At 73.5% G+C, this 42,780-nt stretch carries 42 protein-coding genes and 1 pseudogene; 18 read left to right on the top strand and 25 right to left on the bottom strand.

Annotation, left to right across the window (positions count from 1 at the left end):
• Positions 1-106, top strand: a pseudogene (locus tag J5Y09_RS21410) (IS5/IS1182 family transposase); the annotation flags it as partial.
• A gap of 51 nt (positions 107-157) precedes the next feature.
• Here the strand turns inward: J5Y09_RS21410 and J5Y09_RS21405 are convergent.
• Positions 158-718, bottom strand: coding sequence for a DUF6691 family protein (locus tag J5Y09_RS21405; protein ID WP_209353896.1), 561 nt, complete (start codon positions 716-718; stop codon positions 158-160).
• A 16-nt stretch (positions 719-734) separates the two neighbouring features.
• Positions 735-1,298 carry a YeeE/YedE thiosulfate transporter family protein gene (locus J5Y09_RS21400; protein WP_209353895.1) on the bottom strand — a complete coding sequence of 188 codons (564 nt, stop codon included), beginning with the start codon at positions 1,296-1,298 and terminating at the stop codon, positions 735-737.
• Positions 1,299-1,414: 116 nt separating this feature from the next.
• On the opposite strand from J5Y09_RS21400, the gene J5Y09_RS21395 reads away from it, so the two are divergent.
• From J5Y09_RS21395 to ppk2, 3 genes are read left to right on the top strand one after another with little or no spacing between them, the layout of a single operon-like run.
• A complete protein-coding gene (locus tag J5Y09_RS21395; protein WP_209353894.1) occupies positions 1,415-2,845 on the top strand; it encodes a cryptochrome/photolyase family protein in 1,431 nt (476 codons plus the stop codon).
• Positions 2,842-3,639, top strand: coding sequence for a metallophosphoesterase (locus tag J5Y09_RS21390; protein ID WP_209353893.1), 798 nt, complete (start codon positions 2,842-2,844; stop codon positions 3,637-3,639). The genes J5Y09_RS21395 and J5Y09_RS21390 overlap by 4 nt, the downstream gene beginning before the upstream one ends.
• Positions 3,636-4,670: a polyphosphate kinase 2 gene (gene ppk2, locus J5Y09_RS21385; RefSeq protein ID WP_245217311.1), complete on the top strand. Its 1,035-nt coding sequence runs from the start codon at positions 3,636-3,638 to the stop codon at positions 4,668-4,670. Before J5Y09_RS21390 ends, ppk2 begins: the two co-directional genes overlap by 4 nt.
• 4 nt (positions 4,671-4,674) lie before the next feature.
• Here ppk2 and phnE (J5Y09_RS21380) read toward each other — a convergent pair whose 3' ends face one another.
• From phnE (J5Y09_RS21380) to J5Y09_RS21345, 8 genes are all read right to left on the bottom strand, one after another.
• Positions 4,675-5,475, bottom strand: a complete 801-nt coding sequence (gene phnE / locus J5Y09_RS21380) for a phosphonate ABC transporter, permease protein PhnE (RefSeq protein ID WP_209353892.1) — start codon at positions 5,473-5,475, stop codon at positions 4,675-4,677.
• On the bottom strand, positions 5,472-6,245 hold the full coding sequence (phnE, locus tag J5Y09_RS21375) for a phosphonate ABC transporter, permease protein PhnE (RefSeq protein WP_342451526.1): 774 nt from the start codon (positions 6,243-6,245) through the stop codon (positions 5,472-5,474). Before phnE (J5Y09_RS21375) ends, phnE (J5Y09_RS21380) begins: the two co-directional genes overlap by 4 nt.
• The gene (phnC, locus tag J5Y09_RS21370; RefSeq protein ID WP_209353891.1) at positions 6,242-6,997 is read right to left on the bottom strand and encodes a phosphonate ABC transporter ATP-binding protein; all 756 of its coding nucleotides are present in this window, start codon (positions 6,995-6,997) and stop codon (positions 6,242-6,244) included. The genes phnE (J5Y09_RS21375) and phnC overlap by 4 nt, the downstream gene beginning before the upstream one ends.
• 3 nt (positions 6,998-7,000) lie before the next feature.
• Positions 7,001-8,071 carry a phosphate/phosphite/phosphonate ABC transporter substrate-binding protein gene (gene phnD / locus J5Y09_RS21365; protein ID WP_209353890.1) on the bottom strand — a complete coding sequence of 357 codons (1,071 nt, stop codon included), beginning with the start codon at positions 8,069-8,071 and terminating at the stop codon, positions 7,001-7,003.
• A 77-nt stretch (positions 8,072-8,148) separates the two neighbouring features.
• On the bottom strand, positions 8,149-8,919 hold the full coding sequence (locus J5Y09_RS21360; RefSeq protein ID WP_209353889.1) for a creatininase family protein: 771 nt from the start codon (positions 8,917-8,919) through the stop codon (positions 8,149-8,151).
• 44 nt (positions 8,920-8,963) lie between these two features.
• Positions 8,964-10,496, bottom strand: a complete 1,533-nt coding sequence (locus tag J5Y09_RS21355) for a cryptochrome/photolyase family protein (RefSeq protein WP_209353888.1) — start codon at positions 10,494-10,496, stop codon at positions 8,964-8,966.
• The gene (locus J5Y09_RS21350) at positions 10,493-11,089 is read right to left on the bottom strand and encodes a DUF6134 family protein (protein WP_209353887.1); all 597 of its coding nucleotides are present in this window, start codon (positions 11,087-11,089) and stop codon (positions 10,493-10,495) included. The genes J5Y09_RS21355 and J5Y09_RS21350 overlap by 4 nt, the downstream gene beginning before the upstream one ends.
• Positions 11,089-11,814: an SDR family NAD(P)-dependent oxidoreductase gene (locus tag J5Y09_RS21345; RefSeq protein ID WP_209353886.1), complete on the bottom strand. Its 726-nt coding sequence runs from the start codon at positions 11,812-11,814 to the stop codon at positions 11,089-11,091. The genes J5Y09_RS21350 and J5Y09_RS21345 overlap by 1 nt, the downstream gene beginning before the upstream one ends.
• A 113-nt stretch (positions 11,815-11,927) precedes the next feature.
• Here J5Y09_RS21345 and J5Y09_RS21340 point away from each other — a divergent pair, with 113 nt between their 5' ends.
• The 6 genes from J5Y09_RS21340 (at position 11,928) to J5Y09_RS21315 (ending at position 18,351) form a co-directional block, all read left to right on the top strand.
• Positions 11,928-12,458 carry a SixA phosphatase family protein gene (locus tag J5Y09_RS21340; RefSeq protein WP_209353885.1) on the top strand — a complete coding sequence of 177 codons (531 nt, stop codon included), beginning with the start codon at positions 11,928-11,930 and terminating at the stop codon, positions 12,456-12,458.
• A 2-nt stretch (positions 12,459-12,460) separates the two neighbouring features.
• Entirely contained in the window at positions 12,461-14,038 is a 1,578-nt protein-coding gene (locus J5Y09_RS21335) for a CHAD domain-containing protein (protein WP_209353884.1), read from the top strand.
• A 162-nt stretch (positions 14,039-14,200) separates the two neighbouring features.
• Positions 14,201-14,710, top strand: a complete 510-nt coding sequence (locus J5Y09_RS21330) for a thermonuclease family protein (RefSeq protein ID WP_209353883.1) — start codon at positions 14,201-14,203, stop codon at positions 14,708-14,710.
• A gap of 126 nt (positions 14,711-14,836) precedes the next feature.
• A complete protein-coding gene (locus J5Y09_RS21325; RefSeq protein WP_209353882.1) occupies positions 14,837-16,144 on the top strand; it encodes a citrate synthase in 1,308 nt (435 codons plus the stop codon).
• A 111-nt stretch (positions 16,145-16,255) separates the two neighbouring features.
• Positions 16,256-17,647 (top strand): amidase, encoded by a 1,392-nt coding sequence (locus tag J5Y09_RS21320; protein WP_209353881.1) that lies wholly within the window; start codon positions 16,256-16,258, stop codon positions 17,645-17,647.
• A complete protein-coding gene (locus tag J5Y09_RS21315) occupies positions 17,644-18,351 on the top strand; it encodes a hypothetical protein (protein WP_209353880.1) in 708 nt (235 codons plus the stop codon). The genes J5Y09_RS21320 and J5Y09_RS21315 overlap by 4 nt, the downstream gene beginning before the upstream one ends.
• On the opposite strand, the gene J5Y09_RS21310 is transcribed toward J5Y09_RS21315, so the two are convergent.
• The 3 genes from J5Y09_RS21310 to J5Y09_RS21300 are packed head-to-tail and all read right to left on the bottom strand — an operon-like array spanning position 18,348 to position 23,696.
• Complete coding sequence (locus J5Y09_RS21310; RefSeq protein ID WP_209353879.1) at positions 18,348-20,417, bottom strand: hydantoinase/oxoprolinase family protein; 2,070 nt, start codon at positions 20,415-20,417, stop codon at positions 18,348-18,350. The two genes, J5Y09_RS21315 and J5Y09_RS21310, sit on opposite strands and share 4 nt — an antisense overlap.
• On the bottom strand, positions 20,414-22,036 hold the full coding sequence (locus J5Y09_RS21305; RefSeq protein ID WP_209353878.1) for a hydantoinase B/oxoprolinase family protein: 1,623 nt from the start codon (positions 22,034-22,036) through the stop codon (positions 20,414-20,416). Before J5Y09_RS21305 ends, J5Y09_RS21310 begins: the two co-directional genes overlap by 4 nt.
• 10 nt (positions 22,037-22,046) lie before the next feature.
• The gene (locus J5Y09_RS21300; protein WP_209353877.1) at positions 22,047-23,696 is read right to left on the bottom strand and encodes a thiamine pyrophosphate-binding protein; all 1,650 of its coding nucleotides are present in this window, start codon (positions 23,694-23,696) and stop codon (positions 22,047-22,049) included.
• Between the two features lie 40 nt (positions 23,697-23,736).
• On the opposite strand from J5Y09_RS21300, the gene glpD reads away from it, so the two are divergent.
• Positions 23,737-25,254 (top strand): glycerol-3-phosphate dehydrogenase, encoded by a 1,518-nt coding sequence (gene glpD, locus J5Y09_RS21295; protein ID WP_209353876.1) that lies wholly within the window; start codon positions 23,737-23,739, stop codon positions 25,252-25,254.
• Between the two features lie 85 nt (positions 25,255-25,339).
• On the opposite strand, the gene J5Y09_RS21290 is transcribed toward glpD, so the two are convergent.
• The 11 genes from J5Y09_RS21290 to J5Y09_RS21240 all read right to left on the bottom strand — a co-directional run bounded on the left by J5Y09_RS21290 (position 25,340) and on the right by J5Y09_RS21240 (position 36,301).
• Positions 25,340-25,945, bottom strand: coding sequence for a hypothetical protein (locus J5Y09_RS21290; RefSeq protein ID WP_209353875.1), 606 nt, complete (start codon positions 25,943-25,945; stop codon positions 25,340-25,342).
• Positions 25,942-26,256, bottom strand: a complete 315-nt coding sequence (locus tag J5Y09_RS21285; protein ID WP_209353874.1) for a hypothetical protein — start codon at positions 26,254-26,256, stop codon at positions 25,942-25,944. The genes J5Y09_RS21290 and J5Y09_RS21285 overlap by 4 nt, the downstream gene beginning before the upstream one ends.
• On the bottom strand, positions 26,253-26,882 hold the full coding sequence (locus tag J5Y09_RS21280) for a hypothetical protein (RefSeq protein WP_209353873.1): 630 nt from the start codon (positions 26,880-26,882) through the stop codon (positions 26,253-26,255). The genes J5Y09_RS21285 and J5Y09_RS21280 overlap by 4 nt, the downstream gene beginning before the upstream one ends.
• A 3-nt stretch (positions 26,883-26,885) precedes the next feature.
• Positions 26,886-27,986, bottom strand: coding sequence for a DUF1190 domain-containing protein (locus J5Y09_RS21275; RefSeq protein ID WP_209353872.1), 1,101 nt, complete (start codon positions 27,984-27,986; stop codon positions 26,886-26,888).
• Between the two features lie 9 nt (positions 27,987-27,995).
• Positions 27,996-28,421, bottom strand: a complete 426-nt coding sequence (locus tag J5Y09_RS21270; protein WP_209353871.1) for a DUF350 domain-containing protein — start codon at positions 28,419-28,421, stop codon at positions 27,996-27,998.
• A gap of 24 nt (positions 28,422-28,445) precedes the next feature.
• The gene (locus J5Y09_RS21265; RefSeq protein WP_209353870.1) at positions 28,446-29,630 is read right to left on the bottom strand and encodes a glutathionylspermidine synthase family protein; all 1,185 of its coding nucleotides are present in this window, start codon (positions 29,628-29,630) and stop codon (positions 28,446-28,448) included.
• 9 nt (positions 29,631-29,639) lie between these two features.
• Positions 29,640-30,809: a glutathionylspermidine synthase family protein gene (locus J5Y09_RS21260; RefSeq protein ID WP_209353869.1), complete on the bottom strand. Its 1,170-nt coding sequence runs from the start codon at positions 30,807-30,809 to the stop codon at positions 29,640-29,642.
• A gap of 8 nt (positions 30,810-30,817) precedes the next feature.
• A complete protein-coding gene (locus J5Y09_RS21255; protein WP_209353868.1) occupies positions 30,818-32,533 on the bottom strand; it encodes a hydantoinase B/oxoprolinase family protein in 1,716 nt (571 codons plus the stop codon).
• On the bottom strand, positions 32,530-34,608 hold the full coding sequence (locus tag J5Y09_RS21250; RefSeq protein ID WP_209353867.1) for a hydantoinase/oxoprolinase family protein: 2,079 nt from the start codon (positions 34,606-34,608) through the stop codon (positions 32,530-32,532). The genes J5Y09_RS21255 and J5Y09_RS21250 overlap by 4 nt, the downstream gene beginning before the upstream one ends.
• 18 nt (positions 34,609-34,626) lie before the next feature.
• Positions 34,627-35,595: a Bug family tripartite tricarboxylate transporter substrate binding protein gene (locus tag J5Y09_RS21245; protein ID WP_209353866.1), complete on the bottom strand. Its 969-nt coding sequence runs from the start codon at positions 35,593-35,595 to the stop codon at positions 34,627-34,629.
• Positions 35,596-35,713: 118 nt separating this feature from the next.
• Positions 35,714-36,301, bottom strand: a complete 588-nt coding sequence (locus J5Y09_RS21240; protein ID WP_209353865.1) for a hypothetical protein — start codon at positions 36,299-36,301, stop codon at positions 35,714-35,716.
• Positions 36,302-36,473: 172 nt separating this feature from the next.
• Here J5Y09_RS21240 and J5Y09_RS21235 point away from each other — a divergent pair, with 172 nt between their 5' ends.
• The 5 genes from J5Y09_RS21235 (at position 36,474) to J5Y09_RS21215 (ending at position 40,551) form a co-directional block, all read left to right on the top strand.
• The gene (locus tag J5Y09_RS21235; protein WP_209353864.1) at positions 36,474-37,349 is read left to right on the top strand and encodes a hypothetical protein; all 876 of its coding nucleotides are present in this window, start codon (positions 36,474-36,476) and stop codon (positions 37,347-37,349) included.
• Between the two features lie 35 nt (positions 37,350-37,384).
• Entirely contained in the window at positions 37,385-38,446 is a 1,062-nt protein-coding gene (locus J5Y09_RS21230) for a PstS family phosphate ABC transporter substrate-binding protein (protein ID WP_209353863.1), read from the top strand.
• Between the two features lie 21 nt (positions 38,447-38,467).
• Positions 38,468-39,178: a hypothetical protein gene (locus J5Y09_RS21225; RefSeq protein ID WP_209353862.1), complete on the top strand. Its 711-nt coding sequence runs from the start codon at positions 38,468-38,470 to the stop codon at positions 39,176-39,178.
• Between the two features lie 66 nt (positions 39,179-39,244).
• On the top strand, positions 39,245-39,679 hold the full coding sequence (locus tag J5Y09_RS21220; RefSeq protein ID WP_209353861.1) for a hypothetical protein: 435 nt from the start codon (positions 39,245-39,247) through the stop codon (positions 39,677-39,679).
• 71 nt (positions 39,680-39,750) lie between these two features.
• Positions 39,751-40,551 carry a bestrophin-like domain gene (locus tag J5Y09_RS21215; protein WP_209353860.1) on the top strand — a complete coding sequence of 267 codons (801 nt, stop codon included), beginning with the start codon at positions 39,751-39,753 and terminating at the stop codon, positions 40,549-40,551.
• Between the two features lie 14 nt (positions 40,552-40,565).
• Here J5Y09_RS21215 and J5Y09_RS21210 read toward each other — a convergent pair whose 3' ends face one another.
• Complete coding sequence (locus J5Y09_RS21210; protein WP_209353859.1) at positions 40,566-41,165, bottom strand: hypothetical protein; 600 nt, start codon at positions 41,163-41,165, stop codon at positions 40,566-40,568.
• Between the two features lie 27 nt (positions 41,166-41,192).
• Between J5Y09_RS21210 and J5Y09_RS21205 the strand changes: the two genes are divergently transcribed.
• A complete protein-coding gene (locus tag J5Y09_RS21205; RefSeq protein WP_209353858.1) occupies positions 41,193-42,230 on the top strand; it encodes a hypothetical protein in 1,038 nt (345 codons plus the stop codon).
• Positions 42,227-42,780: hypothetical protein (locus tag J5Y09_RS21200; protein WP_408904078.1), on the top strand; the 554-nt coding region annotated here is incomplete at its 3' end. The genes J5Y09_RS21205 and J5Y09_RS21200, both read left to right, overlap by 4 nt.

Genomic DNA, 42,780 nt, shown 5'->3' with positions numbered 1-42,780 from the left:
CTCCAAGCTCAAGCAGTTCCGCCGCGTCGCAACACGCTTCGAGAAGACCGCCCGCAACTACCTCGCCGTCGTCACACTCGCCGCCACCATCCTATGGCTCAGGTAACTGTCCACACGACCTAGAGCACCATCCGTCCCCTCGGACGGATTTCGTGCGCTAGACCGCCCCGCCGCGCCCTTCGCGCCGCTCGATCAGCGCGAAGACGCCGAGCGCCAGCGCGGCGAGCGCCGCGTACACCATCCAGGCCGGCAGGCCGGTGACGTCCGCCAGCGTGACCGGCCCGGCATTCCACCAGGCGAGCACGGTCCCGCGCAGCCCTTCGAAGGCGTAGGCATAGGCGATCGCGCCCGCGATCATGCCGAGCACGCCGACCAGCGCATGGGTCCGCCCGGTCGCCGCCGCGGCGAAGCCGGTACCCGGGCAGAAGCCGTAGATCGCCATGCCGACGCCGAACAGCAGCCCGCCCAGCACCACGCCGCCCATGTTGGCGTCGCGCAGGTGCCAGCGCGCCTCGCCCATCTGCACCAGGACAAATACGCCGATGCCGCCGACCACGATGGCGGTCAGCATCACCTTCACCACGGTGAAGTCGCGCAGCCGCAGCTGATTGACGATGACGTCGTAGTCGAGGACGCGGGCGCGCTCGAGCAGCCAGCCGAAGGCGATGCCGAAGAGCGGCGCGAGCCAGAGCGCGGTTTCCTTCGCGACGGGGAACATGCGTGCTTTCCCTTTCTCAGCGGCCGCGGAACATCAGCCACGCGGTGGCGATGCCCGAGGCGAACATGGTGACGAGGAAGACCCAGCCGACGACGGCGAGCTGCAGCCCCTGCGAGATGCCGTTGCCCGAGGTGCAGCCATTGGCCAGGCGCGAGGCGAACATGATGATCGCCCCGCCGAGGAAGGCGCCGGCGTAGCGCCGCGCCACCGAAGGCCCGAAGCGTTCCGCCCAGACAGCGGGCACGTGTTCCACCCGCAGCCCGCCGCGCAGCAGCGCGGAGACGAAGGCGCCGACCGCCGTGCCGACCAGGAACAGCGTGCCGTAGTCGAGCCGCATCGGGTTGCGCGCCCAATAGGCGTTGGCCGCCACGGCATCCGGCCCCACCGCCAGCGCCGCGACGCCGCCGGCGATCTGCGCGCCCGCGGTGGTGATGCCGATCGGCGCGGCGACGATGACGAAGACAAGCCAGGACAGCACGCCGATCCCGGCGCCCATCAGGTAGGGATTCCAGCGCCCGGCCGGCGCCTCGGCGCGCAGTCGCGCCTCCGGCAGGGCGTGGTGGAGAGCGAGGTCGCTCATCGCGTCACTCCACAGTTTATGCGTACGCTCTTATTTATATATTAGAGATCGCGCATTCAACAGGGACGCATGGGACACCTCATTGACGCGCGCCCGTCGCCACCACATTCGGAGGCATGAGCGCCCCCGCCATCCTCTGGTTCCGCCAGGATCTCCGCCTGGCCGACAATCCCGCCCTGCTCGCCGTCCAGGGCCGGCCGGTGCTGCCGGTCTTCGTGCTGGAGGACGGGCCGCGCGCGCCCGGCGGCGCGGCGCGCTGGTGGCTGCACCACAGCCTCGCCGCGCTGGGCCGAACGCTGGCCGAGCGCGGCGCACCGCTGCTGCTGCTGCGCGGCGATCCACGGCGGCTGCTGCCAGACCTCGCCGCGCGCAGCGGCGCCACCGAGATCCATGCCGGCCGCCGGACCGAGCCCGCGGCGCGCCAGCGCGACGCCGAGACCCATGCCGCGCTCCAGGCCGGCGGGGCGCGGCTCGTCCTGCACCGCTCCGCCCTGCTGCACGAACCGCATCAGGTGCGCACCGGCACGGGCAAGCCCTATTCGGTCTACACGCCCTTCTCCCGCGCGCTGTTCGCGCTGCTGGAGGACCTGCCCCCGCCCATCCCCGCCCCGGACCGGCTGACCCCCGTGGCGGGCGCGCCGGAGGGCGAGCGGCTGGACGCCCTCGCCCTGCTGCCGCGCCCGCCGGAACCGGACTGGGCGGCGGCGTTCCCGGCGCATTGGCAGCCCGGGGAGGACGGCGCTCAGGCGCGGCTCGCGACCTTCCTCGACCGCGGCCTTGCCGGGTATGCCGACCGGCGCAACGACCCCGCGGCCGAATGGGGCACCTCGGGCCTCTCGCCGCACCTGCGTCTGGGGGAAATCTCGCCGCGCCAGGCGTGGCACGCGGCGCGTGCCAAGGGCGGCAAGGGGCTGGAGACCTTCCTCAAGGAACTGCTCTGGCGGGAATTCTCCCACCACCTGCTCTGGCACCGGCCGGAGATGCCCGAGCAGCCGCTGCGCCCGGAATTCGCAACCTTCCCCTGGCGGGAGGACGCCGCGCTGCTGCGCGCCTGGCAGCGCGGGCGCACCGGCTACCCGATCGTCGATGCGGGGATGCGGCAATTGTGGCGCACCGGCTGGATGCACAACCGGGTGCGGATGATCGCGGCCTCCTTCCTCGTGAAGCACCTGCTGCAGCCATGGCAGGCGGGGGAAGCCTGGTTCTGGGACACGCTGGTCGATGCCGACCTCGCGGCCAACGCGGCGTCCTGGCAATGGGTCGCGGGCTGCGGGGCGGATGCCGCGCCCTATTTCCGCATCTTCAACCCGGTGCTGCAGGCGGAGAAGTTCGACGCGTCCGGCGGCTATGTGCGCCGCTGGTGCCCGGAGCTCGCGCGCCTGCCCGACCGCTGGCTGCACAAGCCGCATGAGGCGCCGGAGATGGTGCTGCGCGGCGCCGGCGTGGTGCTGGGGCGGGACTATCCGAAGCCGGTCGTGGACCTTGCCGAGGGGCGCGCCCGCGCGCTCGCGGCCTTCGCGACGCTGAAGGGCGCGGCCGCGGCGTGACGCCAACCCAGGACAGCCTGCGCGCGGCGGGGTTCCGCGGCCTGCGCATCGTGGGCGACGTGCATGGCGAGGCCGGCCAGTTCGCCGCCGCCGTGGCGGGGGCGGAAGCCGCCGGCCTGTTCCTCATCCAGCTCGGCGACCTGACGGACCACGGGCCGGACAGCCCCGGCGTGCTGCGCCTGATGTTCGGCCTGACCGAGGCGGGGCGCGGGCTGTTCCTGCTCGGCAACCACGACCACAAGCTGCGCCGGGCGCTGTCGGGGCAGAAGGTGCGGATGGAAGCCGCGGGGCTGGGCCGCACGCTCGACCAGCTGCGCGCCGCCCCCGACGGGCCGGCGCTGACCGCGCGCGCGATCGAGGAAGTGGCCCGCGCGCCGGCCTGGCTGCGCATCGGCGCGCTGTTCCTCGTCCATGCCGCCTTCCACGACGCGATGCTGCACGCCCCCTCCCCGCCCGATGCCGGCGCGGCGAAGCCGGAAGGGCTCGTCGGCCGCGCCATCTTCGGCCAGGTGACCGGGCGGACGGGGCCGAACGGCTTCCCGGAACGGCTGACGGGGTGGATCGACCGCATCCCGGCGGGGCTGACGGTGGTGGTCGGGCACGACAACCGATCCACCGACGGGCGGCCGCCGGTGATGCCCGGCGCGCGGGGCGGGCGGGCCATCTTCCTCGACACCGGGGCGGGCAAGGGCGGCGCGCTCGCCTGGATCGACCTCGGCCTCGACGGACGGCCGCTGTCCGCCGGCGACGTTGATTCACCGCAAGGAGCCGGCCGCAACATGACGGTTCAATGACCGCCATCGACGACCAAGGGATGGAGGGAACGATGGCGCAGGACAATGCCGTGCCCGAAGCGGCGACGGTGGCGCCCGATGGCGCCGATCAGAGCCCGGCCGAAGGCGTGCGTTCCATCACCCATGCGGTGGCCGACCTCGCGACCCCGACGCGGCAGGGCCGCCGCCCGCGGCACGATCCGGAAGCGGTGCGCCGCGCCTTCGAATCCGGCGCCTATCCCTATGCCACCCGGCTGACCGAGAAGGAGTACATGCAGCGCATCATGCCGCTGCAGGTCGAACTCCTGAAGGCGCAGGCCTGGATCAAGGCGACCAACGAGCGCGTCGCCGTGCTGTTCGAAGGCCGCGACGCCGCCGGCAAGGGCGGCACCATCAAGCGCTTCATGGAGCACCTGAACCCGCGCGGCGCGCGCATCGTGGCGCTGGAGAAGCCGACCGAGCAGGAACGCTCGCAATGGTACTTCCAGCGCTACGTCTCCCACCTGCCGGGCGGGGGCGAGATCGTGTTCTTCGACCGCTCCTGGTACAACCGGGCGGGGGTGGAGCGCGTGATGGGCTTCTGTTCCGCCGGCGACTACCTGGAATTCATGCGCCAGGCGCCGGAACTGGAACGCATGCTGGTCCGCTCCGGCCTGCGGCTGTTCAAGTTCTGGTTCAGCGTGACGCGGGACGAGCAGGCCCGCCGCTTCGAGGCGCGGGAGACCGATCCGCTGAAGCAGTGGAAGCTCAGCCCGATCGACAAGGCGAGCCTCGACAAGTGGGACGACTACACCGAGGCGAAGGAGGCGATGTTCTTCTACACCGACACCGCCGACGCGCCCTGGACCATCGTCAAGTCGAACGACAAGCGCCGCGCGCGGATCGAGGCGATGCGCCACTTCCTGCGCAGCCTGCCCTATGACGGCAAGGACGAGGCCGTGGTGCACGAGCCCGACCCGCTGATCGTCGGTTCGACCGCGCATGTGATCGGCGCGGGCAGCCACATCCTCGGCCGGACGCGCCACCCGGGCCAGCGGCGCGGCGAGGGCTGACGCGTCAGATCAGGCGGCGGCGGATCCGCGTCACGACGATCTCGGCCAGGATCACCACGGCGAGGATGGCGAGCAGGATCGTCGCCACCTTCTCCCACTGGAAGAAGTTGATCGCGTCATCCAGCGCGACGCCGATGCCGCCCGCGCCGACCAGTCCGAGCACGGCGGATTCGCGGACATTGATGTCCCAGCGGAACAGCGCGATGCCCCAGAAGGCCGGCTGGACCTGCGGCCAGAGCCCCTTGAGCATCCGGTGGCCCCAGGGCGCGCCGACCGCGTCCATCGCCTCCATCGGGCCGCGCGGCGTCTCCTCGATCGCCTCGGCCAGCAGCTTGCCCACGAAGCCCACCGAGCGGAAGGCGATGGCGAGCACGCCCGCGACCGCGCCGGGCCCGAAGATGGCGACGAACAGCAGCGCCCAGATCAGCGCGTTCACGCTGCGCGAGGCGACGAGGCAGAGATTGGCCAGCCAGTTCAGCGCCGCGATGCCGCAGACGTTGCGCGCGGCGAGGAAGGCGAGCGGCACGGCCATGGTGAAGGACAGCACGGTGCCGAGGGTCGCGATGTGCAGCGTCTCGACCAGCGCGGCGTGCACGCCGATGCGGTAGTGCGCGAGGTCCGGCGGCCACATCCGCACCAGCAGGTCGGCCATCTGCTCCGGCGCGTCGAGCAGGAATTCCGGGATCACCTCGATGGTGCGGACCGCCCAGAGGCAGGCCGCGACCACGGCGAGCCAGACGAGCCAGCGCGCGATGCGCTGGGCGGGTGTGAAGCGCGTCCATTCGCGCTCGAGCGCCGCGGTCACTGCAGCGCCTTGCGCACGCGGGCGGACACGATCTCGGCCAGGAAGATCAGCGCGATGATGGTCAGCAGGATGGCGGCGACGAAGTCGTAGTCGAAACGCTTGAAGGCGGCGAAGAGCGTCCCGCCGATCCCCCCCGCGCCGACGATGCCGACCAGCGTCGAGTTCCGGAGGTTGGAATCGAGCTGGTAGATGCAGAAGCCGATGAAGCGGGAGGCGACCTGCGGCAGCACGCCGTACAGCAGCACGGCGAAGGGGCCCGCGCCGGTCGCGCGCACCGCCTCGACCTGCTTCATGCTGATCTCCTCGATCGCTTCGGCGAATAGCTTGGCGATGAAGCCCATCGAGGCGACGGTGAGTGCGGCGACGCCGGCCAGCGCGCCGAAGCCCACCGCCTTCACGAACAGGATCGCGACGATCACGTAGTGCAGCGATCGGCAGATGGCGACGAAGCCGCGCGTCGGCCCGCTGAGCCACCAGGGCGCGAGGTTGCGCGCCGCCATCAGCCCCAGCGGCAGCGAGAGCAGGATGCCCGCGGCCGAGGACAGCACCGCGATCTGCAGGCTTTCGACCATGCCTTCGACGAGCGTGTCCCAGCGCTCGAAATTGGGCGGCCACATGCGCGCGAGGAAGCGCGCCCCCTCCCCGAGACCCGTCGCCAGCCGCCCGCCGGAGATGTCGAGCTGGGAGACGGCATAGGCGCAATACAGCGCCAGCGCGGCGAGTGCCGCGCGCCCCTGCCAGTTGGGCGCGAAGGCGCGGCGCGCCGTCACATCCAGTCCTCGCCGCCGTAGATCAGCGTCAGGTGCCGCGGCTCGAGCGCCCCGGGCGGGCCGTCGAAGACGACCTCCCCCTGGTGCATGCCGATGACGCGGCCGCAGAAGCGCTTCGCCAGCTCCACGTTGTGGATGTTGACGATGACGGGCACGCCTTCCTCGGCGGTCAGGCGCGTGAGCAGTTCCATCACCTCGACCGCCGTGCGCGGGTCGAGCGAGGAGGTGGGCTCGTCCGCCAGCAGCAGCGCGGGGCGCTGCATCAGCGCCCGCGCGATGCCGACGCGCTGGCGCTGGCCGCCGGACAGCGCATCCGCCCGGCGCGTCGCGTGGTCCGGCAGGCCGACGGCATCCAGCAGCGCGAAGGCGCGGGCGATGTCCTCCTCCGGGTAGCGGCGCAGCCAGGCGCGCCAGAGCGGCACGTAGCCGAGCCGGCCCGAGAGCAGGTTCTCCATCACGGACAGGCGCTCGACCAGGTTGTATTCCTGGAACACCATGCCGATCCGCCGCCGCGCGAGGCGCAGCGCCCGCCCGCGCAGCGGCACCAGGTCCTGCCCGTCGAGCAGGATGCTGCCGCCGGAGGGCTCCACCAGCCGGTTGATGCAGCGGATCAGCGTGGACTTGCCGGTGCCCGACGGACCGATGATGGCGGTGACACCCTGCGGGGCGAAGTCCAGCGTGATGTCCCGCAGCACCGGCTTGCCGGGCACATAGGCCTTGGACAGGCCGCGGATGGAAAGCCCGGCGCTCATGCCTCAGCGCGGCGTCGCGGCGGGGGGCTGCGGCGCCGGCTGCTGCTGTTGCTGCTGCTGCGCGCGGCGGCGCGCCTCGGCTTCCAGTTCCCGCCGGCTCTCGGCATCGAAGGCGGCGCGCGTGTAGGGCGCGTTGACCGCATCGGCCACCGCGCGCACCGGGGCCCAGTGCTCGAGATAGGTCGCCGGCCAGAAGCGGTCGTTGCCGCCGAGGTCGCGGCTGAGCGCGGGCGGGAAGCGGTAGTCGAGGAAGCACTGCCGGATGCGCTGCGCGAGTTCGGGGCGCAGGTCGTGCGCCAGCGCGAAGCTGCTGGTCGGGAAGGGATCGGACTGCCAGATGACGCGGAAATTCTCCGCCCGCACCTGTCCGCGCGCGACCATGCGGTTGTAGACGTCCGACGCCACCGGCGCGGCGTCGAAATCGCCCGCGTTCACGCCCATGACGCTGCGGTCGTGCCCGCCGGAATAGACGACGCGGTAGTCGGTGTCCGGCGTCACGCCCAGGGCCGGGAAGAAGGCGCGCGGGGCAAGGTTGCCGGAATTCGACGTGGCGGAGGTGTGCGCGACGCGCCGCCCCCTGAGGTCCGAAATGCTGCGGATGTCGGAGCTGGCGCGCACAAGCACGACGACGCGATAGGCCTCGAAGGCCTCCGCATTGCCCTTGATGGCGAAGGGCACGGCGCCGGCGAGGTTCACCGCGAAGGCGGTCGGGCCGGTCGAGAATCCGGCGATGTGCAGCCGGCCCGAGCGCATGGCCTCGACCTGCGCGGCGTTCGACGTCACCTGGAAATAGACCGTGCGCCGCCCGGTGCATTGCGTCAGGTGCTCGAGCAGCGGGCGGAACTGCTGGGCGTAGAGCGCGGGGTCCTCGACCGGCGTATAGGCGAAGACCAGCGTCGAGGGGTCGCGCAGCCGCGCCGCATCGGTCGGGACATCGGCGACGAGGTCGCGGTTCGCGTCGCAATAGCCGTCGTCGAGCGCGCCACGATGGGGACAGGCGCCCTGCGCGGCGGCCGGGCCGGCGGCGACGACGCAGGCTGCGAGCATGCCGGCGCCGAGAAGGTGTCTGATCATCTGGTTCCCCCCTGTGTCATCGAAGTGTCATTCTAAGGCAGCGGCGCATCGCGGGGAACTGCGATGCCGCCGCCCGGCTAGCCCCAGAGCTTCGGGTTCGCCAGTTCCGCCGCGATCCGCTCCGCCGCCGCCGCGAGCAGCGCCTCCCCCTTCGCGGCCGTCGCCGACCGCGCATCGCCGACCACGCCCGAGGGCGTGATGTCCTTGAAGGAGCGCCGGCGGATCATCGCGGCGGGCTGGCCCTCCGGGCGCGTCGAATGGGGGCCGTGGGCGTCGGGCAGGCGGTCCGTGCGCACCGCCTCGGGCAGCAGCGTCATGACCATCGACGTCTCGGCCTCGCAGGCATGCAGCACGTTGGACTGCCGCTCCAGGATCGGCGCGAAGGCATCGCCCGCCAGATGCCAGTAGGTGCCGGCGACGCACTTCAAGCCGAACTCGGTCTGGCATTCGCCACCGACCACGGCGACGGCTTCCGCGTTGCCGCCATGGCCGTTCAGCAGCATCACGCGCTTGAAGCCGGCGCGGCCGGCCGATCGCACCACGCCCTTCAGCACCGCAGCGAAGGCCGCGTAGTCCAGCGTGACGGTGCCGCCGAAGGGCACGTGGTGCTCGGCAAGGCCCGTCCAGACGCAGGGCGTGACCACCACCCCCTGCCCGGCCGCGACCATGCGCCGCGCGATGCGGTGCGCGACGCCGGTCGCGCAGACGATGTCGACGCCGGTCGCCAGGTGCGGCCCGTGCTGCTCCAGCGAGGCGACGGGGACGATCACGAGCGCATCCGCCGCCGCGCGGGCGTTCAGCTCCGCGAAGGTCAGCTTCATCCATTCGATCTCGGTCGCGGTGTCCATCGTGGTCCTCCTCGGATATCACGCCGAGGATGGAACGCGACCGGTCAGCCGTCGAGGGCGGCGAGGAAGCGCGCCGCCTCCGCCCGCATCGCCGCGACCTTGGCCGGGTCCATCTTCGCCAGCGTGCGCAGCGGCATCGCCATGCGCGGATTGCCCGCGAAGCGGTCCGCGTGCCGGGCGATGAAGTCCCAGTACAGGTGGTTGAAGGGGCAGGCGCGCGGCCCCGTCGCCTGCTTCGGGTCGTGCGCGCAGCCGCCGCAATAGTCCGACATGCGGTTGATGTAGGCGCCGGACGCAGCATAGGGCTTGGACGCCATCACCCCGCCATCGGCGTGGATCGCCATGCCATGGGTGTTCGGCAGTTCCACCCATTCGAAGGCGTCGGCGTAGACGGCGAGGTACCAGGCATTCACCTCCGCCGGATCCAGCCCGGCGAGCAGCGCGAAATTCCCCGTCACCATCAGCCGCTGGATGTGATGGGCGTAGGCGAGGTCCCGCGTCTGCGCCACGGCCTCACGGATGCAGCGCATCGAGGTCGGCGCGCCCCAGTAGAAGCCGGGCAGCGGCCGCGTCGCGCCCAGCGCGTTCTCCGCCGCATAGCCCGGCATCAGCTGCCAGTAGATGCCCCGCACATATTCCCGCCAGCCGAGGATCTGGCGGATGAAGCCCTCCACGGCGTTGAGCGGGGCGCGGCCCTCCCGCCACGCATCCTCCGCCGCGCGGCAGGCCTCCATCGGGTCGAGCAGACCTGCGTTCAGGCTGGTGGAGATCAGCGCGTGGAACATCGTCGGCTGGCCCGCCGCCATCGCGTCCTGGTAGTCGCCGAACAGCGCCAGCCGGTCGCGGATGAAGGCCTCGAGCGCGGCGCGCGCCTCCTTCGCCGTCACCGGCCAGGCGAAGCCTTCCACATCGCCGAAATGCGCGCCGAAGCGCGCGGCGACCAGGTCCATCACCTCCCGCGTGATGTCATCCGGTGCGAAGCGCAGCGGCGCGGGGGGCACGAGGCCCTTGGGAAGTGCTGCGCGGTTCTCGGCGTCGAAGTTCCACTTGCCGCCGGCGGGCTCGTCACCCTCCATCAGCAGCCCGGTCTCGCGCCGCATCTCGCGGTAGAAGAATTCCATGCGGTAGGATTTCCGCCCCGCCGCCCAGGCGCCGAAGCGCGGCAGGGAGCACAGGAAGCGCGTGTCCTCGCGGATCTCGACAGGGATGCCGGCCGCCTCCTCCCACCCCCGCATGTCCTGCAGCACGCGCCACTCGCCCGGATGCGTCGCGACGATGCGGTCGGGCCGGTGCCTGGCGACGGCGCGCAGAACCTCCCCGCGGAAGGAGTGCGTGTTGGCGGGATCGTCGAGCCGCACATGGTCCACGCGCACGCCCCGCGCGGCCAGCGCGCGGGAGAAGTGCCGCATGGCGGACAGCACCAGCACGATCTTCTGTGGATGGTGCGGGACGTAGGTGCATTCCGCCTGCACCTCCATCAGCAGCACCGTGTCGCGGGCCGGATCGAGGCCGTCGAGCGACGGCAGATCCCGGGAACACTGGTCCCCGAGGACGATGCGCAGGGTGCCGCCGGTCATGCCGGCTCGTAGACGATGTCGGTGCCGTCCTCGCCGGTTGCCGAGAAGGCCGCCCAGCGCCCCGCCGTGTCGAAGGTCACGCGCGCGGTCACGTCCCCGGTGCAGGAGAATTCGCGCCCGCCCGGCCGGCCCTGCCATTGCAGGTTCAGCGCGCGGCCCGTGGTGGTGCCGAACAGCGGCACCCGCCCGTCCATCCGCGCCGGTTCCCACCAGGACAGCGGGGCGGCCTCCGCCGGCAGCCGCTGCGGGCCCGCCGTGCCGTCGAGCAGCACGGCCCCCGCCACCGCCTCGCCCCGCACCTCCACGATGCGGCCATTGCGGTTGAGCCGCGAGGTCACGCGCCGGAAGCGCCCGCCAAGCGTCACTTCCTCGTAGGTATGCTCATAGCGGTAGACGACGATGCCCATCACCGAGGGCCGGATCAGCAGTTCCGAACTCGCGACGCGTTCGGACCCGCGCATCGCGAAGCGTACGCGATGGGTGCCGACGATGTCGCCGCGCCGGCGCACGCGGAAGGCATAGTCGCCATCCGCCGCGCCGGCCCGCCCCGCAAGCAGCAGGGCCGGCAGCGCGAGCGCCGCGCGGCGATGCATCAGCCGCGGCTCCTGACCGTGGAACGGCCGCCATCCACGCCGAAGACCTGGCCCGTGATCCAGCCGGCGGCGGGCGAGAGCAGGAAGTCGGCCAGCGCCGCCTGGTCCTCCGCCTCCCCCAGCCGGGGGATGGGGTGCTGCTTCGCGATCGCCTCGGCCATCTGCGGGTTCCCGATCAGCGGCGCCGCGATGGCGCTGCGGGTAAGCGAGGGGGCGATGCAGTTCACCCGCACCGCCGGGGCCAGTTCGGCGGCGAGCGCCACCGTCAGCCCCTCCACCGCCCCCTTGGCGGCGGCGATGGCGGCATGGTTCGGGAAACCGGCGCGCGCGGCAATGGTGGAAAACAGCACCACCGCGCCCCTGCCCGCCACCAGCCCATCCTGCGCCGCCTGCACCGCCAGCGCGGCGCCGAGCGCATTGAGCCGGTAGGCATCGAGGAAATCGGCCTCGGTCGTGCGCTTGAGCGGCTTCAGCCCGATCGAGCCCACGCAATAGGCCAGCCCCGCGATCTCCGGCCCCGCCCCGGCGATGGCGGCGCGCAGCGCCTGCGCATCCATCGCGTCGGCCACCGCCACCGTGGCGCCGGGCAGCTCCGCCGCCAGGGCCGCGAGCCGCGCCGCGTCGCGCCCGACCAGCAGCAGCCTTTCCCCCGCCGCCGCCCGCCGCCGCGCCAGCGCCGCGCCCACCGCGCCCGTCGCGCCCACCACCACCGTCGTCCCGGCCATGCGCCGCAGCCTCCACCTTCAAAAGCCCGGCGCAGATGGGGGCGCCACGCCGGCGCGGGAGGGGTCGGCACGCCCGCGACAGGCGCGCGGCGCCGTGGCAGGATGGGCGGGCCATGCGCCAGCTCCTTCTCCTGCGGCACGCGAAATCCTCCTGGGACGACCCCTCCCTCGCCGACCATGCGCGGCCGCTGAACGCGCGCGGGCGCCGCGCCGCCCAGGCGATGTCGGCGGCGATGCGGGACCTCGGCCTGTCGCCCGACGTGGTGCTCGTTTCCTCCGCGCGGCGGACGCTGCAGACGCTGGAAGCGATCTCCCCCTTCGCCGACAGCCCGCTGGTCGAGCCGATGGACGACCTCTACCTCGCCCCCTGGCCGCGGCTGATGGACACGCTCCGCCGCGTGCCCGAGACGGCGCGCAGCGTGATGGTCATCGGCCACAATCCGGGGCTGCAGGACCTCGCCCTGGCGCTGATCGGCGGCGCGGGCATGGCGGGGTCGGCCAGCGCCCGGCGCATCGCCGAAGGCTTCCCGACCTGCGCCCTGGCGGAATTCGCCGTCGCCTCCCCCTGGCACGACATCGCCGAGGGCGGGGGCCGGCTGGTCCGCTTCCTCGCCCCGGCCGACCTGCCGGAGGCGGTGACCTAGCGATGGGAGCCTCGGCGGGCCGCGCCGGTCGCCTGATCGCCGGGTCGGAGGCCACGGAGGCGCCGACGCCCCCGCCGCCGGCCGACGCCGAGCCGCCGCCTTCCGTCGCGCTCGAATTCGAACTGCCGGCCGAGGCCGCGGCACGCCTGCCGCGCCTGCCCGCGCTGCGCCCGCACAGGCTGGGCCGGGCGCGCGGCGGCACGGCGGACCGGGTCTGGCTCGACAGCGCCGATGGCCGGCTGGCCGCGCAAGGCCTGGTCGTGGAGGCGCCGACGCGCGGCCCGCGCCGGTTGCTGCGCATCCTGCCGCCGGCAGAAGCCCTCTGGCATCCGGGGCAACCGCCCGAGATCCTGCGCAGCCTGACGGCGGGGGAAGCGCTGGCGGAAGCGGGCGAGGCCCCGCTGACGCCGATCGCCGCCTTCATCGGCCGCCAGCACGCGATCCGGCTGGCCGTGCCGGGCGGGGAGGTCGAGGCGCTGCTGACCGAGGGCCGGCTGCGCAGCCTCGCCGAGGAACGCCCCGCCGCGACGCTGCGCCTGTCCGGCCCGGCCGGGGCGGTGCTGGACGCGGCCAGGATGCTGGCGGCGAGCCTGCCGATCCGCCCCGTCCTGTCGGCGCTGGCCGAGCAGGGGCGCGCGCTCGCCGCCGCCGTCCCGCCGCGGCCCTTCCGGCTCGGCCCCGCCGACACATCGGCCGCGACGACGGTGGAGGACGCCTTCCTGCGCGCCGCCGGCCACCTGCTGGAAGTCGCTGCCCAGCAATCCGCCCGCATCGCCCCCGGCGCGCCGCCCGAGCCGGTGCACCAGACGCGCGTCGCGCTACGCCGGCTACGCTCGGTCTTCCGGGTGTTCCGCGCGGCGACCGATTGCGCCGCGCTGCGCGCCTTCGACGCCGGGCTGCGGGAAGCGCTGACCGTGCTCGGCCCGGCGCGGGACTGGGACGTGTTCCAGACCGGCATCGCGCGGGAAATCGCCGACGCCTTCGACGAGGACCCGCGCATCGCCTCCCTGCGCCGGGCGGCGGAAGCCCGCCGCGCGGAAGCCTACGAGGCCGTGGCGGCGATGCTCGCCGGGCCGGCCTGGCGGCTGCTCGCGATCGAGGGCATCGGCATCCTGCTGCTCCGCCCCTGGCGGGAGGGCGCGGAGGAGGAGCGGCTCGCCATGCTGGACGCGCCGGCCGCGCCCTTCGGGCGGGCGGTGCTGGACCGGCGCTGGCAGCGGCTGCGCCGGGCCGGGGCGGGCTTCGACGAATTGTCCGCCGAGCAGCTCCATGAACTGCGCCTGGACGGCAAGCGCCTGCGCTACGCGGCGGAGGTCTTCGCGCCGCTGTTCGGCCAGCGCGCCACGCGGCGCTTCCTGCGCCGGGTGTCGGCGCTGCAGGAAGGGCTGGGCCTGGCCAACGATGCCGCGGTCGCGCGTGGCCTGGCGCGCAGCCTCGCCGCGCCCGGCCATGCCGGCCGGGCCTGGGCGGTCGGCGCGGCGGAAGGCTGGAGCGAGGCGCGGCTGGCCGCCCGGCGCGGTGCGGCGCATGAAGCCTGGGAGAAGCTCCAGGGCAAGGATCGTTTCTGGACAGGCGACTAGGCCGCGCACTTGCGACGTGGTGGCGACGTCGCGATGACCATCTCGTCATTTGTGGAAAAAAATGCGGGCGGGCCCCGTTGCGGGTTCCAGCAAGGTGCGTTTAACGGTTTCCCTGTGTTGGAACGACGGCGCATCTTCAAGGGCCGCAGGACCCGCCCGCGCATGCGCGGCGCGGCCTTCCTGTTGTCAGCCGCGATCGGCGCACCGGCGCTGGTCGCGCTCGTGCTGCCGTCCAACCTGTTCGGCTCCGCCCCCGGCACGCGCGAATGGCGCGCCGATGCGCCGGAAATCCGCATCGTGGACGGCGAGACGATCGGCCTGGGCGACCGCGTCGTGCGGCTCTACGGCATGGCCGCGCCGATGCGCGGCGAGACCTGCCAGGGCCCGCGCGGCGACAGCTTCGATTGCGGCGGCGCATCCGCCGCGGCGCTGATGCGCCTGGTCGCGAGCCGCCCCGTCACCTGCCGCATCGTCGGCCAGGACGGCTTCGGCCGCGGCATCGGGCAGTGCGAGGCGGCGGGGACGGAACTCGCGCGGTCGCTGGTGGGCGAAGGCTTCGCCGTGGCGACCGGCAGCGCGCTGCGCCCGGTCGAACTCCAGGCCCAGCAATCCGCGCGCGGCCTGTGGAGCCACCGCGCGGGCGCGCCGCAGGATTGGCGCGCGCGCGAGTAAGGCGCCGCCCCGGCGGTGTCCGCCGGTTTGCCAATCTTCATCTCTCGCCCTTATCTTGCACCGCACCAAGAACCGATCCGTGCCCGCATCGGGCCTGGGACCGGCATGCGTTGAGGAACCCCCTGCATGAGCAGCAAGGCCACCGGCTCCATCACTGTCACGATGGAGGGCACGAACAAGAGCACGACCCTGCCGCTTCTCGGCGGCACGCTCGGCCCGCAGGTGGCTGACATCCGCAAGCTCTACAACGAGCTCGGCATCTTCACCTTCGACCCCGGCTACGGCGCGACGGCGTCCTGCGAGAGCACGATCACCTACATCGACGGCGATGAGGGCGTGCTGCTGTACCGCGGCTACCCGATCGAGCAGCTGGCGGAGAAGTCGCACTTCCTGGAAGTGGCGCACCTGCTGCTGTACGGGGACCTGCCGAACGCCGCCCGCTACGACGAGTTCCACAAGGGCGTCACCTACCACACCATGCTGCACGAGCAGCTGCGCCGCTTCTTCGAGGGCTTCCGCCGCGACGCCCACCCGATGGCGGTGATGTGCGGCGTGGTCGGCGCGCTCGCGGCCTTCTACCACGACAACCTCGACATCAACGATGCGCGGCAGCGCGAGATCGCGGCCTACCGCCTGATCGCCAAGGTGCCGACCATCGCGGCCTGGGCCTACAAGTACTCGATCGGCCAGCCCTTCATGTATCCGCGCAACGACCTCGGCTACGCGGAAAATTTTCTCTATATGCTCAATGCCGTTCCCGCCGAGCCTTGGGTGAGCAACCCGATCCTGTCGCGCGCCATGGACCGCATCCTGATCCTGCATGCGGACCATGAGCAGAACGCGTCCACGTCCACGGTGCGTCTGGCCGGCTCCACCGGTGCGAACCCCTTCGCCTGCGTCGCCGCCGGCATCGCAGCACTCTGGGGCCCGGCGCATGGCGGCGCGAACGAGGCGGTGCTGAAGATGCTCGCCGAGATCGGCACGCCCGAGAACATCCCCGCCTTCATCAGCGAGGTGAAGGACAAGAACTCCCACACCAAGCTCATGGGCTTCGGCCACCGGGTCTACAAGAACTTCGACCCGCGCGCGAAGATCATGAAGGAGACCTGCCACGAGGTTCTCGGCGAGCTCGGCATCAAGAACGAGCCTCTGCTCGACATGGCGATCGAGATGGAACGGATCGCGCTGACGGACGACTACTTCATCCAGCGCAAGCTGTATCCGAACGTCGATTTCTATTCGGGCATCATCCTCAAGGCGATGGGCATCCCGACGCACATGTTCACCGTGCTGTTCGCGGTGGCGCGCACCGTCGGCTGGGTGAGCCAGTGGAAGGAACTGATCGAGGATCCGTCGCAGCGCATCGGCCGCCCGCGCCAGATCTACACGGGCCACGGCGCGCGCGACTTCGTGCCGCTCGACAAGCGCGGCTGATCCGGCCCGCCCTCATCGTGCCTGCGCGCCGGCCGGGGTCTTCCCCGGCCGGTTTGCGTTGCGGGGCATCGCGCATAGGCTTTCACCCGCAACGGGACGGGGACGAACGCCTTGGCCACCTACGATCCGCGCAGCTTCCGCGCGGCCAGCTTCCACGACGCGACGCCCCGCTTCGCCGATGGCAGCGACAGCCCGCGCGACTACCTGGAACGCTGCCTCGCCGTCATCGCGCAGCGGGAGCCCACCGTCCGCGCCTGGGTCGTGCTGAACGAGGCCGGCGCCCGCGCCGCGGCGGATGAGAGCACGGCGCGCTGGAAGGCCGGACGGCCGCTTTCCCCCATCGACGGCATGCCCATCGGCATCAAGGACCTGCTCGAGACGCGCGACATGCCGACCCAGATGGGCTGCGAGGCCTATCGCGGGAATTTCCCGAAGCGCGACAACGCCGCCGTCTGGGCGCTGCGCCGGGCGGGCGCGGTCGTCCTCGGCAAGACCGTCACGACGGAACTGGGCGGGGCGCATCCGGGCCCGACCACCAACCCCTTCGACCAGTCGCGCACGCCGGGCGGGTCTTCCTCCGGCTCCGCCGCCGCGATCGCGGCGGGGATGGTGCCGGCGACGCTGGGCACGCAGGTCGGCGGGTCCGTCATCCGCCCCGCGGCCTATTGCGGCAACGTCGCGCTGAAGCCGAGCCAGGGCGGGATCAACCGCGGCGAACGCCAGGCGACGTCGATGTCCACCACCGGCGTGCATGCCGGCAGCATCGAGGACATGTGGCAGGTCGCTTTCGAGATCACGAAGCGCGCCGGCGGCGATCCGGGTCGGCCGGGCCTCGTCGGCCCGCCGACGCCGCCCGAGGCGCGGCGGCCCATGGTGCTCGGCGTGATGGAGACGGAAGGCTGGGCCGCGCTGGACGAGGCCAGCAAGGCCGCCTTCGAGCAGGTGGTCGCGCGGCTGCGCACGGCGGGCGTCACCGTGCTGCGCCGCGACGACCATCCGATGCTGGAGGCCTTCGAGCGCGCGCTGGTCGGCACCCAGGCCATGACGAGTGCCATCACCGGCTGGGAGAACCACTGGCTGTTCCGCAACATCGTCGCGCAGAACCCCGACGGCATCAGCGCGCGCAGCAAGGCCGTGCTGGCGATGGCCGAGAAGATGACGCCCGAGGATTACCGCCTGCGCCTGATCGAGCGCGAGGCGCTGCGTGCGCGCCACGCGGCGCTGGCCCCGGTGGTGGATGCGCTGATCGCCCCCGCCTGCCCCGGCCCCGCGCCGCTCTGGGCCGGCGACGTGGTGGGACAGCCGCTCAAGCCCCGGCCGACCGGCGATGCGGTGTTCAACACGCCGTCCTCCGGCATCGGCGCGCCGGCGGTGACGGTCCCTCTCGCCTCGGTCGGCGGCATGCCCTTCGGCATCCAGGTGATGGCGCAGGTGCAGATGGATGCGCAGGCGACGGCGATCGCGCGCTGGATGCTGGGCGCGATCGAGCCCGTGGTCGCGTGACCGGCGCGCCGAGCCCCGAGCAGGTCCGCGCGCGCATCGAGGCGATCCGTGCGGCGCGCGGCGGCTATGTGCTACCGCATCATGGTGCGATGGCCGCCGCGCTGCCGGAACTGCACGCCGCCTATGAGGCGATGTACCGCGCGCTGACGATCGATCCGCGGCACATGACGGCCCATGCGCGGGAGGTGGTGTGGCTCGCGATCCTGTCGGCCTGCGAGGAACCGGTCGGCACGCACCACCTGCACCGCTTCATGGAAACGGGCGGCACGGAGGCCGAGGCCGCCGCGGTCTTCCGCCTTGCCGCCTGGGCGCGGGGTGCGGCCACCTACGCCACGCTCGCCGCGCATTGGGCGGAACGGCTGCCGGGCCTGTCGCTGGAAGCCGAATACGCCGCCGGGGCGCGCGCCCTTCTTGCCGGCACGGACCTCGACGAAGCGACGGCGCGGCTCGCGCTGATCGGCGCGCAGACGGCGCGCGACGATGCCTGGGGCCTGGCGCGGGAGATCGAGGCCGCCTACGCCGCCGGCGCGCCGGAACCCTGCATCGCGGAGGCGATGAGCCTCGCCATCTGGCCGCGCGGCGTGAACCCCTTCGTGCGCGCGACGGAGGTGTGGCTCGGCCTGATGCGGACCGGACGCGTCGCGCCTTCGCCCGCCTTCCGCGCCTGGGCGGAGGCGGAGGGACAGGGCGCCTTCGGCGGCTAGAGGCTGACGATCAGGTTCCCCGCCGCGTCGCGCCGCGCGCGGGTGCCGGGGGGCAGCACCAGCGTGCTCTCGCGTTCCTCGATCAGCGCGGGGCCGGCCACTTCCTCACCCGGGCGCAGCCCGGCGCGGTCGATCACCGGCGTGTCGACGAAGCCGCCGGCCTCGGGGAACCAGGCGGGGCGGCTGCGCGAAGCGGTGGGCGTGGCGGCGGCCGCGTCGAGCCGCAGCGCCGGCACCGGCCCCGAGACCACCACCTGCCAGGACACGCATTCGACCGGCAGCGCGGGTTCCGTGCGCCCGTATTGCCGCTTGTACTCGGCCTCGAAGGCCGCGCGCATCGCGTCGCGGTCGCCGGCCTCGATGGCCGCGGCGTCGATCGCGGCCTCCACCTGGAAGCCCTGGCCGACATAGCGCAGCGCGCCGGTCACGCGGCGCGTCGCGTCCGATGCCGCGACGCCCGCTTCCGCCAGCATGGCGAGGCCCTCCGCCTCCATCCCCGCGATGGTCGCCCGGAGTGCGGCCATGTCGAGGGTGGCGAGCGGCGCGACCCAGCCGCGCACGAAGGCGAAGGAAACCGGGGAGGCGAGGAACCCGAAGGCCGAAGCGACGCCCGCCCCCGCGGGTGCAACCAGCGTGGCGATGCCGAGCTTGCGGCAGACCTGCGCCGCATGGACGGGCCCCGCGCCGCCGATCGGCACCATGGCGTAGCCCTCGATCCGCCGCGCCTTTTCCAGCGCGTGGATCGCGGCGGCCTGCGCCATGTTGCCGTTGACCGTCTCATGCAGCGCCCAGGCCGCTTCCACCACCGACAGCCCGAGCGGCTTGGCGAGGTGGTCCTCGATGGCGCGTTCCGCCGCCGCGACGTCGAGCCGCATGTCGCCACCCAGGAAGGACCCCGCGCCGAGATAGCCGAGCACGAGGTCCGCATCCGTCACCGTCGGCCGCGTGCCGCCGAGCCCGTAGCAGGCCGGGCCGGGATCGGAACTGGCACTCTCCGGCCCGACGCGGATCAGGCCGAGGCGATCGACCTGCGCGATGGAACCACCACCGGCGCCAATCTCGATCATCTCGATCACTGGCACCTTCAGCGGCAGGCCGCTGCCCTTGCGGAAGCGATCGACGCGCGCGACCTCGAAATCGAGGCTGCGCAGCGGCTCTCCGCCTTCGATCAGGCAGGCCTTGGCAGTGGTGCCGCCCATGTCGAAGCAAAGGATGTCCGGCGCACCGGCGGCCTGCCCGTACAAGGCCGTCGCGCGCACGCCGCCGGCCGGGCCGGACTGCACCAGGCGGATCGGATGCCGCCGCGCCGTCGCCTCCCCCACCGTGCCGCCATCGGACAGCATCAGGTAGAGCGGGCCAGACAGGCCAAGCCCGCGCAGCCCGTCCGCGAGGCACGTGACGTAGGTCTCGAAGACCGGCAGCACATAGGCGTTGCAGATGGTGGTCGATGCGCGCTCCACCTCCCCGATCTCCGGCACCAGGTCGGAGGACAGGCACACGGTCAGCCCCGGCGCCTCCTCGGCCAGGATCTCCGCCATGCGGCGTTCATGCGCCGGGTTGCGGAAGGCGTGCAGGAAGCACACGGCCACGGCGCGCACGCCGGCGGCGGCGAGCGTCCGCGCGGCCTCCCGCGCCGCATCCTCGTCCAGCGGGGCGCGCACCGCGCCGTCGGGCAGCATCCGCTCCGGCACGCCGAGGCGATGGCGCCGCGGCACCAGCGGCTGCGGCACCTGCATGAACAGGTCGTAGGTGTCGTGGCGCAGCTCGCTGCCGATCTCGACCAGGTCGCGGAAGCCCTGCGTCGTGACCAGCCCGGTCGGCACGCCGCGGCGCTCGATCAGCGCGTTGGCAACCAGCGTGGTGCCGTGGATGACATGCGCGACCTGCCCGGGCGCGATGCCGTGGCGGGTGAGCAGGCGCCGGATGCCCTCCAGCACCGCTTCCTCCGGCGCATGCGGCGTGGTCAGCAGCTTCTCGTTGCGCAGCGACCCGTCGCGGTCGTCGGCGAGGACGAAGTCGGTGAAGGTGCCGCCGATGTCGACGCCGATGCGGCAGGGCGCGGTCATGGCCGGTACGCCTTGGCGCCGGCGGGCGTGACGTAGCCCTCGGCGATGTCGCGCGCGAGCGCCGCCGCGTCGCGTTCGCCCGGCGGGCCGAGGCCACCTCCGCCCGGCGTCTCGAAGGTGATGGCATCGCCGGGCGCGAGGACGAGCCGCGCCTTCGACGCCACCTGCGCGCCGTTCAGCAGATCCCGCCCGCCGCGCCCCGCCGCGCCGCCCAGGATGCCGCGCGGCGGGTGGCGGACGCGTTCATGGCGATAGGTGACGGTCACCGGCTTCGGCCCCGTCGCCTCGAAGGTCAGGCGCTGCGAAAGCCCGCCGCGGAAGCGCCCCGCCCCGCCGGAATCCGGGATGAGTTCCTTCTCGGTGATGAGCATGGGCACCGCGTTCTCGAACTGCTCGACCGGCTGCGTCGCGACGTTGGAGGGGAAGGACAGGCAGGCCGGCCCGTCGCGCATCGGCAGCGCGCCATGGCCGCCATTCATGAAGAACATCCGAACGTAGCGGCGGCCATCCGCCTGTTCGCCGGTGAAGTAGCAGTTCCAGAGCGGGCTGCCGCCTTCGGCGATGACGCGGTCGGGGATCAGCCGCCCGAGTGCGGCGAGCACCAGGATCGGCAGGTAGTGCCCCGTCAGGTGCCGCCCCCACACCGGCGCGGGCCGGCGCGGGTTCACGATGGAGCCTTCCGGCGCGATCAGCCGGATCGGGCGGAAGCAGCCATCGTTGTTCGGCGTCTCCGGATCGAAGGCGCATTTCACCGCGTAGTTGGAATAGGCGCGGGAGAAGTTGAGCGGCGAGTTCACCGGCCGCGCGATCTGCGGGTCCGTCCCCGTGAAGTCGAGCGTCAGCGCGTCGCCGGCGATGGCGAGCCTGAGGCGGATCGTGACGGGGTGCTCGAAGCCGTCCGCCGTGACCTCGTCCGTCACCTCGCCATCGGGGGCGGCGGCGATCGCCGCGCGCATGCTACGCTCGGACCGGGCGAAGATCTCGCCGGCCAGGGCATCGAGGTCGCCGATCCCTTCCTCGGCCAGGATGCGGAACAGCCGCCGCTCCGCCTGTTCGTACACCGCGAACAGCGCGCGGATGTCGCCCAGCGTCTCGTCGGGCTGGCGGAGATTCGCCTCGAGGAAGGCGATGACGTCCTCGTTCTCCTCCCCCGCCTTGAGGATGCGGGCGATGGGGATGGTCAGCCCTTCCTCCCACGCGTCGCGCGCCTCGACCGACGGCGCGCCGCCGATGTCGGTCGAATGGAAGGTGCCGCCGATCCAGGCGATGATGCGCCCCTCGCGGAACACCGGGCGGATCGTCGTGATGTCGTTCAGGTGGCCGGTGCCGAGATAGCCGTCGTTCGAGATCAGCACGTCGCCCGGCCGCAGCCGCGCGCGCGGGATGCGCGCCAGCATGTGGCCGAGCGTCACCGGCATGGTGCCGACGAAAGACGGCACGGAGCGCGAGGATTGCGCGAATTGTCGCCCCTCGCTGTCCATCAGCCCGATCGCCAGGTCCCAATTGTCCCGCACGACGGAGGAGAAGGAGGTGCGGACGAAATCCTGCGCCGCCTCGTCCATCAGCCCGGCGATGCGCCGCCAGGCCGAGCCCAGGCGGAGGGCGGAGAAGTCGCTCATGGTTCGTTCCTCAGCCGCGCATGGCCTGCAATTGCCGGAGGTATCCGGCGGGTTCCACCAGCACGTCGACCAGGCTCGGCCCATCATGCGCCAGCGCGGCGTCGAGTGCCGCGGCCAGCGCCGCCTCATCCGCCGCGCGGAAGCCGCGCGCGCCGAGCCCTTCGGCCACCGCGGCGAAATCCGCGCGCGGCCAGCGCACGCCCTCCGGCGCCAATTGCCGCTGCTGCTGCTTCACGTCGATCAGCGACAGCGCACCGTCGTTGAACACGATGGTGACCATTCGCGCGCGCCGTTCGGCGGCGGTGGCGAGTTCCGCGAGGCACATCATCAGCCCGCCATCACCGGTGAAGGCGACGGCACCGCGCGCCGGGTCGTGCAGCGCCGCGGCGATCGCGGCCGGCAGGGCAAAGCCCATGCTGGCGAGCCCGTTCGAGATCAGCAGGTCGCGCGGCGCGTGGCAGGGCCAGAAGGCGGTGGCCGAGAACATGTGCGCGCCGGCATCGACGCTCGCGCGCGGATGGCGCCCGGCGCGCGCGGCGGCCTCGGCGGCCATCTCCACGATGCGCGGCGGGGCGACGCCGCCCTGCCCCTGCCAGGCCAGCGCGGCGCGCATGGTGTCGCGATGCGCGGCGATCTCCTCCGCGCGCCAGTCCGACGCGCGCACGCCGGTGCGTAGCGCCGCGACGGAGGTCGCGAGGCAGCCATAGGCACCCGCCGCGGGTGTGACGTAGTGCACGGGGAAGGGTCGCGCCGCGAGTTCTGCGACCGGTGCGGCGTGCCGCCAGGGCTGCAGGATCAGTTCCACCGGATCGAGGCCGACCAGCAGGATCAAATCCGCCGCCGCCACGCAGTCGGCTTCCAGCGTGCCGCCAGTGAACAGCCCGACGAACAGCCGATGGCCGTCCGGCACCACGCCCTTCGCCTTGTAGGTGGCGAGCACCGGGCAGCCCAGCGCCTCGGCCAGCGCGCGGACAGGTGCTGCGTCGATGCGCGCGGCTTCCAGCCCCAGCACCATCACCGGGCGCCGCGCGCCGGCGAGCAGGGCCGCGACCGGCGCGACATCGGCCGGCTCGGATGCGCCGCGTGGGTAAGGCACGGCGAAGGGCATCACGCGCTTGGCCGCCGCCGAGGTGAGGTCGAGATGCACCGCGCCGGCCGGGTCCGCGACCGCGTCGTCGAGCAGCGCACCGATCTCGGCGGCCGATTCCCCGCGCGCATAGCCCTTCACCACCGCCGCCGTCGCGTCGCGCTGGTCGAAGACCTGGTGCGTGATGTAGGCCAGCTGCGCCGGCGTGAAGCCGTCCGAGACCAGCATCACCGGCGCGCGTTCCAGCGTGGCGCAGGCAAGGCCATTGGCCGCGTTCATCAGCCCCGGCCCCTTGGTGGTCAGCACCACCCCCGGCGCGCCGGTCAGTTCCGCATCGGCCACCGCCATCATCGCGGCCGAGCCTTCGTGCCGGCACAGCACGAAGTCGAGCCCCGCCGGGTCGGCGCCGGCGATCAGGTCGAGCGACGACCCGCCCCCCGGAACGCCCCAGATGCGCCGCGTGCCGCGCGCGGCCAGCGTCGCGAGCAACCCCTCCGCGACCGTGCGCGGCATCCCGTCCCCATCCATGGCGCGACCTTCGCCCGATCCGCCCGAGGCGGGAAGGCCCCGCATGGACGGTTGTCCCGCGCCGGCGGCATGCCAGATTGGCGCCATGGCCGAGACGTCCCACCCTTCCTCCCCAACCGAAGCGCCGGTCGACCTGCTCGTGGTCGGCGGCGGCGTGAATGGCTGCGGCATCGCGCGCGACGCGGTGGGGCGCGGCTTCTCCGTGGCATTGCTGGAACGGGGGGACCTGGCCGGGGCCACCTCCTCGGCCTCCACCAAGCTGATCCATGGCGGGCTGCGCTATCTCGAGAACTACGAGTTCCGCCTGGTGCGCGAAGCGCTGGCGGAGCGGGAGGTGATGCTGCGCATCGCGCCGCACATCGTCTGGCCGATGCGCTTCGTGCTGCCGCACCGGCCGGAGATGCGGCCGCGCTGGATGATCCGCGCCGGGCTGTTCCTGTACGACCAGCTGGCGCGGCGCGTCAGCCTGCCGGGGCATGAGGCGATCGACTGCCGCACCCATCCCTATGGCGGCCCGCTCTCGCCCGCCATCGCCCACGCCTTCGCCTATTCCGACTGCTGGGTGGAGGATTCGCGCCTCGTGCTGCTCAACGCGCGCGATGCCGCGAAGCGCGGCGCGCGCATCATGACGCGCACCGCCTTCGTCGGCGCGGAGCGGGGCCCGGATGGCTGGACCGTCACGGCGGAACGGTCGGACGGGACGCGGCTGACGCTGCGCGCCCGCGCGCTGGTCAACGCGGCCGGGCCCTGGGTGCTGGACAGCCTCGGCCGGTCGGGCACGAAGCCGCGCGGCAGGATACGGCTGATCAAGGGCAGCCACATCGTCGTGCCCGCGCTGCACGACGGCGCGCAGGCCTACCTGCTGCAGAACGACGACCGCCGCGTCGTCTTCGTCATTCCCTATGAAGGCCGCTTCTCCCTGATCGGCACCACCGACACGCCGCATGAGGGCGATGCGCGGGATGCGACGGCCAGCGAGGAGGAGGTCGCCTACCTGTGCGCCGCCGTGGGCCGGCAGTTCCGCCAGGCGCCGCGGCCGGAGGACGTGGTCTGGCGCTTCTCCGGCGTCCGCCCGCTCTATGACGACGGGTCGGAGAACGCCTCCGCCGTCACGCGCGACTACGTGCTGGAGATGGATGCGGCGGGCGGGGCGCCGCTGCTCTCGGTGCTCGGCGGCAAGATCACCACGTACCGTCGGCTGGCGGAGGAAGCGCTGGAAAAACTCGCCGGCGCGCTGGGCCGCCACCCCGGCCTGTCCTGGACCGCGACGGCGACGCTGCCCGGCGGCGCGCTCGGCGCGGGCGGGCTGCCGGCCTTCGAGGCCGAGGCCGCGCGCCGCCATCCCTGGATGCCCGCGGGGCTGCTGCGCCGGCTGGTGCGCACGCATGGGTCGGACCTCGACACCATGCTGGATGGCGCGCGCGCGATGGAGGATCTCGGCGCGCCGCTCGGCGGCGGGCTGACGGAGCGCGAACTCGCCTGGATGCGGCGGGAGGAATGGGCGACCACCGCGGATGACGTGCTCTGGCGCCGCAGCAAGCTCGGCCTGCACATGAGCGCGGAGGACCGCGCCGCGCTCGCCGCGCGCTTCGCCGCGGGCTGATCAAAAGCGCACGAAGGTTTCACCTTCGTGCCCCTCAAACGCCGGGCGGGCCGCAGGTCGGAACTTCATGCGCTTGGCATGAGGCTCAGCGCGCGGCCAGCGCCGCCTGCCGCGTGCCCCAGCCGCCGCGCCGGATGCGGCGGCGCTCGATCTCGACGAGCATCCCCTGCGGATCGCCTGTCGCCTGCAGCAGCGCGTCGAGCTTGGACTGCTCGACGCCGATGCCGCCCGCGCTGCCGCGCGCCGCCTGCGGCAGGCCGTGCAGCAGCAGGGGCAGGCCCGTGCCGCCCGCCGGCGCGAGCACCAGCGCCGTGTGGCCGCAGGCTTCGTGCAGCGCGGCCGTGAGGCCGGCATCGCCCGCGCCGAACGGATCATCCCCGGCCAGGTCGACGGTGCCGAGCACGCGGTAGCCGCCGGGACGCGCCAGCGCGACGGGCTCGGGCCCCGGCGCGTCGGCGAGCAGCCGGGCCACCGGCGCCGGCGGATCCCATTCCGCCGGCACGGGGCCGAACACGACCGCGCCGCCGCGTTCGAGGCTGACCAGCGCCTTCTCCGTCCCCGGCGCGGCGGCGACGCGCAGGCGCGTGCCCTCGGCGCGGACCCAGTCCCCGCTCCGCACGCCGCGCAGCCGCCGCCAGGCCAGCCACAACAGGCCGACGGCGCAGAGCAGGAAGAGGATCGCGATGCTCATCGCGGCGCGGCCGGCGGCTTGTCGCCGGGCATCTGCGGCACGGCGACCGCGGGCGGGGCGACCACCGCCTCGCGCCGCACGATCTCGGCCGTGATCGCCGCGGGCGGCTGCGCACCGGTGACCGGCGCCCAGAAGCGCGGCGGGCCCGGCGGCGGCGGGCGGTGGCGCGCGGCGCGCTCGGCGGCCTCGACGAAGGCGCGGTCGGTCGCGGCGCTGTTCCAGCGCGCGACGGCGAAGGTCAGTCCGCCGCCGAAGATGAGGAGCGCCGCGCCGAACAGCAGCAGGCGCAGATCCGACACGGGCGCCTTCATGCGCGTCCTCCCGCAGTGGCGGCCGGTCGCGCGAACAGCGCGGCGAGGCGCCCGGCCTCCGCCGTCGCCGCCGCGTCGCCCGCCGCGAGGCCCGCGATCAGCCGCGGCAGCGCGGCCGCCAGGTCCTGCCGCGCGGCCTCGGGCCCGCCGGACGCGGCCACGAGCAGCGCCTCCGCCGCGGCCTTCTGGCTTTCCTGCATGTCCGCGGCGCGGCGCGCGAGTTCGGCGAGCAGCCCGGGCAGCAGCGCGATGCCGAGCGCCGCGCGCGTCGCATCCGGCAAGGCGGCGGGCGCGGGCGGCTGGAAGGCGACCTTCGGCCCGCCGCCGCCGAGCAGCCAGGTGTCGACCGCCCGGCCGCGCGCCCCGCCCATGACGAAGGCCGCGATGCCCGCCAGCCCCGGCAGCAGGGCCAGCATCAGCCAGAACAGCGCCCCGCGCGGCGGCACCACCAGCCCCACCGCGATGCAGGCGAGCCCGGCGGCGGTCAGCGCGAGGATCATCCGGCGCTGGCCATCGGTCAGCAGCGCCTCGGGCTCGGGCGGCGGCCGGTCCGCCGCGCGCATGATGACGCTGCGGCGCGGCGCGGCGCCGCGCGGGGATCGGCTGCGGCGGGTGGTGGCGCTCATGCCTCAGCCCCCCGAGGAATAGGAACGGCCGGTCGAGCCGAAGCCCGCGCGGCTGACGGAGGAGGTCGCGCCCGAGGCGCTCGGGGTCGAGGATGTCGTGCCGCTGAAGCGGGACGTCGTCCCGCCGCCGGGGCTGCCCGCCATGCGGCTCGCCACGCCGAGCCGGCTGCTGCCGCTGTCCCAGGCGCGCAGCGGCCCGGTGCCGGCGGCCGGGCGATAGGCCGGCGTGGGCTGGCGGTTCGCCGTCCAGGTCCAGCCCTGGTAGCGCGGGCCGACGCCGCTGCCGTAGTTGTCCCGCCAGCCGGAATTGTAGCTGACCCACCAGCCGCCGCCGCGGCTCCCCGTGGCGCCGGAGGAAGGCGATGCCGCGGCGCCCGCGACCGCCGCGGCGGCGGCGACCGGCAGCACGTCCGCCACCTCGACCTCGATGCAGCGGCCCCAGGTGGCCTGGCAGCCGTCGCGCGTCGCGAAGCGGTTCGGCAGCGGCTGGTCGAAGCGTTCGCAGCGCTCCCAATCCGCCGCGCAGGTCTGCTCGTCCGGATAGATCGGCGCGAGCCGGTAATAGGCGAAGGTGATCCCCGCCGGCGGTCGGGCGCCGGCGGCCGGCACGGCGGGCGCGGCGACGGGCCGCGGCGCGGGCAGCGCGCCGACGCCGGTCGCGGCGGGCAGCGGTTCCGACAACGCCCAGAATTGCTGCGCGCGGTCGCGCACCACCGGGACCATGTCCCGCGTCGAGCCCTGCGCCGGGGACCATCCGGCCAGCGCGGGCCGCCAGCCCGGCCCGGTCGCGGCGAGCGTCTCGCCCTCGCAGGCGCCGGAGCCGAACAGCGTCTCGCAGGCGGCGATGGTGGTGAAGCGCGGCCGGGCCTCGGCATGCTCGCGCGCGATCGTCGTCTCGAGCAGGTCGCAGCGCGCCGGATCCTGGCCGAGCCGCACATGCGCCGCGCGGCAGGCATCGACGCGCGCCTGGGTCTGGCCCGGCAGGTCCGGCGGCGGGGGTTCGTCGCAGCCCACCGCGCCGAGGCCGACCGTGACCAGCGCCACCGCCCGCACGGTGCGCGACCGGCGGCGGGAAGGCGGCGGGCGGGCGGCGTCGTGGGCCATGGCGGCGGATCAGCCCGACATGACGGCGTTGTTGAGGATGCCCGCCCCCACCTGCATGAAGGCGATGAAGATGGCGCCGCCGCCGATCTGGTCGGCCTCGATCTCCTCCTTCAGCCGGCCCGGCAGCAGCATCGACAGGATCAGGTGCACGACGAGCTGCACGCCGACGGCCACGACGCACCAGATGATCTGGTCGAGCGGCCCGGCGGCGGACCGCGCGACGGCGGCGATCGGCAGCACCATCCCCAGCGCCTTGCCGCCGAAGGCGACCGCAGTCGGCAGGTTGCCCGCCCGCAGCAGCGCGAGTTCGGCATGCGGCGTGGCGAGGGAGACGATGACCAGCCCCGCCACCCAGAAGACGGCGCCCAGGCCGAAGGCGATCAGGAAGTTCAGGAAGGTGGAGGGAAACAGGGCGAGGATGTCGGCGGCGGTCATGCGGTGGCTCCCCGGGCTCGCGCGTCAGCCGCGCAGGATGTGTGGCACGAAGCGCGCATCCGCCCCGGTGACGGGGCCGCGCGATTCGCGGAAGGAAAGGCCCGCCGGTTCCCCGCCCACCATCCAGACGGAGACGGCGGCATGCACCGGCCCCCGCCCGGAATCGAAGACGGGCAGCGGGCAATGGGCCTGGTAGAGCAGCGGGCCGACCTCGGCGATCGGCACGTCGCCGACGGGCTGGCCGGGCAGCGTCACATGCTCCCCGTCCCAGCCGCGGCAGGGCTTGGCCACGAAGGCGCCCGTCGTCGGGCGTTCGAGGAAGGTCGGCAGCAGGTGCGGCGCGCCCGGGGCCATGTGCCACAGCAGCGCCAGCATGGTCTTGTCGGCCAGCAGGCGCGTCCAGGCGCCGGGGAGGATGCGCGTGCGGCTCAAGGGCAGGAAGGCCGCGTTCGGCTCGCGCTCCATCCACTCCCACGGGTAGATCTTGATGAGCGCGTCGAGCGTCTCGTCGCGGTCGTCGGTGAAGCGCTGCGCGTCGAGGTCCCAGCCGACCTGGCCGATGGCGCAGATGCGCGGCGACATCCCCGCGGCCTGCGCGATCTCGACCAGGAAGTCGGCGTCGAAGCGCTCGCTCGTATCGGCCGGGGCGCCGCCGCTGCCCGTCGCGCCGCCGCAGGCGATGGCGAAGCGCGGCGGCAGGCCCATGCGCGGCAGATGCGCCGACAGCTTCTCGAAGATCAGGTTCTCCTGCGAATCCGATGTCTTGCCGGACACCGACCGCCAGGATTCGAACCAGCCCCATTGCACATGCGACGCCTCGGCGAGGCCGTAGGGCGAGTCCGCCTCGTAGTCGAGCAGCATCGGCGTGCCGTCGGGGGCGAAGGAGAAATCCATCCGCCCGTGCAGCGGCGCGTCCTTGGCGCGCCAGGATTGCGCGATGGCGGCCTGCATTTCCGGCCGCGCGATGCCGAAGCGGGCGTAGTCGCCGCTCGCGACGATCTCCTCCACCGCCTGCAGGCAGAGCGCCTCGATGCTCGACGCGGCATCGAGCAGCGCGCCCGCCGCCTTCGCGCCGATCACATAGGCGCCGTCCGTCACCCAATAGGGCTGGTCGTCCGGGCCGAGCTGCAGCAGGCCGAAATCGGACAGGCTTTGCATCGCCGCCGGCGGCGAGCGCAGCGGCATGCGCTCGAAGGGTGCAGAGGCCACGGCGCGGCCCTACAGCACCACGTGCGGTACGAAGCGATCCTCGAGCGTCGTCACCAGATCGTCCCCCTCCCGGATGCCGAGGCCGCAGGGTTCCTCGCCCGCCATCCACACGCCCATGACCGGATAGGCGACGCCGTCGGGCATCGCGTGTCCCGGCAGGGGCGCCCATTGTTGCCAGATGATCGGCGAGGGAGGCAAACCTTCCGCGACCTCGGTGGAGACATCGCGATCCGCCCCCTCCACGCGCATCCCGTGTCCTTCCAGCCCCAGCGCCGGCTTGCCGATCGCCGGCCCGTCGATCGCGGCGCGATCGAGCGAGGCCGGCAGCAGCAGAGGATGCCCGGGGAACATCTCCCACAATGTGACGAGGATCGCCTTGTTCGCCTGGAGCATACGCCGCGCCGGCTCGATCCAGCGCGTGCGACCGAGCGGCAACAGCCGCCCGCCTTCCTCGGCATCCAGCCAGTCCCAGGGATAGAGCTTGAAGCAGGCATCGAGCGGCACGCCGTGGGGGTCGGTGAAGCCCCTCCCCTCGGCCCAGGAGATGTCGTCCACCGGCAGGAAGGCGGTGGCGTGGCCGGCGGCCTGCGCCGTCGCCATCAGGTAGGCGACCTGGGCGATCTCGTCCGCCCGGTCCCGCTCGGCGGCGAAGTGGATGCGATGCGGCAGGCCGAGCGCGGGCCAGCGCGCGACCAGCGCGTCGTCGATCCGGTTCCACTGGTCGGTCCCCGGGCGGGTGTCCGGGCCCGGCGGCGTTTCCTCGAACCAGGCGAGCTGCACCACGGCGGCTTCCAGCAGCGCGGCCGGCGTCTCGGCGTTGAACTCGAACATCTTGATGCCGCCACCGGGGTCGAGCCGGAAGTCGAAGCGGCCATAGAGCGACGGCTCGCCCGCGCGGTGCGAGGCCTCGACCAGCGCGGCGAGCCTGTCCGTGAAGCCGAAGGCGCCGTAGTCGCCGCGACGGACCACCGCATCCGCCGCCGCGTCGAGCATCGGGGCGAGTTCCCGCGCCGCGGCTTCCAGCGCCGCGGCGGCCTCGGGCGCCAGCGCGTAGCAGGCATCCCGCGCCCAGTATTCGCGCCCGTCGGGCGAGTGGAAGCCGAAGCCGAGCGCCTCGGCGCGCGGCAGGAAGGCGTCGTTGCGCAGCAGCGCGACGCGCTCGATGGCCGGGCGCGCCATCGCTGCGCTCAGCGCGCGGCGCGCAGCCGGGCGGTGGCGGCGAGATCGGGCTCGCCGGCGGCGGTGAGCACGACGCCGTACGCGGCTTCCGCCGCCTCGGCCTCGATCAGCCCGTAGCGCACGTCCCGCGCGACCAGCGCCGGGTCGCGCGCGAAGGGGTCGCCATAGCCGCCGCCGCCGGGCATCTCGACGATCAGCCGGTCGCCCGCGGGGATGATCTGCAGCCCCTTGATGGCGAGCGCGCCGCCGGAGCCGAGGGAGAGCCGCCCCGTCGCCCCCGCGCCGCCGCCTGAACGGCCGCGCGCCGGATAGACGCCGCGTTCGAAGCGCGCCTGGATGCCGAAGGCGGCGTGTTCGCGGCTGCCGATTTCCATCCGCTGGCCGAGCCCCCCGCGCTGCCGCCCCGCCCCGCCCGAGCCGCGGCGCAATTCCTTCCGCCAGACCACCAGCGGCGTGATCGCTTCCGTGATCTCGACCGGCACGTTGCGCACGCCCGAGGGGAAGGGCGTGGCCGACAGCCCGTCCTGCCGCGGCCGCGCGCCGGCGCCGCCCGAATGGAAGGTGGTGACGTTGAAGGCGCGCGTCGCGGACCCCTCCGTCCCCGTCAGCCCATGGCCCGCGAGCAGGCTGAGGTTCCACAGGCTCGACGTGCCTTCCGCCGGCACGGTCTCCGGCAGCGCCTGGTCGAGGCAGCCATAGACGATGTCGGGCAGCATGTGGCCGATGACCGAACGCGCGTAGACGGCCGCCGGATGCGGCGCGTTGACGATGGTGTTCTCGGGCGCCGTGACGATGACGGCATCGAGCGTGCCGGTGTTGTTCGGGATCCAGGGCGCGAGCGCGGCCTTCACGCCGAAGGAGGTGTAGGCCTCGGTGTAGCAGATCGGGCAGTTGATGGCGTAGCGCGACAGGCCGGACGTGCCGGCGTAGTCCACATGCACGCGGTCGCCGGCGATGGTCAGCGTCGCGGCGAGGGTGACCGGCGCCTCGAAGCCGTCGATGGTCATGCGCGCCGACCAGGTCCCTTGCGGCAGCTTGGCGATGACGTCGGCCATGGCGCGGCGGCTGCGGGCGATGATCTCCTCCCCCAGCGTGTCGAGGTCCGCCAGGGCGAATTCGCGCATCATCTCGCGCAGGCGGTGGCCGCCGGTCTCGTTGCAGGCCACCAGGGCGTAGATGTCGCCCACCACCTGCACGGGTTCGCGCACATTGGCGCGCACCATGCCGAGAAGGTCCTCGTTCATCGCGCCCTGCCGCGCGAGGTACATCAGCGGGATGTAGAGGCCTTCATGGTAGATCTGCCGCCCTTCGGCGCTGACGCCGAGGCCGCCGATGTCGACCACATGCGTCGTGCAGGCGAACAGCGCGACCGCCTGCCCGTCGAGGAAGATCGGCGTGACGACCGTCAGGTCGAACAGGTGCCCCGTGCCCTTCCACGGGTCGTTGGTGATGAGGATGTCGCCATCCTTCAGCGTCCCGGCCGGGAAGGCATCCAGGAAATGCACCACCGAGCGCGCCATGGAATTGATGTGCCCCGGCGTGCCGGTGACGGCCTGCGCCAGCATGCGCCCCTTCATGTCGAAGACGCCGGCGGAGATGTCCCCCGCTTCCCGCGCCGCGGTGCTGAAGGCGGTGCGCACCAGGGTCTGCGCCTGTTCCTCCACCACCGAGAGCAGGCGGTTCCACAGGATCTGGACCTCGATCTCGTTGATGGGACGGCTCATCGCGCGATCCTCTCGATCAGGATGTGGCCGGCGGCGTTCGGGCCGGCGCGGAAGCCGGCGGGGACCAGGGTGGAGGTCTCGGCCTCCACGATCACCGCGGGGCCGATGATGCGCGCGCCGGGCGGGAGGGATGCGCGGTCGTGGATCGCGGCTTCCACCACCCCGCCCGTACCGGGGTCGACGATGCGGCGCGTCCCCGAAGGCGGCGGCGCGGGGGCGTCGGGCGGGTCGGCGAGGCGCGCGGGCAGCGGCTTCGTCTCCGCAAGCGCCAGCGTCCAGGTCAGCGCCTCGATCTCCAGGCGCGGGATCGTGCGGCCGTACATCGCGTGGTAGGTCGCCTCGAAGGCGGCGCGGAAGGCGGGCAGGCTGTCGGCGGTGTAGGGGCCGGGCGGCAGCGTGACCGGCACCTCATGCCCCTGGCCGCGATAGCGCATGAAGCCGGTGCGGGTTTCGCTCAGCGCCGCGCCCGGCGCGCCGAGGCGCACCACCGCTTCCGCTTCCGCGCGCATCGCCTCGAACAGCGAGTTCACCAGCGCGGCGTCGAAGGCCGCGAGCGGCACCAGCCGCGTGCGCACCACTTCGTAGCCGATCGGCGCACCGAGGAAGCCATGCGCCGAACCGACGCCCGCGCCGACCGGCACCAGCACGCGGTCCATCCCCAGCTTCTGCGCCATGCGCGCGGCATGCAGGGGTGCGGCGCCGCCGAAGGCGATCATGGTGCGCCCGGCCGTTTCCTTGCCGTTCTCCACGGCGTGCACGCGCGCGGCACTCGCCATGGTCTCGGTGACGATCTCGGTGATGCCGAGCGCCGCATCCCGCACGGCCATGGCGAGCGGCGTGGCGACCGAGGCGGCGCAGGCCTCGGCGGCGGCGGCGGGGGTCAGCGCGATGTGCCCGCCGGCGAAGCGCGCAGGGTCGATCCAGTCCAGCACCAGGTCGGCATCGGTGACGGTCGGCAGCGTGCCGCCGCGCCCGTAGCAGGCCGGCCCGGGCATGGACCCCGCGCTGTCCGGCCCGACCGTGATGCGGCCCAGCCCGTCGACGCGCGCGATGGATCCGCCGCCGGCGCCGATCTCGACCATGTCGATGACCGGGATGCGCACGGGAATGCCGCTGCCCTTCACGAAGCGGGCCGCGCGGGCGATCTCGAAATGCCGGGCCTGCTGCGGCTTCATGTCGTCGATCAGCGTGATCTTGGCCGTGGTGCCGCCCATGTCGAAGGCGAGCGCGCGGTCGATGCCGTTCTCGGCGGCGAGGATCTGCGCGAGGATCGCGCCCCCCGCCGGCCCGCTTTCCACGAGCCTGATGGGGAAGCGCCGCGCCGTGCCGACCGTGGTGATGCCGCCGGACGACATCATCAGCAGCAGCGGCGCGGTCGCGCCCAGCGCGCGCAGCCCGTCCTCCAGCCGGCCGAGATAGCGTTCCATCAGCGGCAGGACATAGGCGTTGGCGACGGTGGTCGAGGTGCGCTCGTATTCGCGGATCTCGGGGCAGACCTCGGACGACAGGCAGATCGCCTCGGCCGGCAGGTAGCGGGCGAGGATCTGCCGCGCGCGGGCTTCATGCGCCGGGTTCTGGTAGGCGTGCAGGAAGCAGACCGCGAGCGCCTCCACACCCGCCGCCTTCGCCGCGGCGCCGATGCGATCGACCGCGGCTTCGTCCATCGGCAGCAGGACGGTGCCGTCGGCGGCGACGCGCTCGGGCACCTCGAAGCGCCAGGGGCGCGGGACCAGCGGCTCGGGCCGCTCCATGTACAGGTCGTACTGCTCGAAGCGGTGCTCGTAGGCCATCTCGAGCGAATCGCGGAAGCCGTCGGTGGTCACCAGCGCGGTGCGCGCGCCCTTGCGCTCGATCAGCGCGTTGGTCGCGAGCGTGGTGCCGTGGATCACCAGCGCAAGGTCGGCGGGCGCGATGCCGGCCTCGCGCAGGATGTCGGCCACGCCGTCGAGCACGGCGCGCTCCGGCGCGTCATGCGTGGTGAGAAGCTTCGCCGAGAGGCTGCGGCCCGGCAGCGCGAGGACGAGGTCGGTGAAGGTGCCGCCGATATCGACGGCGAGGCGCGCGCTTCCTGTCATGCTGGTCCTTCGTCGCGCTCAGTCGGCGCGGATGTTGGCGGCCTGGACGACGGCGCGCCAGGTCTCGAGCTCGGCGCGGACGAAGGCGCCGAAGGCGTCGGGGGGCATCGGCGCGGGGTCGAAGCCGATGCGGCCGAGCACGGTCGCGACCTCCGCCCGCGCGAGGATGGCGGCGAGTTCGGCGGCCAGCCGATCCCGCACCGGCGCCGGCGTGCCGGGCGGGGCGACCAGCCCGTACCAGTTGGAGATGTCGAAGTCCGGCACCGCCGACCCGACCGATGGCGTGCCGGGCGACGTCGCCCAGGTCGCCGCCGAACTGACCGCGAGCAGCCGCAGCTGCCCCTGCTGCACCATCGGCCAGGCGGAGGTGTCGCTGAAGAAGATGTCGACATTGCCGGCGACGAGGTCGGTCAGCGCCGGCGCCGTGCCGCGATAGGGCACGTGCACCATGCGCACACCCAGGCGCAGGTTCATCAGCTCGGCGGCGAGATGCGTGCCCGTGCCCACGCCGCCCGAGGCGAAGCGGATCGCATCCGGCTGCCGCCGCAGAAGTGCCACGAAGGCGGCGAGGTCCTGCGCCGGCAGCGAGTTGCGGCAGACCAGCAGCAGCGGGCTGCGCGCGAGCATGGAGACGAAGCCGAGCCCGAGCGGATCGTAGGGGGTGGGCCGCACGACGGGCCCCGCCGTCATGTTCCCCGGGCTGACCATGGACAGCGCGTGCCCGTCGGGCGGCGCCTTGGCCACGCTGTCGACGCCGATCGCGCCACCCGCGCCGGCGCGGTTCTCGATGATGACGGGCTGGCCCAGCGCCGTGCCGAGCGGTTCGGCCAGGATGCGCGCGACGGCGTCGACGCCGCCGCCCGGCGGGAATGGCACGACGAGCCGCACCGGCCGCGACGGATAGCCCTGTGCCATGGCGGGCCCGGCGGCAATGAGGCCCCCGAGCAGGCCTTGCGCCGCGGCGCGGCGCGCGATGGGGAAGGACATGGTCGCTGACCCCCGGACAGGCGCGCCCCCGGACGGATCCGCGAATGCGGCGGCCGGGGCGCCCTGCCGGGAAGCCTAGGCAGGGAGCGTGGCGCGCGCAAACCCGCGCGCCGGTGCGTCAGGCCACGGCGTCGACCGTGCCGTTCAGGTCCATGATGCCGATGGACACGGCCAGGCCGGGCTGGCGGCGGGCGACCTCGGCACGGAAGGCGCGCAGCGCGCTGGCATGGGCCTCGGATTCGGCGGCGCGCGTCGCCACCGCGGCCTCGCCGAAGGCGAGCTTCGCCGCGCCGCAGTCGCGATGCGTCATGGCCGTGACGCGGCGGATGCTGTGCAGCTGCACCGACACCGCCAGGTTCTCCCAGAAGGCCGCGTGCCATTCGGCGAAGCGCGCATGCACGGCGCCGATCGGCCCGCCGGCGATGACGAAGTGGCTGTAGCGGTCGCGCAGCCCGTGGGAGGACATCCACAGGAAGCTGCCGGTGGTGAAGCGCGGGTCGATGCAGTTGACCAGCATCGCCTCGTACTGGCCGCTGCCGGCGCGCGCGCCGCGCGGCGCGAGGGCCGCCACGCCGGCGACGGCGGCGAGGCCGAGCAGCCCGCGACGGCCGGGCGCGACCGGACCGGTCGCGCAACCGCAGGCCGGGCCATGGACCATGTGCGGCAGGACGGCGCTGCATTCCCGCATCTTGTCATCCTTTCTCATCGAGGCTCGTCCGCGACGGGCCAAGCCGCAGTGAAGCCCGCGCAGGCTTAAGCATCGCTCAATGCGGCGCATGTCCGCGGATCGTCGCGCGGTTAAGGGTTGGACAACCCGGGCGGTGCTTGAGTGGCGTCGTTGCAGTGCAGCGTGCCGACGAAAACCGCCGAGGTCCCGGATGACGAAAAGCGCCCGACCGCGAAAGCAGACCGCGCCCGCATCGCCGCGCCCGGCGGAGGCCCCGGCCATCGCCGCGACGCCGGCCGCGCGCATCCCGGTGCGCCGCCTGCTGCTGCCCGGCATCGGCTTCGCCTGCGGCGTCGCCGCCACCGCCATCGTCCTGGGCAGCGGCGTAGCACCGGTCGGCCATGCCGAGGCGCAGGCCGCCGCCCCCGCCGCCGCCGCGGTGCCGGAGGCGCTGGTCGCGCGCATCGGCCAGCTCGAATCCGCCCTCGGCCGCATGGAGGCCGCCGCCGCCGAGCGCACCGAAACCCTCTCCCGCCGGATCGACCGGGCCGAGACCGTTCGTTCCCCGCAGGGCGAACGCTTCATCGCCGCGGCGCTGGTGCTGCAGGCCTCCGTCGCGACCGCGCGCCCCTGGCTGCGCGAATACCAGGCCATGGCGCGGCTCGCGCCCCCCGGCATGCTGCCCGCCCCGCTGAACGAGGTGCTGCTCAGCCACGCCGCGCGCGGCCTGCCGACCGAGGCCGAGCTGCGCGAACGCTACATCGCCCTGGTGCCGCAGCTTGTCGCGCGCGTGCCGCGCCAGGGCGACATGATGCAGCAGGCCGTCACCACCATGCGCGGCGCGGTCGCGAGCATCGGCCTCGCCGCCGCGCCCCCGCCATCCGACCACGAGCAGGCGATCGAGGGCGTCGTGCAGCACCTCCGGCGCGGCAACCTCGCCGCCGCGGTGGGCGACGCGACCGCGCTCGATCCGTCCCTGCAGCCGCTGCTGGCCGGCTGGCTCGCCCAGGCCGGGGCGCGGCTCGCCGTCGAGCAGGCGGTGCAGGAGACGCTGCTGCGCATGCTCGCCGCCCCCGTACGGAGCTGACCCCCCCGATGCCCCCTTCCGCCATGGAGCCCCCCGTGCGCCGCAACCTCCTCGCCATCCTCGCGGGCGCGATCGCCCTCTCGGCCGGCCCCGCCCTCGCGCAGCAGGGCTCGATCACGCTGCGCGACCGGCTGGTCGTCGTCAGCTCCTCCTCCTCCGCCAGCCTGACCCAGGCGGTGATCGGCGCCTTCGTCGAGCGCTACGAGGGCGTCCCCGCGCCCATCACCTCGGCACCCGGCTCGACCCATGCGCTCGAGCTGTTCTGCTCGGGCGTCGGGCCGCAGACGCCCGACCTCGCCGTGGTCACGCGCCGCATGCCGCGCGCCATCCAGGAAACCTGCGCGGCCAACGGCGTGCGCGACATCGTCGAGCTGCAGGTCGGCCTCGGCGCCGTCGTGCTGGTCGCCCGCCGTGGCGAGGCGATCCAGGGCCTGACCACGCGCCATGTGTGGGAAGCGCTCGCCGCCGAGCGCCCGCATGAGGAGGAGTTCGTCCCCAACACCGCGCGGCTGTGGTCCGAGGTCGCCCCCACCCTGCCGCGCAGCGAGATCCGCGTGATCGTGCCGGAGGAAGGCAGCGGCACCCGCGCGCTGTTCGACGACCTGGTGCTCGAATCCGGCTGCCGCCACGCCAAGCCGATCCGCCTGATCTTCGAGGCGCATTACCGCCGCAGCAAGTGCGTCACGCTGCGCAACGACCCGCGCGTGACCGCGGTGGACAGCGGCGACGTGGTCGCGGCCCTGCTCGCCGCCCCGCCCGGCACGCTCGCCGTGGTCAGCTACGACCAGATGCTCGCCTCCGGCGGCAACCTGGTGCCGCTGCCGCTCGATGGCGTGACGCCCTCGCCCGCCACCATCGGCTCGCTCGACTACGACCCGGCGCGCACCTTCTACCTGTATGCCAAGCGCCAGCACAGCCGGAACCAGCAGGGCGTGGGCGTGGTGCGCGGCATCCGCGAATTCATGCTCGAGGTGACGAGCGAGCATGCCGGCGGGCCCGGCGGCTACCTCTCCGCCGCCGGCCTCGTGCCGCTGGCCCCGGCGGACCGTGCGGCGCAGCGCCGCATCGCCGAACGCCAATCCCTGATGTCCCGCTGACCGGCACCGGAGGCCAGACCCATGCGCGCCAAGACCCTCGCCGTCCTCGCCCTGCTCGCCCTGCCGCTGCCCGCGCTGGCGCAGGGCGGCCCGCAGCGCAGCGTCGTGCCGATGCCGCTGCAGGACCTGCCGTCCGACGACGGCGTCATGGCGCGCGCCGAACGGCTCTGGAGCGGGCTGGTCGACAGCTTCGGCTTCAGCGGCGGGCACGGCTCCTACGCGCGGTCGCACAGCGCGGCGCTGCAGCAGCAGTCGCGCGACGACTTCACCTGGCTGATGGACATCGCCGGCTACAAGCTGAAGGAGATCGAATCCTCCGTCAGCCTCTTCCCGAGCCTGTCGCTGACCTTCGGCCAGGCGCGCGAGCTGACGGAAGCCGACCGCGAATACGTCGAGCGCGCGCTCGAGCGCCACGCCAGGCGCAACCCGGGCCCGATCTCCGCCATGCAGCGCACCATCGTGCGCGGCATCATGGAGGCCGGGGAGCTGCGCGGCTTCTCGGTCGACAAGGTCGAGGTGGATCTCTTCCCGCTGCCGCGCGTGAAGTTCCAGCTGACGCCGACCGACGCGCCGCTCGGCATCGAGGCGAGCCGCATCCTGCGCGCCATCGAGCGGCTGAACCAGCGCGTCGGCGCCATGGCCGGCCGCGGCCCGGGATCGGGCGCGGGGCAGATGCTCGACCTGCAGCCGCCGTCGCCGGGCGCGATCCAGCCCGCCACCATCACCCACTGACGCACGGCCGATGACAGACCAGACCGGCGCCAGGACGGCGCCCAGCGACGAAAGGCAGAACGCCCGATGACCGCGACCGACACCCCCACCCGGGCCCGCTTCGCCGAGCTGGTGAAGCTCCAGCTGCAGGGCCGCAAGTTCCTCGACCAGGACCAGGAACGCCGCCTGCTCGAGGAAGGGCTGACGCGCTACGGCCTGACGCTCGACCAGGCGAGCGGCGTGCTGCGCACCGCGGCGCAGGAGAACGCGATCGCGCTGGAAGGGGAGCTCGGCGCCTCCTCCCGCGAATTGCTGCGCACGCTGGCGGACCGCCGCCAGCGCGTCGCGCGCGACGATTTCGACCGCGCGGTCGCCTTCTACCGCGCGCGCGCGGGCGGCGGCGTGACGCCGGCCGATGCCCAGAAGCGCGTCAAGCGCCTGATGGAGGAGCTCGACCTGCGCCCCAAGGCCGCCGGCCGCGTCATCCGCACGCGCCGCTGGTACCGCGCGATCGAGGCCTGAGCCGGCCCCTCGCCTTCCACCCGGCCGGGGAGAAGCCCCGGCTGCACGCCGCGCCGCGGAGGATCCCGGCCATGGATATCGTCCTGCCCCAGACGCTGGCCGCCCTGCCGGCCTGGCTCGGCATCCTGCTGACCACGGCGGTGCCGGTCGGCATCGCCATCGTGCTCGGGCGCGTCATGTACGCGCTGTTCACCCATGCCGAGTTCCAGGCGAACGCGGTTGTCGGCGCGGTGAAGTACGGCTTCGTGGTCGAGATCTACGCGGTGGTCGCGGCGCTCACCCTGGTCGGCGCCTGGGACACCTTCCAGACGGCGCGGGACAATGTGCGCCAGGAGACCAGCGCGCTCTACATGCTGGCCCTCGCCACCGACACCTTCGACGGGCCGGCCCAGGCCGCGACGCGGACCGAGATGCGCGCGGCGATCCGCAACTACGCCGCGACGGTCGTCGCGCAGGACTGGCCGGCGATGCAGGCGGGGGTGCATTCCAACGGATCCGACGCCGCCTTCCAGCGGCTGACGCGCGCCTTCCTCGACGCCAACCCCGAGAAGCCGTCCCAGGAATCCCTCCAGCAGACCACCGGCAACTGGCTGAACACGATCGCGGAGGCGCGGATCGCGCGGCTGTCCGTCACCTCTCGCACGCTGTCGGGGCTGATCTGGATGCTGGTGCTGACCGTCTCGGTCGCCGTCATAGCCTTCCAGTGGTTCTTCGGCGGGGCGAGTGCGGCGATGCACTACGCCATGGCGGCGGTGATCGCGCTGATCGTGGGATCGGTGCTGATGGTCTCGGTCAAGCTCGCCTTTCCCTATGTGGGCGACGCGCCGCTGCTCACCCCCGCGCCCTTCCACGCCATGATGGACCTGCGCTGATGCGCCGGGCGGGGTCAGTGCGCGGGGCGGCGGGCGTAGCGGTGGTGCTGGAACAGCAGCAGCAGCAGCGCGAAGACCCAGAAGCCCATCTGCGCCACGAGCCATGCCGCGACATGCGCGCCGAGCAGCACGAAGGCCGCCCAGTGGACGGCCAGCAGCAGGAAGGCGGCGAAGGCGCGCGCCCGTTCCGGCCCATGCCAGAGCCGCACGGCCATGACCGCGCCGAGCACGAGTCCCGCCCAGGCGATCCAGCCCGCGACGGCGGCGAGCCCGCCCTCCCCGCCCATCGCGCCCAGCAGCCGCGCCATCGTCCCGGCACCCGGCAGCGCCTGGCCCAGCAGCAGGGCCGCGAGCGGCTCGTTCCACGGCGCCTCGGCGAGGAAGACGCGGCCCGGCAGGAAGATCGCCGGATCCGGGGCGGACAGCAGCAGCGCCACGCCGAGCGCGAGCCCCGCCCCGATGCCGCCCACGCGCATCAGCGGCACGGCCTCGGCATCGTGGGGGGCGACGCGCTCGAAGGCGACGGTGCCGAGGCGCAGCAGCAGCGGCGCGGCCGCGAGCGCGAGCGCCACCGTGATCCCGCCTTGCAGCCAGCCGCCGAAATCCGCGTCCATGCCCACCCGAGAGGTTCCAGCCGCATCATGCCACGATCCTGGCCGGCGCTGGTCATCGCCCTCCTGCTGTGCCTCGCCGCACTTGTCCAGCCGGCACGGGCCGAGACCATCGCCGTCACCCCGCCCGGCGGCGGCGCCTGCCTGCTGCGCGCCGCCCCGCCCGGCACCCAGGCGCGGGAGGCCGCGGCGCTGGCCGCCGAGGCCGAGGCGCTGCGCGCCATGGCCGCGCGGCTGCTGGCCGATGCGGCGGTGATGCGCCTGGGCGCTGCGCGCGAAGGCGTGCCGCGCTTCGGCGACTGGGCCTATGGCTGGGTGCAGTCCTACGTCACCTCCTACCGCATCCTCGCGCGCGCGGCCTCGGGCCTCGCGCAGTCCATCGCCGAACCCGGCGAGGGCGAGCTCGTCGCGCGCCTCGCCGAGGAGATGGCCGAACCGCTGCGCGCCGAGTTCCGCACCCGCGTGCTGGCCCCCGTGCTCGCCACCGGTGGCTATGCCGACGACCTCGCCCATGTCGGCGCGGTGATCGACGCTGCGTGGGAGGCCGCGCTGGCCGCCAGCGCCGCGCGCGTCGCGCGCCTGCCCGCCGCCCCCGCCGGCGCCGCGCCCAGCCATGCGCTGCATTTCGCGGCCGCCGCGCGGCCGATCGGCCCCGTCCTGCAGGCCGACGCCACCACCGACCCGATGGCGCTGATCGCCGAGGAAGGGACGGATGGCTCCGCCGCCTTCCTGCGCTCCGTCCGTCCGCTCGCCGCGCGGCTCGGCGCGGTGCTGGTGCGGATCAGCGAGGTCGGCTCCGTCGTCGCGGCCGGCGGCGCCTTCGGCTTCGCCATGGCCGGCGCCTCCGGGACCATGTTCGGCATCGCCGGCGGCATCGGCGTCGCCTGGGGCGTGGACTGGCTGTTCAACCGCGTCGATGCCGCGCTCAACCGCACGGCGTTCGAAGCGCAGGCGCTGGACGCAATCGCGCGCGCCGAGCGCCGCCTCGCGGCCGAGGCCTCCGGCATCGCCGCCGCCACGCTGGCCGCGCGGCTCGCCGCGCTGGGGAGGATGGAGGCCTGCCCATGACCGACGCGCCACAGGATCCGCCGCCGCGGGACCTGCTCGCCCGCTGGAACGCGCTCGCCACCTTCTGCCTGGCGCTGCTCGCCTGCCTGCTCTCGACCGTCGCGCTGCTCGCCAGCCATGGCGCCGCGCCGCCGCGGATGATCGCGCCCGCCCATGCGGCCGCGTCGCCCATGTCCGTCGATGGCGGGCCGGATCTGGCGCGGCCGCTGCTCGCGATCGAACTCGTGCTGCCGCATCTCGACCGTTCCGCGCCCTTCCCGCGCGCCTTCGCGGTTGCCGTGGCGCTCGCGGCCGGCGATGCGGAAGCGACGCGCGCGCTGCTGCCGCTCGCCCCCGCGGCGGCCGATGGCGCGCCGACCGCGGCGGACCTCGCCCGGGGCCTGGCCGAGGCGGCGGGGCCGGCGGCGCTGGTGGAACTCGGCTTCGCGCCGGATGCCGGCTGGCTCGCCCGCCGCGTCGCCGGCGTGGCGCGCATGGGTGCGGGGATCGGCGCGGCGGGCACGCGCGGGCTCGCCGCCCTGCGCGACGCGGCCGCGCGGCTCGAAGCCGG

Source organism: Roseomonas nitratireducens (assembly GCF_017813355.1).
Classification (GTDB): Bacteria; Pseudomonadota; Alphaproteobacteria; order Acetobacterales; family Acetobacteraceae; genus Neoroseomonas; species Neoroseomonas nitratireducens.
Note: the sequence above shows the minus strand (reverse complement) of the source record. Positions and strands in the feature narration are given on the sequence as shown.

What these genes read in the sequence shown, in the direction of transcription:
- J5Y09_RS21235 (WP_209353864.1), top strand. Translation starts at nt 36,474, where the DNA reads ATGACGAAAAGCGCCCGACCGCGAAAGCAGACCGCGCCCGCATCGCCG.
- J5Y09_RS21240 (WP_209353865.1), bottom strand. Translation starts at nt 36,301, where the DNA reads ATGAGAAAGGATGACAAGATGCGGGAATGCAGCGCCGTCCTGCCGCAC.
- J5Y09_RS21255 (WP_209353868.1), bottom strand. Translation starts at nt 32,533, where the DNA reads ATGAGCCGTCCCATCAACGAGATCGAGGTCCAGATCCTGTGGAACCGC.
- J5Y09_RS21215 (WP_209353860.1), top strand. Translation starts at nt 39,751, where the DNA reads ATGGATATCGTCCTGCCCCAGACGCTGGCCGCCCTGCCGGCCTGGCTC.
- J5Y09_RS21335 (WP_209353884.1), top strand. Translation starts at nt 12,461, where the DNA reads ATGGGAGCCTCGGCGGGCCGCGCCGGTCGCCTGATCGCCGGGTCGGAG.
- J5Y09_RS21225 (WP_209353862.1), top strand. Translation starts at nt 38,468, where the DNA reads ATGCGCGCCAAGACCCTCGCCGTCCTCGCCCTGCTCGCCCTGCCGCTG.
- J5Y09_RS21285 (WP_209353874.1), bottom strand. Translation starts at nt 26,256, where the DNA reads ATGAAGGCGCCCGTGTCGGATCTGCGCCTGCTGCTGTTCGGCGCGGCG.
- J5Y09_RS21330 (WP_209353883.1), top strand. Translation starts at nt 14,201, where the DNA reads ATGCGCGGCGCGGCCTTCCTGTTGTCAGCCGCGATCGGCGCACCGGCG.
- J5Y09_RS21400 (WP_209353895.1), bottom strand. Translation starts at nt 1,298, where the DNA reads ATGAGCGACCTCGCTCTCCACCACGCCCTGCCGGAGGCGCGACTGCGC.
- J5Y09_RS21360 (WP_209353889.1), bottom strand. Translation starts at nt 8,919, where the DNA reads ATGGACACCGCGACCGAGATCGAATGGATGAAGCTGACCTTCGCGGAG.
- J5Y09_RS21355 (WP_209353888.1), bottom strand. Translation starts at nt 10,496, where the DNA reads ATGACCGGCGGCACCCTGCGCATCGTCCTCGGGGACCAGTGTTCCCGG.
- J5Y09_RS21260 (WP_209353869.1), bottom strand. Translation starts at nt 30,809, where the DNA reads ATGGCGCGCCCGGCCATCGAGCGCGTCGCGCTGCTGCGCAACGACGCC.
- phnD (WP_209353890.1), bottom strand. Translation starts at nt 8,071, where the DNA reads ATGATCAGACACCTTCTCGGCGCCGGCATGCTCGCAGCCTGCGTCGTC.
- J5Y09_RS21280 (WP_209353873.1), bottom strand. Translation starts at nt 26,882, where the DNA reads ATGAGCGCCACCACCCGCCGCAGCCGATCCCCGCGCGGCGCCGCGCCG.
- J5Y09_RS21210 (WP_209353859.1), bottom strand. Translation starts at nt 41,165, where the DNA reads ATGGACGCGGATTTCGGCGGCTGGCTGCAAGGCGGGATCACGGTGGCG.
- J5Y09_RS21340 (WP_209353885.1), top strand. Translation starts at nt 11,928, where the DNA reads ATGCGCCAGCTCCTTCTCCTGCGGCACGCGAAATCCTCCTGGGACGAC.
- J5Y09_RS21345 (WP_209353886.1), bottom strand. Translation starts at nt 11,814, where the DNA reads ATGGCCGGGACGACGGTGGTGGTGGGCGCGACGGGCGCGGTGGGCGCG.
- J5Y09_RS21405 (WP_209353896.1), bottom strand. Translation starts at nt 718, where the DNA reads ATGTTCCCCGTCGCGAAGGAAACCGCGCTCTGGCTCGCGCCGCTCTTC.
- J5Y09_RS21395 (WP_209353894.1), top strand. Translation starts at nt 1,415, where the DNA reads ATGAGCGCCCCCGCCATCCTCTGGTTCCGCCAGGATCTCCGCCTGGCC.
- J5Y09_RS21250 (WP_209353867.1), bottom strand. Translation starts at nt 34,608, where the DNA reads ATGACAGGAAGCGCGCGCCTCGCCGTCGATATCGGCGGCACCTTCACC.
- J5Y09_RS21310 (WP_209353879.1), bottom strand. Translation starts at nt 20,417, where the DNA reads ATGACCGCGCCCTGCCGCATCGGCGTCGACATCGGCGGCACCTTCACC.
- J5Y09_RS21275 (WP_209353872.1), bottom strand. Translation starts at nt 27,986, where the DNA reads ATGGCCCACGACGCCGCCCGCCCGCCGCCTTCCCGCCGCCGGTCGCGC.
- J5Y09_RS21305 (WP_209353878.1), bottom strand. Translation starts at nt 22,036, where the DNA reads ATGAGCGACTTCTCCGCCCTCCGCCTGGGCTCGGCCTGGCGGCGCATC.
- J5Y09_RS21350 (WP_209353887.1), bottom strand. Translation starts at nt 11,089, where the DNA reads ATGCATCGCCGCGCGGCGCTCGCGCTGCCGGCCCTGCTGCTTGCGGGG.
- J5Y09_RS21220 (WP_209353861.1), top strand. Translation starts at nt 39,245, where the DNA reads ATGACCGCGACCGACACCCCCACCCGGGCCCGCTTCGCCGAGCTGGTG.
- J5Y09_RS21245 (WP_209353866.1), bottom strand. Translation starts at nt 35,595, where the DNA reads ATGTCCTTCCCCATCGCGCGCCGCGCCGCGGCGCAAGGCCTGCTCGGG.
- J5Y09_RS21300 (WP_209353877.1), bottom strand. Translation starts at nt 23,696, where the DNA reads ATGCGGGGCCTTCCCGCCTCGGGCGGATCGGGCGAAGGTCGCGCCATG.
- J5Y09_RS21270 (WP_209353871.1), bottom strand. Translation starts at nt 28,421, where the DNA reads ATGACCGCCGCCGACATCCTCGCCCTGTTTCCCTCCACCTTCCTGAAC.
- J5Y09_RS21205 (WP_209353858.1), top strand. Translation starts at nt 41,193, where the DNA reads ATGCCACGATCCTGGCCGGCGCTGGTCATCGCCCTCCTGCTGTGCCTC.
- J5Y09_RS21290 (WP_209353875.1), bottom strand. Translation starts at nt 25,945, where the DNA reads ATGAGCATCGCGATCCTCTTCCTGCTCTGCGCCGTCGGCCTGTTGTGG.
- J5Y09_RS21325 (WP_209353882.1), top strand. Translation starts at nt 14,837, where the DNA reads ATGAGCAGCAAGGCCACCGGCTCCATCACTGTCACGATGGAGGGCACG.
- ppk2 (WP_245217311.1), top strand. Translation starts at nt 3,636, where the DNA reads ATGACCGCCATCGACGACCAAGGGATGGAGGGAACGATGGCGCAGGAC.
- glpD (WP_209353876.1), top strand. Translation starts at nt 23,737, where the DNA reads ATGGCCGAGACGTCCCACCCTTCCTCCCCAACCGAAGCGCCGGTCGAC.
- phnC (WP_209353891.1), bottom strand. Translation starts at nt 6,997, where the DNA reads ATGAGCGCCGGGCTTTCCATCCGCGGCCTGTCCAAGGCCTATGTGCCC.